This window comes from Devosia sp. Soil_C_22 (assembly GCF_057657195.1).
The window spans coordinates 726769-783859 of record NZ_JBDGIY010000001.1 but is presented as its reverse complement, the minus strand read 5'-3'; the positions used below and the strand labels follow the sequence as shown (position 1 = coordinate 783859).

The following is a 57091-nucleotide window of genomic DNA, read 5'->3' as shown; positions in this document are numbered from 1 at the left end:
GAGCGCGCGAGGCCGATATTCGGGACGACAAGGATAACGCATGGTCGACACGCTGATCGATAACAGCATCGATTCGCTCACGCAGGCGATCGACTACATCCCGCAGGGGATCGCGGTGTTCGACCGCGACCTGCGGCTGGTCACGTCCAACCATCGCTATGCCGAGTTGCTCGACGTGCCCGGCGAACTGCTGCGCCCTGCTACTCCACTTTACGACCTGGCGCTTTTCGTCGCGCGCCGCGGCGATCTCGGGCCGGGTGATGCCATCACCCTCGCCGTGCAACGCGTCCACACGCTCACCCAGTCGCACGCCACGGTCAGCCAGCGGCTCGGCACCAAGGGCCAGGTGCTCGAGTTCCATTCCTCGCGCCTGCCCGATGGCGGGCTCGTGATCTCCTTCGCCGACGTCACTGCACGGGTCGAAGCCGAAACCGAGCTTGCCTCGATCAACCAGACGCTCGAGGGCCGCGTGGAGGAGCGCACCTCTGCCCTCATCCAGGTCAACAGCGAACTCGAGGTCGCACGCGCCAAGGCCGACGCCGCCAATCGCGACAAGACCCGCTTCTTCGCCGCCGCCAGCCATGACCTGCTACAGCCGCTAAACGCGGCCCGGCTCTATACCGCCACTCTGGTCGAGCGCGCCGGCGGTACCGGGCTCGACGAGCTGGCGCATTCGATCGAAGCCTCGCTGACCGCGGTCGAGGAGATCATGTCGGCGCTGCTCGATATCTCGCGCATCGATGCCGGAGCGCTGAAGCCGGCGGCCGTGCCGTTCCAGGCGCGCGACCTGATCAAGAAGATCGACGTTGAATTCGCACCGATGGCGATGAAGAAGGAGATCACGCTGCGGCTGGTCGACACCTGCGCGGCGGTAGTCGGCGATCGCTCGCTCGTCGGCCGCATCATCCAGAATCTCGTCTCCAATGCCATCAAGTACACCAAGCCGGGCGGTCGGGTGACGGTGGGCGTGCGCCGGCGCGGCACGCGCATCCGCTTCGACGTCATCGATACCGGCATCGGCTTCAACAAGGACCAGCACGCGCTGATCTTTGCAGAGTTCAGCCGGCTTGAGCACGGTGCCCGCATGGCGCAGGGCCTCGGCCTCGGCCTCTCGATCGTCAAGCGCCTCGTCTCGGCGCTCGGCCTCACCATGGAGCTCGACAGCCGCGAAGGCCGCGGCTCGCGCTTCTCGCTCTATCTGCCGTACCACCGCTCGATGAAGGTCGCGCCCGAAGAGGAAGTGCGCGAGCCGACGTCGAACCTCACCGGATTGAGAATCCTCTGCGTCGACAACGAGCGCGCCATTCTCGATGCGATGGAGGGCCTGCTCGGCGGCTGGGGTTGCGACGTGCGCTCGGCCCGCTCGCTCAAGGACATCGACAAGGACGGCCTGCTGCTCGGCTGGCTGCCCGACCTCGTGTTGATGGACTACCACCTCGACCAGACCTCCGGCCTCGATGCCATCGAGTGGCTCCGCCACAATGTCGGCGGCCACCTCCCCGCGGCGCTGGTCACGGCAGATCGCACCGCCGCGGTACGAGCGCTGGCCGAAGAACGCGGCATCACGGTAGTGACGAAACCGGTGAAGCCTGCGGCACTCAGGGCCACGATCAGCCAGTTGTCCGGCCAGCGCGGGCGGAACCGGGTCGAGGCCTAGAGGGGCGCGGTGGCGCACCGTGCCCTCCAAGACCCCCTCTCTGCTGCGACTAACTCGCTACGCTCGTAAGTCTCGCGTCTCCCCCGCCAAGGGGGAGAGGGGTGCGCCTCACACACGCTGGTGTCTGCGGCGATCTTCTCCCCCTTGGCGGGGGAGAAAGCGAAAACTTGGGCTTGGCGCAGCCAAGTCCTTAGTTTTCGCAAGAGAGGGGGTCCGTGGAGGGCACGGGCGCGCCATCGCCCCCTCTCTGCTGCGACTAGTTCGCTATCGCTCACAAGTCTCGCGCCTCCCCCGCCAAGGGGGAGAGAGTGCGTCTCACGTACGCTGGTGTCCGCGGTGATCTTCTCCCCCTTGGCGGGGGAGAAAGCGAAAACTTGGGCTTGGCGCAGCCAAGTCCTTAGTTTTCGCAAGAGAGGGGGTCGTGGAGGGCACGGGCGCGCCATCGCCCCCTCTCTGCTGCGACTAGTTCGCTATCGCTCACAAGTCTCGCGTCTCCTCCGCCAAGGGGGAGAGGGGTGCGCCTCACACACGCTGGTGTCTGCGGCGATCTTCTCCCCCTTGGCGGGGGAGAAAGCGAAAACTTGGGCTTGGCGCAGCCAAGTCCTTAGTTTTCGCAAGAGAGGGGGGTCCGTGGAGGGCACCGCGCGCCCTCACCCCCCGCTGAGCAGTTCCCCGAACTGGCCTTCCTCGATCTTGCTTGCCGCGATCACCGCCTGGGTGCGGCTGTCGACGTCGAGCTTCTGCAAAATCGCCGAAACATGCGCCTTCACGGTCGCTTCCGAGATCGAGAGCTCGTAGGCGATCTGCTTGTTCATCAGGCCGTCGGACAGCATCATCAGCACGCGCACCTGCTGCGGCGTGAGCGTCGCAAGCCGGCGCATCAGCGCCGACTGGGCGTCCTCGGCCGGGATCTCCATGCCTTCGGGGACATAGACCTCGCCCGAGAGCACCGTCTCGATGGCGCGGCGGATATCGGCCGGACCGACGGACTTGTGCAGATAGCCCGAGGCGCCGAGTTCGAAGGCGCGGCGGATGGTGTTGCCGTCCTCGACCGCCGAAACGATCATCACCGGGATTTCGGGGTACTGCGCCCGCAGCAGCAGCAGGCCGGAAAAGCCGCGCGTGCCGGGCATGTTGAGGTCGAGCAGCACCAGGTCGCAGTCGCGGTCGGCGTCGAGCGCGGCGCTCAGTTCGCTGAGGTCGCCCGCTTCCTCGACCGAAATCGAGGGATCCCCGCCCGCCAGCGTCTGCCGCAGCGCCGAGCGGAACAGCGGATGATCGTCGACGATGATGATGCGCCGTCTGGCCATGGAGCCTCCGTTTGTCGCCTAACTAGCAAGCCTCCGCCCGGTAGAATATCCCACTTAAGGCTGCCGGTCGGCGCGCGATTCGCAAAATGCGAGCGTGCTTAACGTGATGTTTACCATGTTTTTCCAAGAGTGGCCGAATGCTGAAGCCTCAGAAGGGGCTTTCGGCCCCTCTTTCAAGTGCTTGGGATCGACCGATGGCCCGCGCGACATCCACATTCCAGCCCCAGGATTACGGGCAGCCCGGCGGCGAATGGCAGGAATTGCGCGGCGAACTGGTGGCTTTGCTCGATCAGGTCGAGTCGCGCGTCGCCCGTACCAGCCGCGATCCGGGCTATGAAGGCCTCGCCGAACGGATGCGTGACCTACGCCACCAGGTGGGCGATCCCAGCCCCGATTCGCGGCACCGCGAAGCCCTGCGTTCGGTGCAGCGCGCCGTCGAGAAATTCTCCGATCGGGAGCTGCCGGCCGCGCCGCCCCCAAATCCGCGCGACACGCTCGAGGACGCCATCCAGCAGATCCGCGCCCGTCACTTCACTGCGCCCGAGCCCCCCCGTGCTGCGCCTGCCCCTGCCCCGCGCTTCGATGAGCTGGCGGCCTCGGTCGACGGCATCGCCGAACGGCTCGAGCGGCTCGAAGCGGAACTGCGCACGCAGGCCAAAGGCCACACCGCCAACGTGCACGAGATCGCCGAACAGGTGGGTCAGCTGAGCCACGTCGTCGAGTTGCTCGCCGGCGCCGTCGGCGAGACCGGGCAGGTTAAGCGCCTCGAGAACCATATCGCCGGCCTCGTCAAGCTGATCGCCGAAGAACCCAAGGTCGATGCCGAGGCGCTGAACAAGCGGCTCGACGACGTGGCGCTGACGGTCGGCAAGCTCGCGGACCTGCAGAAGCAATATGCCGACCGCTCCGACATGACAGGCATGGCCGCCCGCTTCGACGACGTCTCGGCTACGGTCGGGCGGCTCGCCGATCTGCAGGTACAGTTCGCCGACAAGGTCGCCGCCCCCAATGGCGGGCTCAAGGAAGCGATGGGCGCCGTCGAGGACGGCATCCGCAACATCTACGACCGCGTCGATGCCATAGAGCGGGCCATGGCGATGCCGCCGGCCGAACTCGAGAAGATCACCGCGGAGCTGGCGCGCATTGCGCAGTTGGTCAAGGCGCCGAACCAGCCGCAGGGCCTGATCGAGCTGATCGATGCGCTCCACCAGCGCATCTCCGACATGGAGTCGCGCAGCACCGAAGTGGGTGGCCTGCAGCTCGATATGGAAGCGCTGCGCGTCACCGTGCTCGGCGCCATGGAGCCGCGCTTCGCCAGGCTCGAGACGCAGCTCGAGGCGCTCGGCGACAAGGTGGCGGAACAGCCCTCGATCGAGCCCAGCATCACTCAGCTCGAAGCGCAGGTGCGCCAGCTCGTGGCGCGCATGGACCAGACCGGCGAGCAGTTGACCGGCCTCGCCCGGCTCTACAACACGCCTGCCGCCGCGCCCGACATGGATGCGCTGGCCGACATGGTGGCGACCCGCACGTCGGATGCGGTGAAAAAGCAGCTCCCGATCGCCAGGGCCGGTATCGACGAAGACGGCTATGCCGAGATCGAAAAGCGCGTCAGCCGCCTGATCGATGCCGCCGCCAGGCAGGCGCCGCCGGCAGAAACCGTGGCGCTGCAGGCAACCATCGACGAGGTGGCCGAGCGCCTGCAGCGGCTCGAAACCTCACTGACCCAGCCCGACGCGCCGCAATTGGTGGCCAACATCGCCGCCGAGCCGGTGCCATTCCCGGAGGCGCCGCTCGCCAGGGGCAAGGTGGCGCCGAAGCCGGAACCCACACCGGAGCCTGCGCCCGAGGACGTGGACTCGATCGCGCCACTCATCGAGGCGCTGAGCTTTGATGACGAGAGCGTCGGCCGGCCGCAGCCTGTCAGTTTCGAAGACGCCATGCCCGCCAATCCGGCAGCCGATGCGCCGCTGATCGATACCCCGTTCGGCGATCCCGACCCCGTCGATGCTGCCTTCGAGGCGCTGCGCTCGCCGCGTGCCGACAAGACGATGCCCTCGGCTCCCGATACGCGGCCGGCCTTCGATCCGAGCCTCGCCGAGCGGCCGCCCGAGCCGCGCTCGACCCTCGATCTGCCCGACGACCAGGTCTTCGTCGCCGCGTCCTCGGAGAGTATCGTCGATGTCGTCACCGAGGAATCGGCTCCGAGCCGCAACACCTTCATCGAAGCGCATCGCCGCGCCGCCCGCCAGGCCAGCGCCCGGGCCCAGGCGCCTGCCGACAGCTCATCGCTGATCGGCCGCGCCTTCGCCCGCTTCCAGGCGGGCCAGTCCGATGTTCCGGCGGCCACCGGCCCTACCCCGGAAGCCGCCAAGGCCAAGCCGGCAAAGCCGGCCAAGGTGAAGAAGGCCAAGCCCACCGAGACCAAATCCACCGACGCCGAGCCTGCCGCAGCAAAGCCGAAGCGCTCGCCTTTCGCCTTCCTCGGCGGCAAGGACAAGCGCCAGCTCGCCGGCGACATGGATCCGCCGCAGGCCTGGACTCCGGACGAGGCCGAAGCACGCGAGCTGCCAGCCGCGCCCGAGCCCAGCGTTCCCGAGCTGCGCGCCGGTGGCGGCAAGGCCGAGGGCGGCAGCTTCCTGATGCGGCATCGCCAGCCGATCCTGCTCGCGGCCAGCGTCGTCGCCATTGCCTGCCTCACGCTCAACCTCATCAACCAGCGCATGAAGGCTGCGGACGAAGCCCAGCCGATGGCACAGGCGGTGAAGGATGTCGGCGACGCCACCCTGAAGCCGGTGCCGTTGGCGCAGCAAGGGCTGGAGCTGCCCGCGCTCGGCAAGTCGCGGGCCACACTCGATACGCTCACCACCGCCTCGATCGACGGCACGCCGCAGAAATTCGTCGCCACCGACATCGCACCGCCAATGCCGCAGGCCTTCGAGGCCGCGACGCTGGTCGCCAACGCCGCCGACAATGCCGCGCTTTCCGATATGGTCGAGCCGCTGCTCGATGGCCCGGTGAAGGTCGACCGGCCGCCGGCCGAGGTGGGACCCGAGCCGCTGCTCGCTGCCGCCGCCGATGGGGACGCCCGGGCCCAGTTCGAGGTGGCCGCGATCTACACCGAGGGCCGCGCCGTCCCCGAGGATCTGGTGACCGCCGCCGTCTGGTACGAGCGCGCCGCCAGCCAGGGCTTCGTGCCGGCGCAGTATCGGCTGGGCAACCTCTACGAGAATGGCCGCGGGGTCGAGAAGGATCTCGAGCAGGCCCGCCTCTGGTACCAGCAGGCGGCCGAGGGCGGCAACCGCATGGCCATGCACAACCTCGCCGCCCTTTATGCCGGCGGTGGGCTGGGCGAGCAGCAGTTCGACGCCGCCGCCAAGTGGTTCGAGGAAGCTGCCGGGCGCGGCATGAAGGACAGCCAGTTCAACCTGGGCATGCTCTATGCCCGCGGGCTGGGCGTGAAGCAGGACATGGCGGCTTCCTTCAAGTGGTTCTCGCTTGCCGCCAACCGCGGCGACACCGATGCCGCCAAGGCGCGCGACGACGTCGCGGCCTCGCTCGATGCGGCCGCGGTGCACAAACTCGTCGCCGATGTTGCGGCCTTCAAGCCGATTGCGGTCGACCTCGTCGCCAACTTCGCGCCGATCGGCACCTGGAGCAAAAACTTCGATCCCGGCAAGCCGATCAGCACCCCGAAGGTGGTGATGGGCGTGCAGACGGCGCTGTCACAGCTCGGCTTCGACATCGGCGCGCCCGACGGCGTCGCCGGCGCCAAGACCGCCGAAGCCATCAAAGCCTTCGAGCGCGCTACCGGCATGAGCGAAAGCGGCCAGATCAACCCGCGCCTGCTGGCAGTGCTGGGCAGCCAGCCGGTCTGAAGCAGCCCAGGGCGGGCGCGTCGGGCGGGAGTGTCCACGTCGAACGCAATTACCGATGGGCGAGGCGATCTAGCGGGCCTCGCCTGTGCGTTTCTGGTCGACCTGGAAGGGGCCGGCGATCGGTCCCACCGTGCCAACCATGCCATTGACGGTGCACTTGCTGCCAAAGCTGCCGGATGAGCACGTCACCTGCGGAGCACTGCAGTCATAGCCCTGATACTGGGCGGTGCCGTCGTACCCGGTTCGTGGGACCCAGCATTTGCCATACCGCCTGACGCCGTCCTCGGCGGCCATGGCGCCGCCGGTGACAACAAGCAGGATGACCATTCGCGCAACTATCTTGAACATCAGCATCTTGAAATATTCTCCCGTCAATCTGTCGCCATCTTCCCTCGTGGAGGTGAACCGGCAGGCAACGCGGAGTTCACCCTGAGTTCAGGCGAGCGCAGGTGGGTCGGCTTCGCACCCTCATGGATCGCGGACGTGGGCAAGGAGGTGCCGGCGCAATTCCCGACCCATCCGGTAGGCTAACCAGACCTTTGCTTTTTGCTGCTAAGGCACGATGGCATTTTGCGAAAACCCGTCGCATTTCCGTCGTTCGACAGCGCTAGAGCCCGGGAATGCCCTGATATTTCCGGACCCCCGCCGTGCAGGTCTATCTGCCGATCGCCGAGCTTTCAGTGAACCTGTTCTTCCTGGTGGGAATCGGGGGCGCGGTCGGGTTCCTGTCCGGGCTGTTCGGCGTGGGCGGCGGGTTCCTGCTCACCCCGCTGCTGATCTTTTCGGGGGTTCCCTCCTCGGTCGCCGTCGCATCGGTCACCGGCCAGGTGGTCGCCGCCTCGACCTCGGGCGCGCTCAGCTATTACCGGCGCGGGCAGATCGACCTGCACATGGCGCTCTACCTCGTCCTATCCGGCGTGCTCGGCGCCTTCGGCGGCGTCGCGACCTTCCAGGTGCTGCGCGCCGCCGGCCAGCTCGATCTCGTCATCTCGCTAGGCTTCCTGATCCTGCTCGGCTTTGTCGGCACGCTGATGCTGATCGAATCGGTGCGCGCCATCATGAAGCGGCGCGCCGGCATCGTGGTGCGCGAGAAGCTCCCCAACCAGCATAACTGGTTCCACGGACTGCCGTGGCGCGTGCGCTTCAAGAAATCGCGCCTCTATATCTCGGTGATCCCGGTCATCGTGCTGGGCATCTGCATCGGCTTTGTCGGCTCGCTGCTCGGCATCGGTGGCGGCTTCATCCTCGTGCCGGCGCTCGTCTACATCCTGCGCATGCCCGGCAACGTGGTCATCGGCACCTCGCTGCTGCAGGTGGTGGCGATGATGGCGGCGACCACCATCCTGCACGCCGTGCAGAGCCAGAGCGTCGATATCCTGCTTGCCTTCTGCCTGATGGTCGGCGGTACGGTCGGCGCGCAGTTCGGCGCCTCGGCCGGCAAGTACCTGCGCGGCGAACAGCTGCGCGCGCTGCTGGCGCTGCTCGTCCTCGCCGTCGCGATCCGCTTCGGCATCAACCTCATCATGGCCCCGGCCGACGCCTACTCGACCGCCGTCATCGGCGCGGCGGGGGTGATCTGATGCGCCGGCTGCTGCTCACCGCTCTCGCCCTCATCGCGCTGGCGACGCCCGCTGCAGCGGAGCGGCTCGTCAGCCAGGTGAGCCAGGACGAAGTGTCGATCACCTCGAGCTTTGCGGGCGCCACGCTCACCCTGTTCGGCTCGATCGAACCCGAGGTCGGTGCGACGCAGCGCTTCGTCGAGGGGCCCTACCACGTCATCATCACCGTCGAAGGCCCGCTGCAGAACCGCGTGGCGCGCCGGATGACCAACCAGTTCGGTATCTGGCTCAATACCCAGCAGGCCGAGTTCGAAGGCTTTCCGTCCTTCTACCAGGTGCTGAGCGACGCGCGGCTCAGCGACATCACCGACCCGATCACGCTCGCCGAGAACGAGATCCCGCTCGAAAGCCAGGCGCGCTACTCGGCCAAGGCCGGCTGGTGGGATTCGATCGCCTTCGGACAGGAGCTGGTGCGGCTGATGAGCAAGAAGGGTTTCTTCAAGCTCAACGAAGCCGGCGTCGTGTTCCGCTCCAACACGCTTTATTTCGCCCAGGTCACCCTGCCGGCGGACGCCCCGCCCGGTCCCTATCTGGCGCATACCTATCTGTTCAAGGACGGCCAGATCGTTGCCGAGCGCTCCGAAGGGTTTTCGGTCCGCAAGATCGGCTTCGAACGCTTCCTCGGCGAGTCCGCCCGGCAGTATCCGCTGCTCTACGGCCTCGTCGCCGTGATGCTGGCGCTGTTCACCGGCTGGCTCGGCGGCGTCATCTTCAGGCGCTAGGGCGACGGGCGACTGCGCCCCCTCTCTTGCGAAACACGCATCGATTACCAGCAGCAACGCACCCTCTCCCCTTGGCGGGGGAGACGCGAGACTTGCGAGCGCCAGCGAGTTAGTCGCAGCAGAGAGGGGGGTTGGTGGGCACATACCTCACCAGGCGTCGTACCCCGTCACGAGCCGCTTCGGGCTCACCGGGTAGACCCGGCCTCGCCCGATCATCGCCACTTCGAGGCTCGGCCAGTGCAGCAGGCCGACAAAGGCCGGGCTGAGGATGTTCAACGTGCCGGTCGAGGCGCCATAGGCGGGCAGCACCATGATACGCCCGTCATGCACGAAGCACGGACGGCGCACCGAGCGGCCGTTCATCGCCACATGCGCGGCGGGGTGGAGGTGGCCAGCGATGAGGCCGCTTCCCTGTTTGGGCTGGTGCGTCAGCGTCAGCCCGGCGCGCTCCAACTCCGTAACGCAGCGGCCACCGAGCTCATGCGGGGCGGGATCGTGGTTGCCCGAAATCCAGGTCCAACGCGCCTTGCCCATCAACGCGGCAAGGCGCAACCGGTCGGCCGGTAGCAGGGTGGTCGTCCCCTCGTCGCGGTGAAAGCTGTCGCCGAGCGCAATCACATCCTCGGCTCCGGTGCGCTCTACATCGGCCTCGAGCCGCTTGAGCGTCATGCCGGTATCGTAGGGCGGCAGCAGCGAGCCGCGCTTGGCGAATGAGCTCAGTTTTTCGAGATGCAGGTCGGCGACCAGCAGTGTCCGCTCGGCCGCCCACCACAGGGCGCCCGACGGCAGCGGCTCGAACTGGTGGCCGGCGAACGTGAGCTGCACGGGCGCGCCTTCATCGTCGGTTCGGGCCGTGCGCGCGGCCCAGGCTGCAGTCAATTCGTTCGCCCCCGGTTCCTAACGGCTCGTGCCAACTCCACCGTGTCATCCCCGGCGCAGGCCGGGATCCAGCCTGAGATATCTCCTCCCTCGCGGAAGGCTGAAACATCTCAGGATGGGCCCCGGCCTGCGCCGGGGTGACCCTGTGCGAGGGCCTAGTTCAATGTCACACCCATCGCCTCGGCGATCAGCTCGTCGGCAGCGTCGGTCATGACGCTTTCGCGCGCTTCGCCCGGCACCGGCACCTTGCCGATATCGAGCATCACCGGTACCGCCAAAGGCGAGATTCGGTCGAGCGGCTTGTGCACGATGTGCTGCTTGATGCGGGCGAGAAGGTGGCCGAGCCGCTCGATATCGAGCAGCCCGCGCGCCGCATCGCGTCGCGTCGCCTGGATCAGGATGTGGTCGGGCTCGTGCTGGTAGAGCACGTCGTAGATGATGTCCGAACTGACCGTGATCTGCCGCCCGGTCTTTTCCTTGCCCGGATGGCGCCGTTCGATCAGCCCGGCGATGATGGCGCAGTTGCGGAACGTCCGCCGCATCAGCTGGCTCTCGTCGAGCCAGGCTTCGAGATCGTCGCCCAGCATGTCCTCATCGAACAGGTCGTCGAGCGACAGCTTGCCGCCCCGGATCAGCGATGAGTAATCGCTGAGCCCCCACACGGCGAGCGCATAATCCGAGGCGACAAAGCCCAGCGGCCGGCCGCGGGCCCGCTCGAGCCGCCGGGTCAGCAGCATACCCAGCGTCTGGTGTGCAAGCCGGCCCTCGAACGGGTAGCAGACGAGATAGTTGATGGCGCCGCGTGGAAAGGTCTCGACCAGCATGGAGTCCGGCGGTGGGATCACCGAGGCTTCCTGCTGCAGCCGCAGCCAGTCGCTCACCTGGTCGGGCAGCAGATGCCATTCGTCCGGGTGCGCCAGCAGTTTTCGCACGCCATCGGCGAGGAAGGTCGAGAGCGGGAATTTGCCGCCCATGTAAGAGGGGATCTTCGGATCGCCGCCCTGCGCTCGGCTGACATAGGCCTCGTTCTCGAACATGCCCTCGAAGGCCACCACCTCCGAGCCGAACAGGAAGGTGTCGCCCTTGGTGAGCGTCGTGAAGAAATACTCCTCCATCTCGCCCAGCACCCGCCCGCCGCGCCCGATCGGTCCGGTCGTCGCGCCGCGGGTAAAACCACGCGCCCGCACCAGCCGCACCTTCACCATCGCCTCCTCAATGATGGTGCCGATGTTCAGCCGGTATTGCTGGGCGACCTGCGGGTTGGAGATACGGAACAGGCCGTCATCGGTCTTGCGCAGCTTGGCGTAACGCTCGTAGGCGCGCAGCGCGTAGCCGCCCGTCGCGACGAAATCGACGACGCGCTCGAACGTTTCCCAGCTCAGCTCACGATAGGGCCAGGCGCGGCGGATCTCGTCATAGAATTGCACCGGATCGAACGGGTTGGCGCAGGCCGTACCGAGCACATGCTGGGCCAGCACATCGAGCCCGCCCGATACCGGGTCCTCGCTGTCTTGCGCCCCACGCTCCACGGCCTCCAGCGCAGCCTCGCATTCGAGCACCTCGAAGCGGTTGGACGGCACGAACAGCGCCTTGCTCGGCTCGTCGAGCCGGTGGTTGGCGCGACCGATGCGCTGCAGCATGCGGCTCGCCCCCTTCGGCGCCCCGACCTGCACGACAAGATCGACATCGCCCCAGTCGATGCCGAGGTCCAGCGTCGAGGTACACACCACCGCCCGCAACCGCCCCTCCGACATCGCCGCCTCGACCTTGCGGCGTTGCTCCACCGCCAGCGAGCCGTGATGCATGGCGATGGGCAGCATCTCGTCATTGGCCTGCCACAGCTCCTGGAACAGCAGCTCGGCCTGCGAGCGCGTGTTGACGAAGAGCAGCGTCGTCTTGTGGTCCTTGATGGTCTCGTAGAGCTTGGGGATGGCATAGACCGACGAGTGCCCAGCCCACGGAATATGCGCCTCGGAGCGCAAGATCTCGAGATGCGGCTTGGCCCCGCCCTGCCCCATCAGCAGCCGCGCCTCGGCATGCGGCAGCGGCGTCGAGATCCAGTCGCGCAAGAGGTCCGGCCGGGCCACGGTGGCGCTCAGCGCGGTGATGCGCAGGTCGGGCGCCAGCGTCGCCAGCCGCGCGATCCCCAGCGACATCAGCTCGCCGCGCTTGTTGGTCACCATGGCGTGCAGCTCGTCGAGCACCACGCGCTTCAGCCCCGCAAACATCTTGTCCGCATCGCCATGCGACAGCAGCAGCGCCAGCTGCTCGGGCGTGGTCAGAAGGATATGCGGCGGGTCATAGCGTTGCCGCTGCCGCCGGTGCGAGGGCGTATCGCCCGTCCGCGCCTCGACCTTGATCGGCAGTTTCATCTCGGAAACCGGCGTCATCAGGTTACGCTGCACGTCCACCGCCAGCGCCTTCAGCGGCGAGAGGTAAAGCGTGTGCAGTCCCGGCCGCGGGTTTTCGAGCAGGTCGTTGAGCGTCGGCAAAAACCCCGCCAGCGTCTTGCCGGCGCCGGTCGGTGCGATCAGCAGCGCCGACGCCCCCGCCTCGGTCGCCTCGAGCACGCTCAGCTGATGCGCGCGCGGCGACCAGCCTTTGGCGGCAAACCATTCGGCGATCTTGGGATGAAGGGGCAAGAGATGTTCCCGGTTTGTGCACAGTATGGGGTGCGGGGTCGCCCCCGGCAAGAGCACTTGGCTCCACCCCCTCCCAGCCTCCCCCATCAAGGGGGAGGTGCCGATCGAGTATTTGGCCCAATCTCGCCAAAACACACCGGCGGAACACCTCCCCCCTTGTGGGGGAGGTCGGGAGGGGGGTGGGCCACACGCCCGGAATCCGCTACCCAATTCCCCGGAGGACCCGATGAACGACAACGACCCGGCGCAACTTTCGCTCACCCCCGAAGCCGCGCTCGGCTGGCTCACCGAACAAGCCGAAGCCACGCTCTCCCGCCTCGGCACCCGCGTCGCCATCGGCATCGCCGGAGGCCCCGGCGTCGGCAAATCGACCACCGCCACGCAACTCGTCGAAGCGCTGAACGCAAAGACCCCCGGCATCGCCGCCTATGTCCCCATGGACGGCTTCCACATGCTGCACGCCAAGCTCGAAAGCCTCGGCACGGTGAAGGACAAGGGCGCTCCGCACACCTTCGAGGGCGGCGCATTCGCCGAGTTCCTCGAAGCGCTGAAATCCGCCTCCGGCCCGATCAGCGGCCCCGGCTACTCGCGCGAGATCGAGGACGTGGTGCTCGATGCCTTCATCGTGCCGGCGGCCGCGAAAATCCTCGTCGCCGAGGGCAACTATCTCCTCCTTGCCACCGCCCCCTGGTGGCGCATCAAGCCGCTGCTCGATCTCGCGGTGTTCATCGACGTGCCGCGCGAAAAGGTCCGCGCCCGGCTGCTGAAACGCCACGCCGAGCACGGCCTGTTCACCGAAGAACGCAACCGCGAGCATGTCGAGCGCGTCGACCTGGGCAATTACGACACCGTGCAGCGGAGCAAGAGCCGGGCCGATGTCATCATCGATCTGGTGACGGAGGCGTAGCCGGCGCGTGTGGTTCCCACCCCACCCGCCCGCTTCGCGGGTCCCCCCTCCCCATCATGGGAGGGAAACCCGACTGCTGTCGCTGTGCTTGCGGCTGCCCGCGATTTCCCTCCCCCTTGTGGGGAGGGGGGACCATGCGGAGCATGGTGGGTGGGGGTGGCCCCACGCTCCGGCCTAAATACTCGCCCTACCGCTCGCCCACTCAGCCGTGGTCCGGCCGCTCAGCTCGGCCACCGATTTCAGCCCCTTGCTCCGCACTGCCGCGACCAGCCCGCGCTTGATGCGGTCGAGCAGGTCGAGCCCGCCGAATACCAGCGCCGAGTAGAGCTGGATCGCATCCGCCCCCGCCTCGAATTTTGCGACAGCGCTCTCGGGCGAATAGATGCCGCCCACGCCGACGATGGGCAGCTTGCCGACCCGCTGCCGCACCTGCGCCAGCTTCTGCGTCGACAGGTTGAACAGCGGCTTGCCGGAGAGCCCACCCGTCTCAGTCGCATTCTCCATGCCCATCACCGGGTCGCGGCCAATGGTCGTGTTCGAAACGATCAGCCCGTCGAGATCGGTCGCCAGCACGACGCGCGCGATCCCATCGAGCGCCTTCTCGTCGAGGTCTGGCGCGATCTTCAGCAGCACCGGCACGCGCACCGAAGCCTTGGAGCGCGCCTTCAGCACCGCGGCCAGCAGCCGCTCCAGCGCCTCGTCGGCCTGCAGGTTCCTCAGCCCCGGCGTGTTGGGCGAGGAGATGTTCACGGTGAGGTAGTCGGCCACTTCGGCGAAGCGCGTCACGCCCTTCACGTAGTCGGCGACGAGATCCTCGCTGTCCTTGTTCGCCCCGATATTCACCCCGAGGATGGCGCCGACATGCGCGCCCTTCAGCCGCGCGAATGCCGCATCATGCCCTTCGTTGTTGAAACCCATGCGGTTGATCACACCCTCGGCCGGCGCGATGCGGAACAGCCGCGGCCTGGCGTTCCCGGCCTGCGGGCGCGGCGTCACCGTGCCGACCTCGACCATGCCGAAGCCCATGCGCGCCAGCGGCTTGGGCACTTCGGCATTCTTGTCGAAGCCCGCCGCCATGCCGACCGGGTTCTTGAGGTCGAGCCCGCACAGCGTCGTCCGCAGCTCCGGCGGATCGGCGCCCTCCTGCTCGGGCGCCAGGCCCAGCCGCAGCGCCGCGATGGTCGCGCCATGCGCGATCTCGGGATCCATCTTGAGCAGCGCCTCGCGTGTCAGCCCGGAGACCAGCGGCACGCGGAGCAGCGGGGAGAGGCCGGAAAAGATCACTTCACCCACTCCGGCAGCGTAACGACACCGTCGGCCGGCACGTCGAGATCGATCATGTGGCTCACCACCGACATGGGCAGTTCGCCATACAGATGCGGAAACAGGTCGCCCCCGCGCGACGCCTCCCAGCGCAGCTCGTCCCCGAGCGGCGCCACCGGCACGGCGAACAGCACCTGCCGCTTCAGCCCCGCGAAATAGAGCCGGATGGTCTCGGCCAGCTGCGGCCCGGTCGAAAAGTGGATGTAGCCATCCTTGAGGTCGATCGGCTGGCCGACAAAGGCCTCCGTCTCCAGCGAGGATTCGTACACCTCGCGGCTCGCGACCTTGTAGATATGGTGGGGGGCTGGCACGGATAGCTCCTTCGGAGCAGAAGGTAGAAGGTAGAAATTAGAAGGTAGGAGTCAGGCAGAGGGCTCGCCCTGCCGTACCCGTTCCTACTTTCTAATTCCTACCTCCTACCTTCTCCCTCCCCCCGATCACAAGTTGCTCCACCCGCTTTACAGACTCCTCCTCACCCCGTAGATAGGACTAGTTTCCGTTTGGAGACATAATTCCTCAGCGAAAGCACAGCCGCAACCATGCTCTCGCATCGCGATATCTGGAGCGCGATCGACGCGATCGCGGAACGGCACGGACTCTCGGCGTCCGGGCTGGCGCGGCTGGCTGGGCTGGATGCAACGGCCTTCAACAAATCCAAGCGGATAAGCAAGGACGGACGCGAGCGCTGGCCCTCCACCGAGAGCGTCGCGAAAATCCTCGAGGCCACCGGCGAAACTTTTGACGCCTTCCTCGCCGGCGGCGGCGCCTATGTGCAGATGCCCTCGCCCGACGCGCCGCGCGCCTGGGTGCCGCTGCTCGGCCTCGGCCAGGCCGGCTCGGGCGGCTTCTTCGATCCGGCCGGTTTTCCGCAGGGCCAGGGCTGGGACGAAGTCGCCTTCCCCTCCTCGCCCGAGGATGGCAGCTACGCGCTCGAAGTGTCCGGCGATTCCATGCTGCCGCTCTATCGCGACGGCGACGTCATCGTCGTCTCTCCCACCGCGCAGACCCGGCGCGGGGATCGCGTGGTGGTGCGCACCAAGGAGGGCGAGGTGCTGGTGAAAGTGCTCTACCGGCAGACGCCCAACGTGGTCGAACTCCACTCGCTCAACCCCGCTCACCCGCCGCGCGTGCTCGAGATCAAGGACATCGAGGGCATGGGCCGCATCATCTGGGCCAGCCAATGAGTGCGCCGCTCGACATCCTGCTGCCGCCCGGCGGCACCGGTCCGGGCGTGCTCGTCGTCCACCCGTGGTGGGGACTCAACGCCACGGTCCGCGATTTCGGTGCCGCGCTCGCCGCGCAGGGTTTTGTCGTCGGCCTCGCCGATGCCTTCGCCGGCGACATCGTCACCGGCCAGGACGAGGCGCAAGGCCTGCTTGAGAAGCATTGGCAGACCGCCCCCGCCGTCCTCACCGAGGCCTTCAACCAGCTCGCCGGCAATCCCGCCGTGAGCGGCGTCAGCGGCCTCGGCTTCTCGTTCGGCGGCTTCCAACTGCTCGGCCTGCAGGAAACGCTGCCGCTCCGTCGGGTGGTCACCTATTACGCCGATCGCGACGTGACGCTGAAGGTGCCGGTGCTCGGCCACTTCGCCGAAACCGACCCGTTCGCCGACGACCAGGACGGCATGATCCGCGCCCTCACCGCCGCCGGCCCGCCCAGCGCGGCGCATATCTATCCGGGCACGCGCCACTGGTTCGCGGAGAAGGATCGTCCGGAGTTCGATGCAGCGTCGGCCGAAGCCGCGTTTGATCGCTCGGTGGCGTTTCTCAGGGGCTAATCCCAAGCTCGATGTCATTCCGGCGCAGGCCGGGATCCATCCTGAGATGTTTCTCCGTCCACGGCGAGTTGAGGCACCTCAGGATGGGCCCCGGCCTGCGCCGGGGTGACACCGTGTTTGAGGCAAAAACCAGCCCCGAACTCAAGCCGCCTTCACCAGCTTACCCGCCAGCGCATCTGCGATCAGCTTGCGGGTATTTTCGATGCCATAGAGCGCGGCGAACGAGCCGAACCGGGGGCCACGTTCCTGGCCGATCAGGACCTGGTAGAGCATCTGGAAGAAGTCGCCGGAGACACCGGGGCCGCCGGTGGGGCTCTTCTTGGTATGATCCTGATAGCGCTCGATGGCGCGCGCCACATCAAGGGCGGCGTTCTGGATGGTCTCACTATCGGCATCGGGTGGCAGCGTGGCAAAGGCCGATGAGAGGCTCTCGAGTGCAGCACGCTCCACATCGTCGGGGGCGCGATAGCTCTTCTTCACGAAATCGCGGAAGTAGCGCATGGCGTAGCCGACCAGCGCGTCCAGATGCGGATGGGTCTTTGCCGACACGCCGGGCGCATAGGCTGAGATATAGCCCCACATGACTTCGGGCGTTGCCGGATTCGAGGCCGTCGCCAGGTTGAGCAGCAGCGCGAAACTGACCGGCATGTCGATCCGAGGCACATTGCCAGAATGGATATGGAATGCCGGATTCTCGAGACGCGCGGCGACGTCCTGACGCTCATAGGCGGTGACGAAGGAGACATACTCGTCGACCGCACGCGGGATCACGTCGAAATACAGGCGCTTGGCCACCCGCGGCTTCTGGAACATGTAGAGCGCAAGGCTCTCCGTGCCCGCATAGGTGAGCCATTCGTCGATGGTCAGGCCATTGCCCTTGGACTTCGAAATCTTCTGGCCGTGCTCGTCGAGGAACAGCTCGAACGTGTAGTGCTCGGGCGGGGTGCCGCCGAGAATGGCGCAGATCCGGTCGTAGATCGCCTGGTTGGTCTGGTGATCCTTGCCGAACATTTCGTAGTCGACGCCGAGCGCGGCCCAGCGCATGCCGAAATCCGGCTTCCACTGCAGCTTCACATGCCCGCCGGTCACCGGCACGGTGGTGTCGCCGCCATCCTCGTCCTGGAACGTGACGGTGCCGTCTTTGGCGTTCACTTCCTTCATCGGCACGTAGAGCACGCGCCCCGAGATCGGCGAGATCGGCAGGAAGGGCGAATAGGTAGCGCGGCGCTCCTCGCCCAACGTTGGCAGCATCACACCCATGATGTCGTCGTAGCGCTCGGCGGCGCGCAGCAGCATCGCGTCGAACTTGCCGCTCCGGTAATAGTCGGTGGCGCTGGCGAACTCGTAGTTGAACCCGAACGTGTCGAGGAAGCGGCGCAGCATGGCGTTGTTGTGCTCGCCAAAGCTCGCATACTCGTTGGTCCAGGGGTCCGGCACGGCGGTCAGCGGCTTCTGCAGGTGCGGCTCCATGGCCTCCCTGGAGGGCACGTTGTCCGGAATCTTGCGCATCCCGTCGAGATCGTCGGAAAAGCACAGCAGCCGGGTCGGGATCTCGTCGCGGGTCAGCAGCCGGAACGCGGTTCGCACCATGGTGGTGCGCGCCACTTCGCCGAAGGTGCCGATATGCGGCAGGCCCGAGGGCCCGTAGCCGGTCTCGAACAGCACTTCGGTCAGCTTCAGACGCTCGACCCGAGCGACCAGTTTCCGGGCTTCCTCGAACGGCCAGGCGCGCGCGCTCTGCGCGGGCTCGAAGAAGGCGGGATCGAGGGTCGGAAGCGGGGCGGGCACGGCAGGCCTCGGGCAAGGTTAGGGAAGGCGCTCCAATGCACCAGTCGACGGCGCGGCGTCAATGGCGGCGGTTTGGGCAGCGCTTGGCCGAGCTTGCCAAGCCGGGCCGCCCTTCCTAGTTATGCGGGACCAATTTTTCGAGGATCACATGGCCCTTTCTGTCCAGGACGCACTCATCCACATCATGGTGGTCACCGCCTCATCGGATGAGGGCATCTCGCAGCACGAGCTGGATGCGATTGCCGACCAGATCGTGCGCGCCCCCGTATTCGCGGGCTATGACATGGATCGGCTGAGCCATGTGGCCAATGAAGCGGTCGACAAGACCAATGCCGAAGGCTTCGAGGGCGTACTCGACGCCGCCGTCGCCGCCATCCCCGAACGCCTGCACGACACCGCCTACGCCCTCGCCGTCGAAATCGCCGTCGTCGACGTGCAGCTGCCGCAGGAAGAACTGCGCCTGCTCGAAATGGTTCGCGACCGCCTCAGCGTCGACAGCCTCGTCACCGGCGCGATCGAAGCGAGCGCCAGGGCGCGGATGCGGAGTGCCTAAGTTCGGAGGTCGGAATTCGAAGGTCGAAAGTCGGTTGCTACGACCTCCGACTTCCTAACTTCGACTTCCGAACTTCAATAGAAGCTCACCGGAAACCACCGCAGATACAGCTCGTCATACACGCCCGAGCGCTTCAGCCGGGCGAGGCCATAGTCGATCGCCTGTCGCACCGCGTCATGCCCGGCCGGTAGCGCCACCGCCAGCCCGTCGCCGAACAGGTCCGGCCGGAAATACGGCTCGCCGGCGAAATCGCAGCAGCCGACATTGTCGTTGAGCCAGAACGAAGCGCGCATGGCGTCGCCGAAATAGGCGTCGGCCTCGTCCTTGCGCAGCCCGTCCAGCGCCTGCAGTTCGCTGTCATATTCGACCAGCTGCGCCGTGGGCAGGTAGCGCCGTACGAACTCGGCATGGGTGGAGCCGCGCCGCACTGCCACGCGCTTGCCTTGCAGCTGCACCGGATCGAAATCCACCGCGGCAGCAACCGAGGTCACGAAGCGGCCGGGCAGCATCAGATAGATCTGCGAGAAATCGAACAGCGCGCCATTCTCCGGCGTCAGCGCCAGTCCGGCGATCAGCGCGTCACCCTGGTTGTCCTCGAGCGCCTGCGATGCCTGGTCCCACGGCCACGCCTGGATGGTGCAGGCGATCTTGAGGTCCGCGCACAATGCGCGCGCCAGGTCGACATTGAAGCCAACCAGCTCGCCGGTATCGTCGCGGAAGTTGAAGGGCGGGAAATCGGCCGTGGTCAGGAAGCGGATGGTCGGCACGGCGCTGAGGTTGGGCACCACTTCGCGCGCGCCCGGATCGACATGGTAGGGCAGCGCCTGAGCCAGCGCGGGGCCCGAAAGGCCGAGCAGCAGGGCAGTGACGATGGCGAGAACAGAGGCGCGCATGGCGATCCGATAGAGCGTCCATCGGCTTATGGCGCAATTCGCCGGTCATGGCGAGAGGGCCGGCCCGGCAGGCCACAACACGATTTCGATTGACGTCGCACACCAATCATCAATAATTACGTTCAGTAATACTGTATTTCTTACTCTTTTCGGGTGAGCGGTGTCGGAGGCGGGGGCTCTTCTTCACGCAATACTTTCCGAAAACGTTGGCAGCGAGATGGAGGCACTCCTCCATCTCGAGGCCGCGCTCGCGCTCGAAGTCGAGCCACTCGACTACTGCGCGCATCGCTTCGGGCTCGGCATCGAGCTGGTGATGGCGCGAGCCGCCGCCTGGGCCGACATGGTGTTCTCCCCTCGCATTCCCAATACTTTGCCCGGCAGCCCGATCATCCAACATATCGAGCGGCTGGGTGAAATTCGCACCGTGCGGGCAAAGCTGTTCGACCGGGAAGTGATCTACAGCGCCCCGCGCTTCACCGAATTCCTGGCGCTCAAGCGCTACCTCGAACGCAACCCCGGCTTCCGCCGCAACTTCTGCGTCGTGCCCGAGCCGGCCATTCGCGCCGAGCTGGCCGAAGCGAGCCAGGCCGCGCTGCTCGACGAAGCCCGCCAGCGCCTCGCGCGCAAATGGCCGCGGGCCAGCGGCGGGCTCGAGCTGTCCAAAGCCACGCGCGGCGGGTTCGTCACCGCCATCGCCTCGCTGGTGCTGCTCGCCGCGCTCGCCCCTGTCGTCGCCGAAGCGGCGTTCGTCCCGCTGGTCGGCGCGCTGCTCGCCGTACCCGCCGCGATGCGGCTCTGGGCGGCGGTCGACCGCCAGCCCGCACCGCCACCAGTGCCGCTGCTCGATGACGCTGCCCTGCCCGTCTACACCGTGCTGCTGCCGCTGCGCGACGAGGCGCACATGGTGCGCCAGCTCAGCGCCGCCATGCGCGCCATCGACTATCCGCCCGAAAAGCTCGAGATCCGCTTCCTCGTCGAGGCGCGCAGCCACGCCACCGTTGCGGCCGTGATGGACGAGATCGCAGATCCGCGCTTCGAGATGGTGCTGATCCCGGACTCGCCGCCGCGCACCAAGCCCAAGGCGCTCAACTACGCCCTGCCCTTCGTCTCCGGGGAGCACCTCGTCGTCTACGATGCCGAGGACATCCCCGAACCGGGCCAGCTCCGCCTCGCCGCCAGCACCTTCGCGCTGCGGCCCGAGCTCGATTGCCTGCAGGCCGAACTCGTCATCGACAACGCCGGCGAGAAATGGCTGACGGCGCTGTTCGCCGGCGAATATGCCGGGCAATTCGGCCTGATGCTGCCGCTGCTGGCTCGCCTCGACCTGCCCATGCCGCTGGGTGGCACGTCCAACCATTTCCGCGTCAGCGCGCTGCGTCAGATCGGCGGCTGGGATCCGTTCAACGTCACCGAGGATGCCGACCTCGGCGTCCGCCTCGCCCGCCGTCAGCTCAAGACCGAGACCTTCCCCAGCCGCACCGCGGAGGAGGCTCCGGTCACGACGCCCGCCTGGCTCAAGCAGCGCACGCGCTGGATGAAGGGCTGGATGCAGACCTTCATCGTGCACAACCGCCGCCCGCGTGAGTTCCTGCGCGAGGTCGGCTGGCGCGGCTTCATCGGCTTCCAGATCTATGTCGGAAGCATGATCGCTTCGGCGCCGCTGCACAGTGTGTTCGTCGCTTCGTTTCTCTTCGGCCAACTGTTTCCGCCCACGCCGCTCGACATCTGGGATGCCGTAAGCTGGGGCATCTTTGCACTCGGCTATGGCGGCCCGTTCGCGCTGGTCGTCGCCGGGTTGGTCCGCCTCAGGCGCTACGACCTGCTCGCCGCCCAGCTGCTGCTGCCGTTCTATTGGCTGCTGCACTCGGTCGCGTCGGTCCGGGCGCTCGGCGAACTGCTGACGCGACCCTATTTCTGGGCCAAGACCGAACATGGCCGCACGCGCCTGCGCCGCAGCGTCAACGCCGCGAACCTGCCGGCTCAGGCCGAGTAGCGCGAGAGGTCGAGGTCGCCGACCTCGATATCGGGCGCCTGGCCCGAGACGATATCGGCCAGCACCCGGCCCGATCCGGCCGCCATGGTCCAGCCCAGCGTGCCGTGGCCGGTGTTGAGATAGAGATTCGCGTATTTCGAACGGCCCAGCACCGGGGTGCCGTCAGGCGTCATCGGCCGCAGCCCGCACCAGAAGCTGGCCTTGCCCGCATCGCCCGCCTGCGGGAACAGCTCCCGCAACGAACGGTCGAGCGGCCCGCGCCGCGAGTGGTGCAGCGTCGTGTCATAGCCGGCGATCTCGGCCGTACCGCCGACCCGGATGCGGTCGCCGAGCCGCGTGGTCGCCACCTTGTAGGTCTCGTCCATCACGGTCGAAACCGGCGCCACCGTCTCGTCGATGATCGGCACGGTCAGCGAATAGCCCTTGATCGGATAGACCGGCAGCCCGATCCCGATGGTGCGCAGCATCAGTGGCGAGTAACTGCCGAGCGCCATCACGTAGGCATCGGCGGTGAGCGGCCCGTGGTCGGTCGCCACGCAATCGATGCGTCCGCCAGAGACGTCGATGCCCCTGATATTCACGCCATATCGGAACGCAACGCCCGCTTCGGCTGCCAGTGCCGCGAGCCCCTCGGTGAACATCTTACAGTCGCCGGTGTCGTCATTGGGCAGCCGCAGCCCGCCGACGAACGGCACCGTCGCCGTCGCCAGCCCGGGTTCGGCCGCCACGCACCCGGCCGGGTCGAGCACCTCGTAGGGCACGCCATATTGCTTCAGCACCGCGATATCGTCACCGGCATGGTCGAGCTGCTTCTGCTGGCGGAACAGTTGCACTGTCCCCTGCTGGCGCCCGTCGAAGGCGAGGCCGGTCTCGGCCCTGAGCGCAATCATCTGGTCGCGCGAATATTCGGCGAGCCGCACCATGCGCGACTTGTTGAGCGCGTAGGCGCGTTCGGTGCAGTTGGCGAGCAGTTGCAGGCCCCAGAGCCACATGCGCGGATCGAGTTTGGGTCGCAGCACCAGCGGCCCATCGGTCATCAGCAGCCACTTGATCGCCTTGACCGGAATGCCCGGCCCGGCCCAGGGCGAGGCATAGCCGTAGCTGAGCTCGCCGGCATTGGCGAAGCTTGTCTCCAGCCCCGCGCCCGGCTGGCGGTCGATGACCGTCACCTCATGGCCCGCCCTGGCCAGGTACCAGGCCGAGGTGGTTCCGATGACGCCGGCGCCCAGGATGAGGATCTTCATGCTCGCATCTTCCCGAGCCGCAAGGGAAACGCAAGCGGGTACAGCTGCATAACGGCTGCTCCAGGCTTGCACTCCGGTTGACACCTAGGCATCTTCGCGCCACGGCGGGCGCCGATATAGCGTTTCGAGGCAAATGCGGTGCGAGTTGCTGCACTGATCCTGGGTTTGATGGCGGGCGTCTTCGCGCTGGCTTCCCCCTTCGTGTTCAAGACCAACCTGATGGCGCCCTATCTCGAGCACTGGCAGGCGCTGGTCGACACACGCTCGGCCGTGCTCGTCTGGTACGCGCTGCCCGTCGCCGCCGTGCTGGGCGCGCTCATCGCGGTGGTACTGCCCGGCTTCGCCGCCCTGTTTCTCGCCGCCGCGGCCTTCGGCTGGGCCGCCATCGCGTTCTCGACGCCGGAGCTGATGCATCCGGGCGTGCTCGGCGCCGCCGGTCTCGCCACCCTCGCGGCGATCTCCGCCCAGATCTCGGGCGAGCTCACCATCCGTCGCCGGCGGCAGCAGCGGCGTGAGGATCGCGCCGAGGCCCAGGGGGAGTTCGACGACGGCGAGATCGAGCGCGAGGCCGCCCTACGCCTCGACCCCACGCTCATGCCGCGGGACAGCGCCCCGCCCCCACCACGGCGCGCCATCCCGCTCACGCTCGACGATGTGACGGTCGCCGAGCGGCCGGCTCCGCCTCCGCCGCCGCCGCTCGAGGAGTCGGAGCCCGCAACGATGCCACCGCCCCGCGAAACCCGGAGCTGGGATGACGCTTTCCGCCCCAATCCGCGGGTGGCGCGCCGCTCGGTCGGGTTCCAGTGGGACGAGCATGACGATCCGGCCGTCGATCTCGACAATGGCCGGCCCCGCCAAGGGCCCCGCCTCGAGCCGCGCAATCCGCCCGAACGCGCCGAGCGGGTGGAGTTCGTCGCCCGTCCGGCGCCCCCGCCACCTCCTCCACCGCCGCGCCGCGAAGTTGAGCCGGAGCCAGTGCCGGATCGCTGGATCGAGCCCGAGATACGACAAGCCCCCGCGCCCCACCGTAGCCGACCACTTCGGCGTCGCGGCAGCATCCTCGTGCCGGCGCTGGCCGGTGTCGGCGCCGTGCTGCTGGTTGGCCTGCTGCTGGGCGGCGGCTATTTTGCCTATCGCGAGGGCTATCTCGATCCGGTCATCGCCGCCGTCGGTCCGCGGGACCCCGAGCCGATCACCACTGCCGACGCAAGTCCCGAACCTGAGGCCTCCACGCCGGCGGAGATCGCCGATATCCCGCCTCCCCCGGCCCCCGTGGCCGTGCCCCAGGGCACGACACCGGCCGCCCCTGCGCCATCAGCTACGTCGCCGGTCGCCACACTTCCCACGGTGCTGCCTTCGACGCCCACCGCCGCCAGCGCGGCCGAGGCGAGCTATGACGATCCCTTCGCCTATTGCGCCGCCGTGGGCACGGTCGATTATCCCGATGGCCGCTATCGTGGCCCGTCCGTTATCCCTGCCATGACCGAGATACTGCGCGCGCCGGGCAACGCTGCCACCGACCGCGTGCACTGGCGCTGCGCCAATGGGCGTGTGCTGGCCTGCTCGTCCTATGTCGGCCCGATCTGCGACATGACGCCGACGGTGCAGGAGATGCGGGCCTATTGCGAGCGCAACCCCAATATCACGCCCCTGTTCGCCCCGCATGGCATCTGGTCGTGCGTCGAAGGCAAGCCGGAGCTACCGCCCGACGCCAACTGGACGGTCGACGATCGTGGCTTCATGCCTCGTGCGTGGATCGCGGTACGCGCGCCCGATACGCCCAACGGCTGAACCTCTTTCCAACGTTCCGAGGGCCTCGGAAGCCTTCCCGTCTACCACCCGAGCGGGTGACCGGCGATATCGGTGAGTTCGACCGGAAACGCCGCGGCGTCGCTGCCGGCGATGGCCTCGGCCAGTTCCGCCACCGACGGGACAGCCTGCGGGTCGAGTGCCACCAGTCCGGCGGAAATGCCGGCGTCGTGCCATTCGACCGACAGGCACCGCCACAGCGTGTGGGCCGCGGCACGGAACGGCCGTTCGAGATAGCGGCCCGCGTTGTCGGGGATGTCCATGCGCGCGTCGTTGCGGCCGAGCAGCACCACCCTGCCCTTCACGGCGGCAAGCTGGGGTCGCAGCAGGGCAGCGACACGGAATGGCAGGAAGGTCAGGCGCTGCATGGCCGCACCTAGCTTTGCGCGGTCGAGCGCGGCGACGCTGCCGGGCGCGGGTGCAAAGCCGTCGGCAATGACGAGCAGGTCGACGCTACCGCCAAGGGCGGCCACCTGGGACTCGAGATCGCGACCGAAGGAAAGTTCGGCCACCTCGGCGCCGCCGTCCCGATACCACCCGGCAAGCGTGGCGGCGAGCGACCCGTCACCGGCGATGACCACGCTCACCATGGCACGTCCAATCCATCATAGCCGATGACACGGCCGCTATCGGCGAGCGTCAGCTTGCTCACCACGTCGAGCATCCCGGCGACGCTGAGGTCGACCTCCATGCCCTGATGCTCGGTCATGTCGGTCTTCACGAAACCCGGACGCAGCAGCACGCAGCTGATGCCGTCGGGGCGCCATTCGTCAGCCAGCGAACGCCAGGTGGCATTCAGCGCGGTCTTGGTGGCGCGATAGCAATATTGCGTGCCCCAGTCATTGGCCGAGATCGAGCTCATCAGGCTCGACATCGCCATGGCGAGCTTGCGATCGCCTGCCATCAGGCTCGGCTTCAGCGCGCGCACCAGCAGCAGCACGCCGAAAAGATTGGTGTCGAACACCCGCAGCATCTCCTCGGCGCTGACGGCCTCGATCGGCAGCGTCAGGTCGCCCGAGATACCCGCATTGGCGATCACCGCATCCAGCGGCACACCGCCGAGCCTGTCGGCAAGCGCCGCAATCGAGGCATCGCTGGTGATGTCGAGCATGTGCGCAATTGCGCCCGCCTCGCCGAGCGCGGCGACATCGGCCGCAGTGCGGGCGGTGGCATGCACCTGCCAGCCGGCGGCGAGAAACTGGCGCACGAACTCGCGGCCAATGCCGCGGCTGGCGCCAGCGATGAGGATTGTCGAACCCATCAGGAGCGCTTCGAGCCCAGCAGATACTCGATGATGGCGTCGCGCACATTATCGAGATGCTTGCCCATGATCTGCCGCGACAGCTCGGGATCGCCGCCCATCACTGCGTCGATCATGCTGTGATGCTCGGACGCGCCCGGCATCAGCCGCTGCGGGATGCGGGCGGTGTTGAACAGGTGCGTGCGGCGGCGCAGGTCGCGAATGGTGGAGGCGACGAGCGGGTTGCCCGCGGCGTCGGCGATCGTGCCGTGGACCAGATCGTCGACGGCCCAGTGCTGAGCCGAGGTCGGATGCTCGACATGCACCAGTTCGTCGATGGCCCGGAACACGGTCTCGGCGGCATCCTCGGTCATCCGCCCGGTGGCGCGTCCGGCGGCCTCGACTTCGAGGATACGCCGCATGTCGAGGATGAAGACGAAATTCTCGATGCCGACATGGCTCACGACCGGAGCGCGGCCATGCGTGCGCGTAATCAGCTGCTCGGCCTCGAGCCGGCTCAGCGCCTCGCGCAGTGGCGTACGTGACATGGAGAGCAATTCGGCGAGCTTGCGTTCCTGCAGCACGGTTCCGGGCGCGATGCGACCGCCCAGGATCATTTCCATGATGCGGTTGTAGGCGTGCTCGGCGAGGCTGGTGGTTTCCTCGCCGCCGGTTGGATTGGCGTCGGTGGCGAGATCGGAGTAGGTCATGACGGCCCCCTTTGACGCGTGGTACACCGCTTACATACCAAGGTCAATCGTGGATCCGGTAACCGCGTTTTGCTCCCGTTATCAAGATGACACTTCCACGACGCCCATTCGTGTGCCATTGGTATTCCATCTGAACACCAGAAAGGATACCGGAGATGTCCGTCGAGCCGTGGCGCGCAACCTGCATTCAGATGAGCAGCGAGGTGGCAAGCGACGCGCCTGACAAGGCGGCGGCATGGACGATCATCCAACGGAACGTCGCGCACGCCATCGCGCTGATTGAACAGGCTTGCGCCAGCGATACGCCACCAAAACTGGTGGTGCTGCCGGAGTTCGTGTTCCAGGGCCCGCCGCGGGCCACGCCGGTGAGCCAGTGGATCGAGAAGGCCTGCGCCACCATTCCGGGCCCGATCACCGACCGGCTGGCTGAGGTGGCGAAGGCGCGCGGCATCTATATTGCCGGCAACCATTTCGAGGTCGATCCGCGCTGGCCCGACCGCTACTTCAACTCGTCATTCCTGCTCGACCCGAAAGGCGAAGTGATCCTGCGCTACCGGCGCATCAACACCGCGTCGTGGACGAGCCCGCACGACATCCTCGATGCGTACCGCGACGCCTACGGCGAGGATGGCATCTTCCCGGTGGTGGACACCGAACTTGGCAGGCTCGCGATCTTTCCGTGCGGAGAAATCGTGGTGCCGGAACTGTCGCGCGTGCTGATGATGCGCGGCGCCGAGGTGTTTCTGCATCCGCACAATGGCCCCGTCACCGCGCCCAGCGAGGCGGCCAAGACCTGCCGCGCCGCCGAAAACATGTGCTACCTGATCAGCGCCAATGTCGCCGGCGGCATCGGTTTTTCGGCCGATGGCAGCGAACAGGGCGGCCATTCGAGGATCGTCGACTATCTCGGCAACGACGCCGCCGCCGATAGCGGCGCGTCGGAGAATGTCACGACCAGCGCGATGATCGACGTCGAGGCGCTGCGCCAGGCCCGGCGTGACACCGGCATGGGCAACATGCTGCTGCGCTCGCGCTGGGAAATGTACCGCGACTACTTTGCCAGCGCCGAGTTCTACCCACCAAACGGGCTTGCAGGTGGGGCGTTCGAGACCTACGCCGAGTTGACGCCCCTCCAACAGCAGGCCGTGGGCAACCTGACCCGCGCCGGCGTGATCCGGTAGCCGCCATGCTCAAGGGAGGGGGAGCAAGCGGCAACAAGGCAGGAACCAGCATCGTCCATGGGCGCTATGTGCTGCTCGGGGCGATCGACGACAACAGCGTCGAAACGATCGAGGACGGCGCGATCCTCCAGGTCGATGGCCGCATCACCGAGATCGGCCCTTTCGCCGAGATCTCGGCGCGGCATCCGGGCGTGGAGGTGATCGGCGGGCCGGGCATGCTGGTGACGCCCGGCTTCGTCAATACCCACCACCATGTCGGGGTCACCCCGGTGCAGCTCGGCAGCCCCGACCTGCCGCTGGAGCTGTGGCTCACGCACCAGCTGCGCCACAAGAGCCCCGACGCCTATCTCGATACGCTCTACTCCGCCTTCGAGCTCGTCGCCTCCGGCGTCACGGCCGTCCAGCACCTGGGCCGGATGATGCCGGCCCCGGTCGCTGGCTGGCGCGATGCGGCGAATGCCGTGATCGACGCCTATCGCGACCTCGGCATGCGCGTCAGCTTCGCCATGTGCAATCGCGACCAGCACCGGCTGGTCTATGAGAACGACGACATCTTCGTCGCCACCCTGCCCGCCGAGATGCAGGACGAGACCACCGCCTTCCTCAAGCGCTCGCATTTCCGGCTCGAGGATTTCGAGACCGAGTACCTGCAGCCCATGATCGAGCGCCACGGCGCACGTGGCGATCCGCTCGTGCGGCTGTGGCTGGCGCCGATCAATCTCGAGCGCGCCTCCGACAGGCTGCTGACGCTGACCAGCGAGTGGGCACAAAAGTACGATATGGGCATCCATCTCCACCTGTCGGAGACGGTCTACCAGAAGGAATTCTCGAACCGCCGCTTCGGCAAGAGTTCCGTCGCCCATCTCGCCGACATCGGCTTTCTCGGCCCGCATCTGACGCTGGGGCACGGGACCTGGGTGGACGAGCACGATCTCGACCTCATCCACGAGCACGGCGTCTGCATCTGCCACAATGCCAGCTCGAACCTCAGGCTGCGCAGCGGCATCGCACCGGTGACCGAGTTCGTGGCGCGCAACATCCCGGTCGCGCTGGGCATTGATGAGGCGGGGCTGAACGACGATCGCGACATGCTGCAGGAGATGCGACTCGTAAAGCACCTGCATGCCGAGCCGGGCCTGTTCAAATCGCCGCTCACGCCGGCGCAGATTTTCCGTATGGCGACCGAGCATGGCGCCAAGGCCACCGGCTTCGGCGACGAGATCGGCCGGATTGCCGTCGGCAAGCGCGCAGACATGGTCGTGCTCGATTTCGAGGCAATTGCCTGGCCGCATCTGTCACCGGACACCGATCCGGTGGCGGCGCTGATCTATCGCGCCAAGACGCAGCATGTGCGCGCCACCATGATCGAGGGTCGCGTCGTCTACCGCGATGGCGCCTTCACGTTCATCGACCGCGACGCCGCACTCACGGCATTGTCAGCCGACCTGCAGCGGCCGCCAGGTGACGCAGAGGCCGGGCGCGCCGCACTCTCCCGGAAATTGCTGCCGCACCTCAAGGAATTCTACCGTGACTGGCCATTGCCGGCCGGAGAGCCTTGGTACAGGCTGAACGGTCGCTGACAAATACCTGACTATCGTTATCTAGTTTAAGCCTTTCAGATCAAAGCGATAGCGCATTTGCATACGTGCCAACAGGTTTGCGCACGTTGATGTCAAACGCGCCATATGCACAAATTATCAGCATATCCCAATGGTGCACACATTAGTGCCAAAAGGGCGTTGACTCCAGATATTCCCGTGGCATACCGTCTGAATGCCAGATGGAATTTGGCTACAGGGGATCGAAATGAAACACTTCCACAAAGGTGCGTTGTCGCTCGCAAGCGCCGCTCTGCTGACCGCGCTGATGAGCTCGGCCGCCTACGCGCAGGAACTGCAGAAGATTACCGTTCGCCTGGCGTTCATCGCCGGCGGCATCGATGCGCCGTTCTTCGTCGCCAAGAGCAAGGGCTATTTCGAGGAAGAGGGCCTCGACGTGACCATTGTCGATGGCACCGGGTCGACCGACACCATCCAGGCCGTCGGCAACGGCACCGTGCAGATGGGCAATGCCGGCATCGGCGCCCTGGCGCAGGCGTCGGCTCAGGCGCGGTTCGACAACATCACCGCCGTCTTCGGTCTCGTGCAGACCGATCCCTCGTCGATCGTCTCGCTCAAGGGCTCCGGCATCAAGACGCCCAAGGATCTCGAGGGCCGCAAGTTCGCCACCGAGGCCGGCAACTTCTCGGACGGCATGATCGGTGCCTTCGCCGCCGTGAACGGCGTCGACCTAGACAAGATCCAGCTGATCGTCACCGACAACTATAACCAGGCCCTGCTCAAGGGCGATGCCGACTTCGTCAACGTCTGGGCCAACCCCGACGGCGACAAGATCGCGGTGTTCAACGAGATCGAGCCGCCGATGCTGTTCGCCGACTACGGCGTCAACCTGCTCGGCTCGAGCGTCATCGTGCGCAAGGACTGGCTGGCCGCCAACGAGGATGCCGTCCGCGGCTACCTGCGCGCCATCACCAAGGGCCATGCCGATGTGGTCGCCAACCCGGCCGAGGCGCTCGACCTGTTCATGGAGAACCGCCCGGATGCCGACCGCGACGCGATCGGCCTCGAGATCGAGGTGATGGAGAAGTACCGCCACACCAAGCTCACCGAAGGCAAGCCGCTCGGCTGGGTGGCCCCGGAAGACGTCCAGCAGACCATCTCGCTGCTCGAAACCTACGCCGACATCCCGACCGGCTGGGTGACGCCCGAGATGATCTACACCGACGCCTACCAGCCCAGCGCCGAGTAACCAGCTTCGCGGGCGCCGCCGTCACGGTGGCGCCCGGCTTATCTTTCGACTGAGGGGACGACAGGATGGATTTTGGACTACGCGGCAAGGGAGCGCTCGTACTGGGCGCCAGTCAGGGGCTGGGCCTCGCCGTAGCGCGGGCATTGCTCGCCGAGGGCGCGAGCGTCGCCATTTCGGCCCGCTCCGCCGACACGCTCGAACAGGTGCGCAGCGAACTGCCGGCCGACGAGGCGGCACGCTGCTTCCCGGTTCCCGCCGACCTGTCGGCGCCTGATGCCGCCGCAACCATTGCCGCGGGCGCCCGTGCCGCGCTCGGCAGCATCGACATCCTCGTCAACAATTCCGGCGGCCCGCCGACCGGCCAGCCTAGCGCGGTGTCCATCGAGGAAGTCGAAAAGCAGTTCGACAGGATGGTGACCCCGCTGCTGGCGCTGACGCTGGACCTCGTGCCCGACATGCGCAAGCGCGGCTGGGGCCGTGTCCTGACCATCGCCTCGTCGGGCGTCGTGCAGCCCATTCCGCACCTGCCCATTTCGAACAGCCTGCGCTCGGCCGTGGTCGGCTTCATGAAGACCCTGGCCGGCGAAGTGGCCAAGGACGGCGTGACCGTCAACGTGCTGGCCCCGGGCCGCATCGCAACCGCGCGCACCCAGAGCATCGATGCCGCGGCGGCCGCCCGCACCGGCAAGTCCGAGGACGACGTGGCGCGCGAATCCTTCGCGACCATCCCGGCCGGCCGCTACGGCACGGTCGAAGAGTTCGGCGCGGTCGCGGCATTCCTCGCCAGCGCCGGCGCCAGCTACGTCACCGGTTCGATCATCCGGGTCGATGGCGGCGCCATCCGTTCCGTCTAGCCCGACCGCAAGTTTCTAGAGGGGAAGAGAGAGAGAGAATGAATGACATGAGCTTGAACGCGGAGACCGCCACAGCGGTAAAACCCCATGTTCGGATTTCCCGCGTGTCGAAGACGTTCAAGACGCGCAAGGGTGATGTCCATGCACTGGACGACATCGATCTGAACGTCCAGCGCGGCGAGTTCGTCTCGGTGCTGGGTCCGTCGGGCTGCGGCAAGAGCACGCTGATGATGCTGCTGGCGGGCCTCACGCCCTACAGCAAGGGGCGCATCGAGGTCGGCGACAAGGTGATCCAGGCACCGAACCCGGAGGGCGGCATCGTCTTCCAGCAGGACGTGCTGCTCGAGTGGCGCACGGCGCTGCAGAACATCATGATGCAGGCCGAGATCCGCAAGCTCCCGATCGAGCCGGCCAGGGCCCGCGCCCGCGAACTGCTGAAGATGGTTTCGCTCGGGGACTTCGAGGGCGCCTTCCCCAAGGAGCTGTCCGGCGGCATGCGCCAGCGCGTCTCGATCTGCCGCGCCCTCCTGCACAAGCCGCCGCTGCTGCTGATGGACGAGCCGTTCGGCGCGCTCGACGCCATGACCCGCGACCAGCTGCAGCTCGACCTGATGCGGTTGTGCCGCGACAACGAGATGACCGTGCTGTTCATCACGCACTCGATCACCGAGGCGATCTTCCTCTCCGACCGCGTGGTGGTGATGTCACCCCGCCCCGGCCGCGTCGAGCGCATCATCGACATCGACCTGCCGCGACCGCGCCGCCTCGCCATGCGCGAGGAGCCCAAGTTCAACGCGTATACCCGCGAACTGACCGAGATCTTCAAGGGTCTCGGCGTCTTCCGCGAAGAGGTGTGAGATGGCTGCGATAACCGAAACCGACAACGGCGCGCCGGCTCGCCCGCGCTCCATCTTCAGCTGGGCCACGAAGATCTCGCCAGCCCTGTGGACGCTGGTCATACTGCTCGTCGTGTGGGAAGTGGCCGTGCGCGTCTCGAACGTGCCGATCTATATCCTGCCCTCGCCATCGGCCATCGTCGAGGAGATGATCGCCTATTGGCCGCGCCTGATGGTCAATGGCGGCGTGACGCTCAGCGAAGTGCTGATCGGCTTCTGCTTCTCGATCCTCGTCGGCGTGCCGCTCGCCGTGCTGATCACCTATAACCGCGTCGCCGAGCGCGCCATCTACCCGATCATCGTGGCGTCCCAGACCATTCCCAAGGTGGCCATCGCGCCGCTGCTGATGGCCTGGTTCGGCTACGGTCTCACGCCCAAGATCGTCATCGTGGTGCTGCTGAGCTTCTTCCCGATCGTCATCAACTCGGTGGTCGGCCTCAAGGCCTCGTCGGCCGAGATGCTGTATCTCGCCCAGTCCATGGGCGCGTCCGGCTGGCAGACCTTCTGGAAGTTCCGCCTGCCGCAGGCCCTGCCCTACATCTTCGCCGGCCTGAAGCTCGCGACGGTGCTGTCGGTGATCGGCGCGGTCGTGGCCGAGTTCATCGGCGCCGACCAGGGCCTGGGCTATGTCATCACGGTGGCCGGCTCGACCTTCAACATCACCCGGCAGTTCGCCGCCATCATCTGCATCTCGGCGATCGGCATGGTGTTCTTCGCCGTGATCGAGACCATCGAACGCTTCGTGGTGCCGTGGAAGGTCACGCCCGTCGTCGCCAACGAATAACGACAACGCATGGCGGGCCGAACCGGCTATGAGACCGGCGGCCCGCTCCTTTATCTTGTGAGGAGAAGACTATGTCCCACCGGTTGGATGAAACCGCTTCGGGCGTCTACGTCATTGCCGTGACCCCGTTCACCGATGCAGGCGCGATCGACGAAGCCAGCATCGACAGCGTCGTGGAATTCTATCTCGAAAAGGGCGTCACCGGCATCACCATCCTGGGCATGATGGGCGAGTCCCATAAGCTCAGCATGGAAGAGAGCCGCGCGGTGATGAACCGCTATCTCAGCCGCATCGACGGGCGCATCCCGATCGTCGTCGGCGTCTCCAACCCCGGCACGGATCCGCTGGTCAGCTTCTCCAGGGAAGCCATGGACGCGGGCGCCGCGGGCGTCATGGTCGCCCCGGTCAATACGCTTCGGACCGAAGAGCAGATCTTCGGCTATTTCTCGGCGGTGCTCGATCGGCTCGGCGACACGCCGGTGGTGCTGCAGGACTATCCGTTCATCACCAACGTCAACATCTCGGTCGATACGCTGAAGCGCATCTTCGAGCGCTATCCGAGCGTCAAGATGCTCAAGCATGAGGATTGGCCGGGGCACAGCAAGCTGTCCCGCCTGCGCGCCCTGCCCGGCCGCCAGGTCTCGATCCTCGTCGGCAATGGCGGCCTCTACCTGCCGCAGGAGCTGGCGCGCGGCGCCAATGGCGCCATGACGGGCTTTGCCTATCCGGAGATGTTGGTCGAGGTTTGCGCTCAGTATGCCAAGGGCAACGCCGATCGCGCGGAGGACATCTTCGACATGTACCTGCCGCTGTTGCGCCACGAGGCGCAGCCGGGCATCGGCATCGCGCTGCGCAAGGAAACGCTGCGCCGGCGCGGCGCCATCGCCTCGGCCCATGTGCGCCATCCCGGCCCGCGGCTGACCGCCGAGGACCACCGCGAGCTCGACCGGCTGATCGAGCGCCAGCAGCGCCGCCTCGCCGGCGAGCCCATGCCTGCCGTGGCCGCCTCCTGATGCGGCTCGAGGGCCTCCCTCCGCCCCCCAGACCGGCCGGTGCCTACCGGCCGGTGATCGTCGTGGGCGACATGGCGTTCCTCTCGGGCTTCGGCCCGCGCCACACCGACGGCACGCCGCTCATCGGCATGGTCGGTCGCGACCTCGACCTCGAGGCGGCACAGGCGGCCGCGCGCAATATCGGCCAGACCATCCTGTCGGTGCTGCAGGAAACGCTCGGCGATCTCGACCGCGTCCGGCAGATCGTCCGCATCACCGGCATGATCGCCTGCCCGCCCGACTTCACCCAGCATCCAAAGGTGCTGGACGGCTGCTCGCTGCTGCTTGCGGAAGTGCTCGGCGAACGCGGCCAGCACGCCCGCATGGCGTATGGGGTGAGTTCGCTGCCCAACGGCTCACCGGTGGCAGTAGACTGCGTGTGCCAGGTGCGGGTGTAGCGCCTGCCGTCCCACCCCCTCCCATCCTCCCCCATCAAGGGGGAGGTGCCGCATCGAGCGTCTGGCACCATCCAGCCTCATCCACCAGCCCCACCTCCCCCTAGATGGGGGAGGCAAGCGCAGCTTGTGAGCAAAGCGAACTAGCGCAGCTCGGAGGGGGTGGATCCACGCACCGGCCTCTGAGCGTGTGACCACCCCACCCAGTTCCGCTAGGCCGCAGGCGGCCAAGCTCCACTACCCTCCCCATCAAGGGGAGGGACACCGCGCAAGAACCGAAGCCCCGAAGCCTGTACTGGGGTTCCCGCCGAACTCTCAGTCGGTTTTCCCTCCCCCTTGTGGGGAGGGGGGACCCGCGTAGCGGGTGGGTGGGGGTGTCCACACGCACCAGCCAACAATCTTATCCTCCCACCCCCAAACCCATGCGAGTCTCCCCCCGTCCGCTGCACCGAAGCGAGATCATGACGAGTGGTTGGTGTGGTGGAGATTGGGTGGGTCGGCAGTCGTGCCGGTCCAGGCCTAAAGCACGTCGGCACGATCCGGTTCGCCGGGGACGCCGCTACACAACGCGGGGGACTTGGCGGATGCACGCCCGGTCCCAGGCTGCAACGGCCCGGCATCGGGCGGGGGGGTGAAGGTTGGCGAGCGCGGAATCCGGCAGCCAGCTCAGCTTCGGGCAGTTCGCGATGCGGCACGGGATGCGCCCGGGCCCACGTGCCATAAGCCCAAAACCCCGATCGGCCGGCGAGGCGTGAGCCTCACATATTGCTGCGGACTACCGCGAGGGGCAAAGGCCTCGCCGGCACGTCGCTTGGTTCTTTGACATCCTCCGAAGCCCAAGGGCTGTCGGATGAATCGGCATGTCCGGCAGTGGACCACGGACCATGCCACTCCGCCTCCCTCCCCCTTGCGGGGAGGGATCGAGGGAGGGGGTGGTGCGGTGATCACCGATGGACCCCCACCCCCCACCCCTCCCCGCAAGGGGGAGGGGAGCCGGCCGGTTCACGTGCACGATGAGGCCAAAGCCCCGACTCTGCACCTCCCCCTTTCATGGGGGAGGATGGGAGGGGGTCGTCTGCTTCAGCGACGCACCGAAACTACCGTCGCGGCAACCACCGCCCGCTCAGATATCCAGCACCAGCTTGCCGCTCGAGCAGCCCGAGCAGCACACCATGATCAACTCGTTGGAGGCCCGCTCCCGCGACGACAGCACATTGTCCATGTGCTCGGGGACACCCTCGAGCACGCGGGTCTCGCACGAGCCGCAGACGCCTTCCCGGCATGAATGCGAGACGTACACATCGTTCTTGAGCAGCACGTCGAGAATGGTTTCGCCGATCGGCACGTGGAACGTCTTGCCCTGGCGCTTCAGTTCGACATCGAAGGCCATGGTCGGCTTCGACTTGGTGCCCACGAAATGCTCGATATGGACGTTGTCCTCGGGCCGCCACCCAGCCGAGGCGCGGAACACCTCGATCATCCTGCCCGGCCCACAGCAGTAGACATGCGCGACCTTCGGGATGGTCGCAGCGATCTTGAGCAGCGGGAACACCCGCCCGGCCTCGGCATCGAAATGCAGGTGCACGCGGCCCGGTTGGCTGGCTTCCAGCGCCTCGAGTTCGGGCAGGAAGGCCGCCGTCGCCCGATCGCGCGCCGCGTAGTAGAGCGTCCACGGCTTGCCCAACGCCTCCAGCTGCCGGATCATGGCGAGGATCGGCGTGATGCCGATGCCGCCGGCAAAGAACGCGCTCTGCTCGGCGTCCTCCACCAGGTGGAAGGTGTTGTGCGGCGGATCGACGGGCAGCACGTCGCCGACCTGCAGCTGATCCACCACATAGACCGAACCGCCGCGGCTCGCCGCATCGCGGTTGACGCCGATGACGTAGCGATCGCGCGTCTCGGGACCGTTGGTCAGCGAGTAGGAGCGGCTGAGGTCGCCGGGCAACTTGAGGTTGATGTGCGACCCGGCGGTGAACGGGGGCAGCGGCGAGCCGTCGGCCGAGACCAGCTCGACCTGACGGATGGTTGCGGCGACCATCTTCACGGCATCGACCCGCAGCATCAGCTGCTTCTGCTCGGTCAGGGTCGGGCCATGCCCGTCCCCGACCCAGTCGAGGCTATCCGGCGCCGCGCCCGCGTCGGATGCCATGGTCACGTCCTCGCTCTTATTCTGCCGCGGACAGTTTCGGACGATAGCCCTTGATCTCGGCCATCTTCTCTTCATAGCCCTCGAGCCAGTCGGTACCGTAGGGCACGACGATGTCGCCACCGCGTGCGTCCTTGGCGAGTTCGGGCTGGTCGACGATGGCCGGCAAAGTACCGCTGTCGCGATAGGCCTTGGCCGCATCGAGCATCACGCGCCGGGTGAGGATGACCATGCGGTCCGAGGCGGCCAGATGCTCCATCTCGCGATCGACGACGTAGCCCATCGACTCCTGGATCATCTGGTCCTGCAGCGGAATGCCGACGACGCCGGTATAGCTCTCGCCGCTGCGCTGCCACTCGCGGTCGATGCCGTAGTCGTTGGTGCGGTCCTTGACCGGACGCCAGCGGCCCTTCCAGTCGGTGGTGGTCGGCAGGTATTCGAGCGGACGGGCGAGACCCTTCACCTCGGTGCCGTCCTTGTACATCAGCTTCTTCTTGCCGCCGCCCGCTGCGCGACGCAGGTCGATGTTGAAGATCATGGTCGACGTGTCGTCGATCGGCACCCAGGCGTTGACGGTGACGTTGTCGTCCATCTCGCCCGACGGGTAGGTGACCCAGAACGGGAAAATGTAGCTGGCGAAGCGATGATGCTCGGTGCCCTCGTAGGCATTGCGCTGGGCCGAATACATCGTGCCGAAGGGCATCACCGAGACGTTGATCTTGGGCGCCTTCTCGATGACCGTGAACACTTCCGGATTGGAGAGATCCAGCTTTTCGCCGTCGACGCCACCCACGTGCAGGAAGCCCAGGTGCGAGGTATCGATGTCGCCTTCCAGCGCCTGCATGTAGTTGCAGTCACGGTGCGTGAGCGCGATGTTGCGGTCATCCGGCTCGCCCATGATCGCCTCGATCTCGGGCAGCTCGGGCGGGTTGTCCTGGCGCTCGCCCATATAGGCGAAGACCATGCCGCCCGACTCCTTGACGCGATAGGCGATCGCCGGGGTGCCGGCCGGGTATTTCGACTTGTCCTCGAGGTTGGGCTGGTCCAGGCACTTGCCGGTGACGTCGAACTTCCAGCCGTGATAGGCGCAGCGGATGCCGCCCAGCTCGTTCCGACCGAAGAACAGCGAAGCGCAACGATGCGGGCAGCGATGGTCGAACACGCCGACCCGGCCTTCGGTATCGCGGAACGCCACGAGCTTTTCGCCCAGGATCATCAGGCGCACCGGGTCGCCATCGGCCTTGAGCTCGGAGCTGAGGCAGACCGGCAGCCAGAACTGACGGAAGAAGTCGCCCATCAGCGTGCCTTTGCCGACGCGGCTGAGCTCGATGTTTTCTTCTGCGGTGATCATTGAGGGAAACTCCTAGTGAGCGGAAGCGGCGACGGGCTCGGGAGCGCCGGCCGGAAGGGGTTCGAGGATGCCGGCGCGCTCCATGTTCTGGCGCGAGATGGCAATGGCCGCCCGGGTCTCGGCGACCTCGGCCATCGGGGCATCGAGGAAATAATTGGGCGGGTAGAACTTGGCCGCGTCGTAGAACGGCACGTACATCTCGTAGCGAGCCCGTAGCAGCGTGTTGTCGAGCCCGGTATCGGTCCGGCGGTCACGGCGCAGCTGCTCGATGTCGATCATCGCCGAAACGCCGATGCTCTCATCGGCATTCTCCTGGAACGCCAGCGTGTTGCCATGGTGATCGAGAATGTGCGAGCGCCCGCCCAGGATCGTGTTGTCAGGCGAGAAGCCGATATACTGCGCGACGTTGCCCGAGATCAGGTAGGTCATGTTCTCGGTGGCGCGGCATAGCTTGGCCGCTTCCTGGCGCTCGGAGAATTTCGAGTTGGTCGGGTGCAGGATCACCTCGGCGCCCTGCATCATCATCACCCGGGCCACTTCCGGAATGGTGATCTCGCCGCACGGAATGACGCACAGCCGGCCCAGCTCGGTATCGACGACCGGGAACACCTTGTCCTTCGGCGTCACGGCCAGATAGGCGCTCATGAAGTCATGCACCGACGGGAAGGCCGCGGTGTTGAGCCGGCGATAGTTGAGGATCACCTCACCCGTCCGGTCGATGATGAAGGACGAGTTGAAATAGCGGCCAGGCCATTCGGTCGGCGCCTCGAACATGTTGCCGCAGATGAAAATCCCGCGCTTCCGTGCCAGCTCCTGCAGCAGCGCAGTGAGCGGACCGGGAATAGGCGAGCAGGCCCGTGCGATCCAGTCGTGCACGCCCATATGCAGCGGTGGCCCCTGCATGGCGAATTCGGGGAAGACGACAAGATCGGGCTTATCCCCGCTATCGCAAGCCTGCTCTATCATGCTGACAAGGCGGTCGGTGTTGCGCTGTATCACCGCTTTTGCGGCGGCATCATCGGGCGCCTGGGAGGCCCTCTCGCTCCGCATCTGGATACTGGTTGCCCGCCAGGGTCTTATCGCCATCGCTCGCTGCTCCATCGATTGCACGCCAGTGGTATACCACTTACATTATCGAAGTACGAACGGATTGCAAGCGCTCTCGCAACGCCTATTTGCCGAACTGTTGGGCAAAGACGGTCCCTGCCCGCTTTCAAGGCGCTTGGCAGAGCTAAATATCGGGGATACCAGTGATATCCCGAATGTGTTCCTCGACTCGCTCACCTATATGAGGGGCAAGTTTTGAGTGGAGAGCCTCATGGGCGAAGTCATCGATCCGGCCGATACAGACAGTGATCTGGGTTTTCTCGGCGGCGATAGCGGCCAGAAGCCGAATCTGACCGAACAGGTCTACGAACAGCTTATCGGGTTGCTGATCGCCGGCGAGCTCAGGCCCGGCGACGTGATCACCGAGCGGCGCATGGCCGAGCGGTTGAACGCCTCGCGCACCCCGATCCGCGAGGCGCTCGGGCGGCTCGAGGCCGAGGGGCTCGTCTACAAGCAGCCGAGTCGCGGCGTCACGGTCAGCCCGTTCTCGACCGAGGCTTTCGTCGACATCCTCAACGTGCGCCAGCTGCTCGAAGCCGAGGCGGCCTATCTCGCTGCCGGCAAGATTTCGGCCGAGCGCATCGCGACGATCCGCGAGGCCCTGATCGACCTCGACAAGCGACCCAAGGCGACGCTCTCCGACATCTGGGCCGTCGACGACATGCTGCACGGCGAAATCGCCGATGCCGCCGGCAACGTCTTGATGGCTGCGCTGATCCGAGACCTGCGCCGCCGCACCCACGTGTTCAACGCGTACCGCAATCCACTGACGCCGCGGTTCAGCGCAGAGGAGAACCTGAAGCTGCTCGAGGCCGTGGCCGGTACCGACCGCGAAGGCGCCAAGGCGGCAATGACGAGCCACATCGAGATGGTGAAGCTGGCCATCATCGAGCGGCTGTCGGGAGTGCTGCGCTAGCCGCGCCGCACATACCTTCCCGATCCTGCCGGCGCGATGACGGACGAACCGTCCCAAGCCAACCGCCCGCGTACCCAGGTGGCGACGGGCGTGACGGCGAAGGTCTCGCCGTCGTATGCGCTCCAGCTCGGGCCATCCGGGTTGGCCGTCGAGTCGTACACGGCGTCGCCCGGTTGCAGAACGGCGATATCGGCATCCATGCCCGGGGCGAGTTGACCCTTGCGACCGAGCCCGAAGAATTTTGCCGGGCGGTTGGCCAGCCACTCGGCGCTCATTGCCGCCGCCTTGTCAGCGCCATACCGCGCTGCCGCATCGGTGAAGAAGGCTGGCAGCATGGCCTCGAGCCCCGGCATGCCGGCGGCATCGTCGAAGATGGTCGGGCCGGACTTGCGTTCGATTGGCCAAGCGCTGTGGTCAGACGAGACGAAGGTGCACTCACCACGCTCGAGCACCTGCCATAGCGCCTCGCGCCGGCCCGCGCGGATCGGCGGGTTGACCTTGAGCTTGCCGCCCAGCCGCGGCATGGCCTCTTCGGCATCGAAATGCAGGTAGTGCACGCACATCTCGGCTGTCGCGGGCTGGCCCGACTCGCGGAAACGCCGCGTCATGTCGAAGCCGTCGGGCGTCGAGATATGGACGATGTGGAGCGGGGTCGAGGACCCTGCCCCAAGCGCGAGGAAGGTCGCGGTGGCAGCGAGCTCGGCCACTTCCGGGCGGCTCGGGCTGTGATCCTCAGGCTTCGTGCGGCCGGCCGCCTTGAACTCGGCGGCTAGCCGGCGGACAATCTCCTGGTCCTCGTTGTGGATGCCCAGCGGCAGGCCAGTGCCTTCCAGCATCTCGATCAATGCCCGCGTCGCGCCGCTGCCGATGCGCGGGAAGCGGTGCGGGTGCGCCTCGAAGGATGAGATCTTGAAGGCGCAGACACCGCCAGCGACCAGCGCCCGCACATCGGCGGCGACGGGCTCGGCCGGCACGGTGCCATAGAGCGCCACATCGCACACCGCGTGCTGCCCCACGGCGGCAACCTTCTGCGCCAGCAGCTCGCCGTTCCAGATCGGATCAGGCTCGTCATAGGGCATGTCGACAATGGTGGTGACGCCGCCGATCACCGCCGCCTTGGTGGTGGGACCGAGACCGGGGAAGCCGATCTGGCTGCCGGCGTGCGTCTGCCCGTCCACCGCGCCCGGCAGCAGATAGGCCGAGCCATAGTCCACCACGTCCTGCGCGTCGGGTCGCTGCCCCGATCCGACTCCGGCGATGCAGCCGTCCGTGATCGCGATCCAGCCGTCCTCGAGGATGCCGGCAGGGCTCACCACCCGGCCCGTGATCAGGCGTTCATACATGGACGGTCCCTCGTGCTAACGTTTGGCGTGCAATTGGCATTCACTTGGTGTACCAATCACTCGCGAGTTTGAAAAGCCCGCCTAACGCCGCCCAATATCCTCAGGACCAACGATGATCTACGACCTGACAATCCTGTCGCTGCTGCCCAATACGCTGGGCGCCGTGCTGCCGATCCTGCCCAAGACGTACGAGAATTTCTCCTCGACCGGTAAGGTGCTCGGCGCCTTCTCGTGCGAGTTCGGGGTACTGAACCGCTTCGCCTTCATCACCGCCCACGAGAATGTCGAGTCGCTGACCGCCGAGCGCGCCCGGCTGATGCAGACCGAGGACGCTTATGGCATCGCCCCCTATCTCGGCGGTGTGCAGAGCACCGCGTTCAAGCCGCTCTTCTTCATGGGCGACATCGAGACCGGCTCCTTCGGCCCGTTCTACGAGTTCCGCACCTATACGCTCGCGCCAAACGGGCTGCCGGAAACCGCGGAGGCCTGGAGCAAGGTGGTGCCGCGCCGTAACGAGATCTCAAAGGTGCTGACCGTCATGGCCTCGATCGAGGAGGGCCCGACGCGGATGGTGCACATCTATCCCTACGCCAACATCGCCGACCGTCAGGCCGCCCGCGCCCAGGCGAGCAAGGAAGGCATCTGGCCGCCTCCGGGCGGCTCGGGCAAGCTTACGGCGCTGCAGAACGAACTGTTCGTTGCGACGGCCTATTCGGACCTGAAGTAAGCTGCTGATGTCAGTACACAGGCCCGCGCTCAACCGGCGCGGGCCTTTGCTTTGAGCCGCTCCATCGCCATCAGCACCCGTTCCGGCGTCGCCGGCGTATCGAGGCGCGGGGCGAAGCGGTAATCGGCGACACTCGCGACTGCCATGCCGATGGCGGCGAAGACGGAGTTGGCCAGCATGATCGGCGGCTCGCCGACGGCCTTGGAGCGATTGACGGTGGGCGCCCCATTCACCGACCACTCCGCGATATCGACATTGAAGATGCGCGGCCGATCGGAGGCGACCGGGATCTTGTAGGTCGAGGGCGCGTGCGTCCTGAGCCGCCCGGCCTTGTCCCACCACAGTTCCTCGGTGGTCAGCCAGCCCATGCCCTGGATGAAGCCACCTTCGATCTGGCCGAGGTCAATCTCACGGTTCACCGAACGGCCGACGTCCTGGAGGATATCGGTGCGCAGCACGGCATATTCGCCAGTGAGCGTGTCGACGGCCACTTCGGAGCAGGATGCCCCGAAGGTGAAATAGCCATAGGGATGCCCCTTGCCGGCGGCGCGATCCCAGTGGATGTGCGGCACCTTGTAGAATCCGGTCGACGACAGTGGCACGCGCGCGGCGTAGGCAGCTTCCGTGAAGTGATGCCAGGTCACGACCTCACGGCCGATCCGTACCGTCTCGTTCTCGAAGCTGACCTCGTGCTCGAACACCCGCCATTCCTCGCAGGCGAAGGCAATGAGGTCGCGCCTGATGCGGCGGGCCGCATCGACGGCGGCGGCGCCGTTGAGATCGGTGCCGGTCGAGCCGGAGGTCGGCGAGGCGTTCGGCACCTTGTCGGTCGCCGCCGCGGTGGCGCGGACGCGGGCAAGCGGCAGGCCGAACTCGGCGGCCACGAGCTGGGCCACCTTGGTGTTGAGCCCCTGCCCCATCTCGGTGCCGCCATGGTTCAGGTGGATCGAACCGTCGCGGTAGATCACCAGCAGCGCCGCGCCCTGGTTCATCGATTTCTTGGAGTAGCCGATGCCGTATTTCACCGGGCTGAGCGCGATGCCGCGCTTGATGAACTCGGACGATTTATTGGCCGCGATGATCTCGGCGCGCCGCCGCTGGTAGTCGCTGCTCTGCTCCAGCTCGTCGGTGATGCGCGCCATGATGTTGTCGCGCACCGGCTGGCCGAAATGCGTCGTGTTGCGCTCGGCCCCATCGTAGAAATTCAGCCTCGCAACCTCGAGCGGATCCTTACCCAGCGCATAGGCGATCTCCTCGATCAGCCGTTCGGCCGCGATGATCGCCTGTGGTCCGCCATAGCCACGGAAGGCGGTGTTGGAGACCGTGTGCGTGCGGTAGAGTTTCGAGTGCGCATGCACGGCCGGATAGTAATAGGCGTTGTCGACGTGCATCACGGCACGGTCGGCGACGCCGCGCGACAGGTCGAGCGAGTGTCCGCAGCGCGCCTTCAGCGCCATGCGCACCCCGCCGATGCGGCCTTCGTCATCGAACCCGACGCTATAGTCGATATCGAACTCGTGGCGCTTGCCGGTAATGACCATGTCGTCGTCGCGATCCGGCCGGCACTTCACCGCACGCCGGAACTTTCGTGCCGCCAGCGCCGCCACCGCACCGAACAACGTGCCTTGCGTCTCCTTGCCACCGAAGGCGCCGCCCATCCGCCGGACGTGCACCCGCACGCCATTGGCTTCGAGTCCGAGGATGCGCGCCACGACTTCCTGCACGTCGCCGGGGTGTTGGGTCGCGGTGTAGAGCAGCACCTCGCCGTCTTCGCCCGGCATGGCGAGCGACACCTGGCCTTCGAGATAGAAATGCTCCTGCCCGCCGATGCTGATGGCGCCGCCGATGACATGCAGGGCTTCGGCCAGTGCCTTGTCGATGTCGCCGCGGGCAATGGTCATGCCCGGCCCCACGGTGGCGCCACCGCCGGCAATGGCGTCATCGACGGAGATGTGCGGGGACGCGACGTCATACTCGATCACCGCCAGTTTCGCTGCCCGGCGCGCGGCATCGCGAGTGGTGGCGACCACCGCGAAGAGCGGCTGGCTGTGGTAGTTCGCGCGCGTGGCGCAGAACAGAGTATCGTCATCGGTGCCGGCCGGGCTGATGTCATTGATCCCGGGAATATCGTCGGCCGTCAGCACGCCGACCACGCCCGGCGCATTTCGCACGGCTTCGAGATTCAGCGACACGATCCCCGCATTGGCGTGCGCGGCAAGCCCCACATAGGCGTGCAGCGTGTTCAGCGGCTCGATGATGTCATCGATATACTCGGCCAAGCCCGCCACGTGCTTGTGGGCGGACTCGTGCGGAACAACGGGCGTAGCGACCAATTCCAACGCGGCATCGCTCGAGCGACGGACATCATCCATGGACCAGCTCCCGCACCCGGGTTTCGCCCTGACCTTCTGTCTCGCTCCAGAAGCGCAACAGCAGGTTTCGCGCCACCAGCAATCGGTACTCAGCGCTCGCGCGCCAGTCGGTGAGGGGCGAAAAGTCAGTGGCATAGGCGGCCATCGCTGCCTCTACCGTCTCGCGTGTCCACAATTGCCCGATCAGTGCCGCCTCGACGGCGCGTGCCCGCTTCGGGGTCGCCGCCATGCCGCCATAGGCGATCACCGCCTCGGTGACGCGGCCGCCATCAATCCGCAGCCGGAACGCGCCGAGCACCGACGAGATATCCTCATCGAAGCGCTTGCTCACCTTATAGACCGCGACCCGGTCCTCGGCCCGCGGCAGCGGCACGGCGACACTCTCGACGAATTCGCCCGGCCGCCGGTCCTGCTTGCCGTAGTCGATGAAGAAATCCTCGAGCAGCAGCGTGCGCCGTACGTTGCCGCGCCGCAGTGTCACCGTCGCGCCAAGCACGATCAGCGGCGGCGGCGTGTCGCCGATGGGCGAGCCGTTGGCGATGTTGCCACCGATCGTTCCGGCGTTGCGCACCTGTTTACCGCCGATGCGCCTCCATAGCTCGCTGAACTGCGGGACATGCTCGGCGATCGCTTGCTCGGCCGAACTGTAGGAGGTTCGCGCCCCAACGATCAGCCGGCCATCCTCGACAACCACTTCATCGAGATCGTCGACATGGGTGAGAAACACCATGGTCTGCGGCTGGCGGAGGTGCTTAGTGATCCACAGCCCGACATCGGTGGCGCCGGCAACGACGATGGCCGCGGGCTCCTCGAGCAGGACTGTGGCGAGATCGTCGGCATTGGCCGGCAAGATCGCCCGATAGCCATCGGCCACCATCGCAACGCGCTGGCCATCCCGCAACGCGAGCAACTTCGCCGTCATTTCGGCCCGGCTGCGATTGAGCCGGTCCTCGATCGGATCGCCGTAGTCGCTTGCCGCCTGGGCGGCGCGCACGATCGCCTCGTAGCCGGTACAGCGGCAGAGATTGCCCTGCAGCGTGCGCTCGACCTGCTGCGTCGTCGGCTGTGGATTATCGAGCCAGTCGCCATAGAGCGACATAACGATCCCCGGCGTGCAGAAGCCGCACTGGCTGCCCTGGCAATCGACCATGGCGCGCTGCACCGGGTTCAACTCACCCTCGCGCGCCAGGTCCTCGATGGTGACGAGATGGGCGCCGTCCAGCGTCGCGAGAAAGCGGATGCAAGAGTTGATGCTCTCGTAGACCAGTTCGCCTGCCCGATCGAGCCGCCCGACCAGCACGGTGCAGGCGCCGCAGTCGCCTTCGGCGCAGCCTTCCTTGGTGCCGCGCAACTGCCGCTCCAGCCGCAGCCAGTCGAGGACGGTGCGATGCGGCGGCACATCCTCCAATTCGATGAGCGCGTCGTTCAGGTAGAAGCGGATACGGGATCTGGACAGCATCGGTACCTCGGTCAGATCAATGGTATGCGATTGGTCGACCACTTTCAAGAAAGCATGCTCGTGTCTGTGCACGAAGGGTTCTCGTGCGACACTCCGTGCAACGAAGCCGCTTGCGCCCCGCTCGAAACATGAGTATCGGACTCATGTTTTAAGGTTGGTGAGCGTGCATAGTCGCAATCCGTCGGACGAATGCTCCGACAGCACAGAGATCCAGACTGGCGACCCGGTGGAGGGGCGGCCCGGCAGCTTCGACAGCCGTCAGCTGTTCGGGGACCGGACCGAGATCGATATTCGCCACGCCGGCGAAACCTACCGGTTGCGCATCACCCGCCAGGGCAAGCTCATCCTCAACAAGTAACGGCAGATCATGCGTTCGCTCCTCAATCCGATGCTCCTGGTGGTCCTGGCGACCGGCCCCGGACTGGCCCAGGCCCCAGCCGCGCTCGATATCGAGCTCAATGCGCTGGCGCCGTCCGAGACCGGCTGCCGTGTCACCTTCCTCGCCACCAACCGGCTCGGCACCGAGCTGACCCGCTCGTCCTTCGAGATCGCGCTGTTCGGCGCCGACGGCGGCATCGACCGGCTGGTGTCGCTCGAGTTCAAGGCCATGCCCGAAGGCAAGGCGCGCGTGCTGCAGTTCGATATCGGCCAGCTCGCTTGCGAGAACATCTCGCGGGTGCTGATCAACGATGTCGTCACCTGCGAGGGCGAAGGGCTGGAGCCGAAAATCTGCCTCACGGCCCTGAAGCCGACGAGCCGCCTCGAAGTGAGCTTCGGCGTCTGATGGAAACCGTGGTCGAAACCGTCGCGCCGGCCGCACATGGGCTGTCGATGTTCGCCCTGTTCATGCAGGCCGACTGGGTCGTGAAATCCGTGATGATCGGGCTGCTGCTCGCCTCGGTAGCCTGCTGGGCGGTGATCTTTTCCAAGCTCGCCGCCTATGGCCGAGCCCGCCGCGAGATGCAGGCCTTCGACCGCATCTTCGCCTCGGGCGAACCGCTCGGCGCCATCTACCAGCGCATCAAGGACGAGCCGCGCCATGGGCTCGGCGCTCTGTTCGCCGCCGCGATGGAAGAGTGGAACGGCTCACACGCCGACAATGCCGCCAACCCGGCCGGCCTCCAGGCGCGCCTGCGCATCGTGCTCGATACGACCATCGCCGAACAGACCGAGCGACTCGACCGCAACCTGTCGCTGCTCGCCACCACTGGCAGCGCCGCTCCCTTCATCGGCCTGTTCGGCACGGTGTGGGGCATCATGAACTCCTTCACCGCGATCGCCGCGGCGGAATCGACCAGCCTGTCGGTCGTCGCCCCGGGCATTGCCGAGGCGCTGTTCGCCACGGCGCTCGGCCTCCTCGCTGCCATCCCGGCGGTGATCGCCTACAACAAGCTCTCCGGTGATGCCGGGCGCCTGATCGGCCGGCTCGAGGCCTTTGCCGACCGCGTCTCGGTGCTGCTCAGCCGCCAGCTCGACGCCAAGAGTGCCGCCTGATGGCTATGTCCCTGCAAGGCGCGAACAAGCGAAGCCGCGGCCGTCGCGGTCAGCCGATCGGCGATATCAACGTCACCCCGCTGGTCGACGTCATGCTGGTGCTGCTGATCGTGTTCATGGTCACCGCACCGCTGCTGACCTCGGGTGTGCCGATCGACCTGCCGCAGACCGCGGCGCCGGAACTCAAGGTGGAGAGCAAGCCGCTGACCGTCTCGGTCAACACGGCTGGCGAGATCTATCTCGGCGAAAACCAGATCGGCACCGACACGCTGCTCGCCTCCATCGCGGCCGCAGCGGGCGAGGCCGGGACCGAGCAACGGATCTATATCCGTGGCGATGCTGGGGCCGACTATGGCCTCATCATGCAGGTGATGGGCGAGTTGTCCAACGCCGGCTACGCCAAGATCGGGCTGATCACCCGCCAGCCGCAGGCGCAGTGACATGCGCTGGGCCATCCCCGCATCGCTGGGCGTACATGTCGGGCTGATCGCCGCGGCCTGGATCGCCATGCAGTGGCGGCCCGAGGAGTTGAGCGTCGCGGAAGCGGCCGTCTCCGTCGACATCGTCGCCATGGAAGATGCGGTCACCGGGCCGAGCCAGACGATCGGCGAGGCGACGGCGAACCTTGTCTCGGCCGGCGCGACCTCGATGGTCGAGGCGGACACGGCCGAGGCAGTCGAGGAGATCGAGGCGGCCGAGCAGCGGCCGGTCCAGGCGAACGCCGCGATCGGGCCCGTCACGGAAGCCCTGACGCCGACAGAAACCGACGAGCTCGTCTCGGCCGAGGTGATGACGGCGCTCGCAGAAGTCGAAGCGCCCGTGGCGGCCCCGATCCCGCAGGTTACAGACGACGCTGCGCCCACCGTCGCCGAGACGGTGGCGCCGAGCGATGCCCAAATCCTCGAGCACTTCGACAATGTGGCCAGGCTCAGCGAGCTCGAGCCCACACAGGAAGTGCAGCAGATCACCACCGCCTCGATCACCCCGGTGACGCCGGCAGAGCCGGTCAAGGTCGCGAACCTCACGCCGATCCTCGAAGAAGTGGTCGAGGAAACCAATACACCGCCCGTCCCCCTGCCGCGCCCGGTCCGCAAGCCTGTCGAGGTCGAGGCGGAGAAGCAGCCAGCCGACAAGCCCAGGAAAAAGGCTGCCGAAAAGCCGGTCGAGACGCCCAAGCCCAAGCAGGTCGCGAGCGTCGGCAGTGGCGGCTCCGACGAGGCCGATTCCGCCGCCGCCAAGGCGGCCGGCGGCAGCAAGGGCAAGACGGTCAGCGTCGGGCAAGGTACAATCGATGCCTACCAGGGCAAGGTGCGCGCCAGGCTGCTCAAGGCGGTGCGCACACCCCGCGGGAGCGATGGCGGCGAGGCGCGCGTTATGTTCACGCTGGATGCCAACGGGCGAGTGCTGAGCGCCAGGCTGTCGAAAAGCTCCGGCGACGACAAGCTCGACCAGGCCGCGTTCGCTGCCGTGGAGCGCGGCGCGCCCTACCCCGCTATTCCCGAAGGCGCAGGCAAATCGACCTGGTCCTTCACCATCCCAATCGCCGTCAACTAGAACCCGGAGCCCGTTCATGGAGAACGAAAAGCCCAAGGATGTCATCCTTGAAACCACCGCGGACGCCGTTCGCCTCGCCAAGACCCTGATGCGCGTGGCGCGCCATGGCGCGGTCGCGACGCTCGATCCCGAGACCGGCTGGCCGACCGCCACTCGTGTCGGCGTCTCGACCGATTTCGACGGCGCACCCGTCATCCTGATCTCGCGGCTGGCAGCTCACACCAAGGCGCTGCTCAAGGATCCGCGCTGCGCCCTGCTCGTCGGCACGCCCGGCAAGGGCGATGCGCTCGCCCACGCGCGCGTCAGCTACACCTGCGAGGCGCACGAGATCGAGCGCGGCACCGACGACGACAAGCGCATTGGCCAGCGCTACCTGTCGCACTCACCCAAGGCGGAGCTCTACGCCGGCCTCGGCGACTTCCGCTACTTCCGTCTCGAGCCGAGGAGTGCCTCGCTCAATGCCGGCTTCGGCCGAGCCTATGCGCTCACCGCCGAGGATGTGATCAACCACAACCCGGCCAATGCCGAGCTCGCCATGACCGAGCCCAGCGCCATCGAGCACATGAACGACGACCATGCTGAGGCGGTCGGGCTCTATGCCGAGCATTTCGCCAACGCCGAAGCCGGCCGCTGGCGCCTTGTCGGCATCGATGCCGAGGGGATCGATCTCGCAGACGGCGACGATGTGCGCCGCGTCTGGTTCGACACCGAGCTCACGTCGTCCAATGACATGCACATGATGCTGGTGCGCATGGCCGGCGAAGCCCGTCGCGCCCTCAACCGCCCGCTCAAGGATGCGAGGGTCGCTTCGTGAAGCGTCTAGCATTCGCAGCGCTCGCGCTCCTCGCCAGCCCTGCCCTGGCGCAGGACACGGCGGCGCTGCCGGGCGGCGCCTCGGCGCTGAGTGAAAAGCACGGCAGTTGGTCGGTCAACTGCTCGGTCCGCGAGGCCACCAAGGATTGCGGCTTCTCGCAGACCGCCGGCAACCCGCAGACTGGCAGTGCGCTGGTGGCCATGGAACTCGCCGCTCCCGCCGCCAACCGCGCCGAAGGCATGCTGCTCACCGCCTTCGGACTCAGGCTCGATGCGGGCGTGCGCCTGGCGATCGATGGCCAGCAGCTGGGGGAGGCCCAGGCCTTCCTCACCTGCGTGGCGAGCGGATGCCTTGTGCCGGTCAGCTTCGACGAAGTGGCGCTCAGCGCGCTCAAGGTCGGCCAGAAGCTCGACGTCACCGGCGTGAAGGTCGATGACGGCCAGCCGGTCACCGTCGCGCTATCGCTTGCCGGCTTCACCGCCGCTTATGACCGCACGGTCGAACTGGCCAGGTGACCGCTGAGCCGAGATTGTGACAACAGGGTAACACCTGCCGCAACGCGCAGCAGCAACAGCGATATAAAGTTGACTCATGTATCAACTTTAATAGACGATAGCCATCCCGCGCCGCATGCGCGGCACCTAGCAAGCCACGCGGCCTCGTGCCGACAGCCAGCCAACACCATCCGAATTCTACCTGGGGGCAGGCATGTCGCATCCGCCGCGTGGCGCGGGCGTTTCCGCGCGTCATAACCATTCATCCATCCACCTGCTGGGCGTCAGCGCCATCGCGCTGGCCTGCGCCTTGCCACAGCCAGCCGCCGCACAGGCGCTGACGGAGGCACAGACCACCATCCTCGAGCGCATCGTGCTGACCGCGACGCGTGCCACAAAGGACGTGCTCGACGTGCCGCAGAACATCACGGTGATCGATGGCGAAACCATCGAGAAGCACCAGGTCCGCGACATTCAGGATCTCGTCCGCTACGAGCCGGGCGTCGCCGTGACCCGCCAGACGGCGATGACCAATCCGTTCGGACAGCTCACCGGCTTCACCATTCGCGGCGTCGGCGGCAACCGCGTGCAGATGCTGGTGGATGGTTCGCGCGTCGCCGAGCAGATCATCGACGGCAGTCGCGACTATATCGATCCATGGAACCTCGAGGCGGTCGAACTCGTGCGCGGCCCCAACTCGGTGCTCTGGGGCGCCGATGCGCTCGGCGGTACCGTTGCCTTCCGTACGCGCGATCCCTCGGACCTGCTCGACAATACCGACAAGCCCTGGGCGCTCGAACTGCGGACCGGCTGGGACAGCTACGACAACAGCTTCCGCAAGCAGATCACGGCGGCCTACGACTTCGGCAACGTCCAGGTCCTGGGCAGCATCGGCCATCTGAGCGCCGAGGAACCGAAGCTCAGCAATGCCGATCCCGAGGGCGGCGATTGGGATTGCCCGCGACCAAGCTTCATCCGCTGCGACGTGCTCTTCCCCACCGAGACTAACGCCTGGAACGGCCTGGCCAAGGTGGTGTGGACGCCGAACGACGATCACGAGGTCAAGCTGACGGCCGAGTTCTTCAGCCGCAACACCGAGGTCGACCAGACCTGGGATGCCTTCGCCGAGGACCCGCTCTACGCCTCCAACCCGCTCTACTACGGCTTCTTCTACGAGAGCGAAGACTATGTCCGCAATCTCGACATGTCCCGCACCCGGCTGGCGCTGGAGCATAAATGGGAGGTCGACGCGCCATGGCTCGACAGCGTCGAGTGGAAGGTCGCCTACTCCCCGCAGAAGCGGGAGATGTTCACCGAGCAGTTGCGCAACTACTCCCTGCTGACGCCCGCGCAGCTGCGCAAGATCACGCAGGTGCGCGACTATGGCGAGACCTTCCTCGAGGGCGACCTGCAGATGGTCTCCTCCTTCGAGCTGGGCGAAACCTCGCACACCCTTACTTACGGTTTTGATGGCGACATCGCCCATACCGATTACGAGGGCACCAACACCACCGAGAACCTGACCCTTGGTACCGATCCGGTGACGACCCCGTTCGCCGGCTTCAATTTCCCCAGGGTCGAGACCATCCGCGCCGACTTCTACGTGCAGGACGAGATCGCCCTGCTCGACGACCGCCTGACCATCACCCCGGGCCTGCGCCTCGCCAACTACAGCATCGATCCGACGGTGGATGACGACTATGTCCCGTTGCCGGGCTTCGAGCCGGAGAAGGTGGAAACCACCAAGCTGATCAAGAAGCTGGGTGCGGTCTACAAGCTCGACGACACCTACTCGATCTATGCGGCCTATGGCGAAGGCTTCAAGATGCCGACCAGCCAGCAGACCTCGATCTCCGTGCAGGACCCGTTCTCGTTCCCGCCTATCGAGATCGTTCCCAATCCGGACCTGCGGCCGGAATCGGTCGCCAGCTACGAGGCCGGCATTCGCGGCGAGTTCGCCAACGGCTACTTCACCGTCGGCGCCTTCTACAGCAAGTACAAGGACTTCATCCGCAGCCTGCAGCCGGTGCCGGGCGAGCCGAACAAGTATACTTCGGACAACGTGTCGAGCGTCGAGCTTTGGGGTATCGAGGCCGGGGCCGAGTGGGAGTTCGTCGAGGACCTGACCGCCTTCGGCAGCCTCGCCTGGTCGGAAGGCGTGCAGCAGATCGACAGCTCGTCGCCCGAAACCGTATTCGATGGTGGCGTACCGCTGACGGTCATCGCCGGCCTGCGCTACGCGCTTCCCGAGAACGGGCTCGAGTTCGAAGTCGTCGGCACCTTGGCCTCGGGAGTGAGCGAGCGCAGCGATCCCAACGCGTTCAAGCCGGACGGCTACGCGCTGCTCGATGCCTATGTGACGTGGAAGCCCGCCGAGAATGTCGAGCTGACCGCCGGCATCCAGAACATCTTCGACACCAGGTATTTCCCCAACACGCTCACCGGATACAACGCGGTCGAGACCGATCCGGACGTTGCCGCACAAAACCCGCTGGAGCTGCAAACCGGCCCCGGCCGTACCTTCAAGCTCGGCGCGAAGGTCACCTTCTAGCATGCCTGCCGAGGAGGGGTCGCCATGCGCGATCCCTCCTTTCTTTCCTGGAGTTCGTCATGTCGCGTGTCCTCGGCCAATTCTGGCGCCTGTTGAAGCTCTGCATCTCCGGGGAAGGCGGCAAGTTCGGCCTTGTGCTCTACGCCATCGTGCTGGCACTCGAGCTCAGCCAGATCCTCGTTTCGTTGCGCATGATCGAGTGGAGCAAGGTGTTCTACGACGCGCTGCAGCAGATGAACGGCCCCGAGGCACTGGCGCAGGTCGGCATCTTCTTCATCATCGTGCTTGCCGGCGTGGTGCTGACCATGGCTTCGACCTATGCGCGCAAGCATCTCGAGATCCGTTGGCGCCAGTCGCTGACCAATGCCGCCATGAGCCGTTGGCTCTCCAACCGTTCCTACCTGAAGCTCGAGCGTGAACGCTCCGGCAGCCCGGACAATCCCGACCAGCGCATCGCCGAAGATTGCCGCTTCTTCCTCGCCGGACCGATGGGAGAGCATGGCGGTGGTGTCGGCATAATCCCGCTGTCGCTCGACCTCATCACCAACGTCGTCGCCATCTTCTCCTATCTCGCGGTGCTGTGGTCGATCGCCACCTTCGCGCTGCCGCTCGGCTTTGCCGGCATCGATGGCGAGATCCCGCGCTACATGGTGTGGGCCGCCTTCATCTATGTCGCGCTCTCCACCGGCCTCACCCATTTCCTCGGCAAGCCGCTCAAGGGCCTCTACGTCGAGCAGCAGCGCCGCGAAGCCGATTTCCGTTTCGGCCTCGTGCGCATCCGCGAAAATGCCGAGCCGATCGCCATGGCCGGTGGCGAGGCAGCCGAGCGTCGCGATCTCGATCGCCGCTTCGGCGGCATCGTCATCAACTGGAAGAAGCTGATCAGCCGCGAGCTGATCTTGATGAGCTTCACCTATCCCTACCGCTCGACGGTGCTGCGCATCCCGACCTTCCTCGCGCTCCCCGCCTTCTTTGCCGGTTCGGTCACCTTCGGTGGGCTGATGCAACTTGCCTCGGCCTTCTCGCAGGTCACCACCACGCTCTCGTGGTTCATCTTCTCCTACCGCCCGCTCGCCGACCTCGTCGCCGCCGCCGGCCGCCTCGACGGCTTCCTCAACGCCACCGATGGCTCCGCCGGCGCCCGCGCGGGCATTGTCGAACGCCCGAGCGGCAATGGCGGCCTGGCGCTGAGCGAACTTGCGCTGTTTACTCCCGACGGTCGACCACTCCTCGGTCTCGACAAGCTCGAAGTTCGCCCCGGCGAAGCCATCTGGCTGTCCGGCCCATCGGGCCTGGGCAAGACGACACTACTCAAGACCCTCGCCGGCACCTGGTCGCATGCCACCGGCCGCATCGAGACGCCCTCCGGCGCCACCGGGTTCCTGCCCCAGGACACCTACCTGCCGGCCGGCAGCGTCATTGAGACCGTTGCCTATCCAAGCGACCCCAATGACATCCCGCTAGCCGAGCGGGAGAACGCACTCCGCGCCGTCGGCCTCGGCCACCTGATCGCGCCGGACGCCAGCGCGGCGGCCAAGGGGCTGTCCGGCGGCGAGCAGCAGCGCCTGGCGCTCGCCCGCCTGCTGTTGTCGAAGCCGCGCTGGGCCTTCCTCGACGAAGCCACCAGTGCCCTCGACACCGCCGCCGAGCGCCAACTGCTCGCCCTGTTGCGCGAGCGCTTGCCCGACACAGCCTTCCTCATCGTTGCGCATCGCGAACCCACCGGCCTCGGTACGCTTCGCAAGGTCGAATTGACGGCCGCCGCAACGCCGGCAGCCACCACACCCGAACCCATTCCCGCCTAAGGTCCACCCATGCTCGATAAACCGACCACCCTGCCCCGCGCCCGCCTTGTCGCCAAACCCGAGGCCGTCCTCGCCGTTCTGCCGCAGATCGGCCGGCTGATGGTCACCGCCAACCATCTCGGCGCGACGCACGAACGCATCGGCTCGGTCGAAACCGTCACCTTCAGCAACGGCTGGGCCGTGATCGGCGGCGCCGAGCACGAAAGCCGGATCGAGCTTGGTGCCATCTCCGAGATCATCGTCGACCGCACCAGCGTGATGAAGGACAAGGCCTATCCGCGCCTCGACCTGCTCCGCGCAGACGGCACTATCATCTGCGGCGTTGTCGGCTTCGACGGCCTCGAGCCCTTCGACGCCGCCGTCGCCCCGCTCGGCACCGGCGAAGCGGTCGACGCCAAACCGGAAAAGCCAGCGAGCGAGCGCATCGATCCGACCGCCACCGACCCGGGCCTCGTCGCCCTCGAAGCGGCACGGGCAGCCGCCACATCGATCGTCATCGGCTTCCGCCGCCCCAGTTTCTGGCAGGCCTTCCGCGGCACGGTGGAAGCGGTCAAGCCCGCCATGGGCTTCATCAATGTCATGCGTGCCGACTTCCACCTGCACCTCAAGTCCGGCGCGGTGGCAGAATGGCGCAGCATCGGCGACGAACGCCGCGCGGTGGACGCCGCGGGCCAGGAGCTGGGGCTCTATCTGCAGACGCCGTAGCGGAGGCCAGCGCAGCTTGCCTGCGTTCGGCTGCGCACAGCGCGAACGGGAGCGCCTCCACCCGCTTGACGCCCGGCGCACACTCCGGCACATACGAGGCGTCGCGGGTGTAGCTCAATGGTAGAGCAGAAGCTTCCCAAGCTTACGACGAGGGTTCGATTCCCTTCACCCGCTCCAGCCCTTCGCCGATCATCTACTGGCACACGCGGCGCCACGCGGCGGCTTGAAGCATGACTTGATCTGTGTGGCCTGGGCAGCCTTTGCAGACTGGCGCAGCTTCTGTATAGCCGCACGCAGCAAGACGTGCCGATCGCATGAAGGAGCCACATCTTGGCCAAGAAGGTTGCGCTGATCACCGGCATCACCGGCCAGGATGGTGCCTATCTCGCCGAATCCCTGCTCAAGAAGGGCTATTCCGTCCACGGCATCCGGCGGCGCACGTCGCTTTTCAACACCGACCGCATCGATCACCTCTACCATGATCCGCACGACCAGGGTGTCGACCTCACGCTGCATCACGGCGACCTGACCGATTCGTCCAGCCTGACGCGGGTGCTCCAGTTGGTCCAGCCGGACGAGGTCTACAACCTCGCGGCGCAGAGTCATGTCGCGGTGTCGTTCGAGGAGCCGGAATACACGGCCAACTCCGACGCCCTCGGTGCGCTCCGCATCCTCGAAGCCATCCGCATCCTCGGCATGGAAAAGAAGGCCCGCTTCTACCAGGCATCGACCTCGGAGCTGTACGGCCTGGTGCAGGAAACACCGCAACGCGAGACGACGCCCTTCTATCCACGCTCGCCTTACGCCGTGGCCAAGCTCTATGCTTACTGGATCACCGTGAACTACCGTGAATCCTACGGAATCTATGCCTGCAACGGCATCCTGTTCAACCACGAGAGCCCGTTGCGCGGCGAAACCTTCGTCACCCGCAAGATCACGCGCGCCCTGGCCCGCATCAAGCTCGGCATGCAGGATCGACTCTACCTGGGCAACCTCGACTCGTTGCGCGACTGGGGCCATGCCCGTGACTATGTCGAAATGCAGTGGCTGATGCTGCAGCAGGACGCTCCCGAAGACTTTGTGATTGCCACGGGCGTGCAGCACTCGGTTCGCGAATTCGTCACCCTTGCAGCAAGGGAGATCGGCATCGAGGTGCGCTGGGAGGGAGCCGGCGTCGATGAAAAGGGCTATGATGCCGACGGCCGCTGCATCATCGAGGTCGATCCGCGCTACTTCCGTCCGGCCGAGGTCGAGACACTGCTGGGCGATGCCAGCAAGGCCAAGGCGAAACTGGGCTGGTCCCCGGTCACCACGTTTGCCGAGCTTGTCAGCGAGATGGCCG

At 66.3% G+C, this 57091-nt stretch carries 49 protein-coding genes and 1 tRNA gene; 32 read left to right on the top strand and 18 right to left on the bottom strand.

Features of this window, described 5'->3' with window-relative positions; genetic code table 11:
* Nucleotides 1-40 precede the first annotated feature (40 nt).
* The gene (locus tag AC3A6I_RS03680; RefSeq protein WP_487541831.1) at nt 41-1657 is read left to right on the top strand and encodes an ATP-binding response regulator; all 1617 of its coding nucleotides are present in this window, start codon (nt 41-43) and stop codon (nt 1655-1657) included.
* Between the two features lie 650 nt (nt 1658-2307).
* Here the strand turns inward: AC3A6I_RS03680 and AC3A6I_RS03675 are convergent.
* Nucleotides 2308-2967: a response regulator gene (locus AC3A6I_RS03675; RefSeq protein ID WP_487541830.1), complete on the bottom strand. Its 660-nt coding sequence runs from the start codon at nt 2965-2967 to the stop codon at nt 2308-2310.
* A gap of 194 nt (nt 2968-3161) precedes the next feature.
* Here AC3A6I_RS03675 and AC3A6I_RS03670 point away from each other — a divergent pair, with 194 nt between their 5' ends.
* Entirely contained in the window at nt 3162-6842 is a 3681-nt protein-coding gene (locus AC3A6I_RS03670; protein WP_487541829.1) for a peptidoglycan-binding protein, read from the top strand.
* 69 nt (nt 6843-6911) lie between these two features.
* Here the strand turns inward: AC3A6I_RS03670 and AC3A6I_RS03665 are convergent, their stop codons facing one another.
* Nucleotides 6912-7196 (bottom strand): hypothetical protein, encoded by a 285-nt coding sequence (locus AC3A6I_RS03665; RefSeq protein WP_487541828.1) that lies wholly within the window; start codon nt 7194-7196, stop codon nt 6912-6914.
* A 293-nt stretch (nt 7197-7489) separates the two neighbouring features.
* Between AC3A6I_RS03665 and AC3A6I_RS03660 the strand changes: the two genes are divergently transcribed.
* The gene (locus AC3A6I_RS03660; RefSeq protein ID WP_487541827.1) at nt 7490-8422 is read left to right on the top strand and encodes a sulfite exporter TauE/SafE family protein; all 933 of its coding nucleotides are present in this window, start codon (nt 7490-7492) and stop codon (nt 8420-8422) included.
* A complete protein-coding gene (locus tag AC3A6I_RS03655) occupies nt 8422-9183 on the top strand; it encodes a TIGR02186 family protein (protein WP_487541826.1) in 762 nt (253 codons plus the stop codon). Before AC3A6I_RS03660 ends, AC3A6I_RS03655 begins: the two co-directional genes overlap by 1 nt.
* A 147-nt stretch (nt 9184-9330) precedes the next feature.
* Here the strand turns inward: AC3A6I_RS03655 and pdeM are convergent, their stop codons facing one another.
* Both pdeM and AC3A6I_RS03645 read right to left on the bottom strand, forming a co-directional pair.
* A complete protein-coding gene (gene pdeM / locus AC3A6I_RS03650; protein WP_487541825.1) occupies nt 9331-10008 on the bottom strand; it encodes a ligase-associated DNA damage response endonuclease PdeM in 678 nt (225 codons plus the stop codon).
* 209 nt (nt 10009-10217) lie between these two features.
* Nucleotides 10218-12704, bottom strand: a complete 2487-nt coding sequence (locus tag AC3A6I_RS03645) for a ligase-associated DNA damage response DEXH box helicase (protein WP_487541824.1) — start codon at nt 12702-12704, stop codon at nt 10218-10220.
* Between the two features lie 226 nt (nt 12705-12930).
* On the opposite strand from AC3A6I_RS03645, the gene AC3A6I_RS03640 reads away from it, so the two are divergent.
* On the top strand, nt 12931-13611 hold the full coding sequence (locus tag AC3A6I_RS03640) for a nucleoside/nucleotide kinase family protein (RefSeq protein WP_487541823.1): 681 nt from the start codon (nt 12931-12933) through the stop codon (nt 13609-13611).
* Nucleotides 13612-13785: 174 nt separating this feature from the next.
* On the opposite strand, the gene AC3A6I_RS03635 is transcribed toward AC3A6I_RS03640, so the two are convergent.
* Both AC3A6I_RS03635 and AC3A6I_RS03630 read right to left on the bottom strand, forming a co-directional pair.
* Entirely contained in the window at nt 13786-14862 is a 1077-nt protein-coding gene (locus AC3A6I_RS03635; RefSeq protein WP_487544977.1) for a quinone-dependent dihydroorotate dehydrogenase, read from the bottom strand.
* Nucleotides 14863-14891: 29 nt separating this feature from the next.
* Entirely contained in the window at nt 14892-15245 is a 354-nt protein-coding gene (locus AC3A6I_RS03630; protein WP_487541822.1) for a DUF952 domain-containing protein, read from the bottom strand.
* Nucleotides 15246-15473: 228 nt separating this feature from the next.
* Between AC3A6I_RS03630 and AC3A6I_RS03625 the strand changes: the two genes are divergently transcribed.
* Both AC3A6I_RS03625 and AC3A6I_RS03620 read left to right on the top strand, forming a co-directional pair.
* On the top strand, nt 15474-16118 hold the full coding sequence (locus AC3A6I_RS03625; protein WP_487541821.1) for a S24 family peptidase: 645 nt from the start codon (nt 15474-15476) through the stop codon (nt 16116-16118).
* The gene (locus AC3A6I_RS03620) at nt 16115-16711 is read left to right on the top strand and encodes a dienelactone hydrolase family protein (RefSeq protein WP_487541820.1); all 597 of its coding nucleotides are present in this window, start codon (nt 16115-16117) and stop codon (nt 16709-16711) included. Before AC3A6I_RS03625 ends, AC3A6I_RS03620 begins: the two co-directional genes overlap by 4 nt.
* 141 nt (nt 16712-16852) lie before the next feature.
* Here the strand turns inward: AC3A6I_RS03620 and AC3A6I_RS03615 are convergent, their stop codons facing one another.
* Nucleotides 16853-18499, bottom strand: a complete 1647-nt coding sequence (locus tag AC3A6I_RS03615) for a lysine--tRNA ligase (protein ID WP_487541819.1) — start codon at nt 18497-18499, stop codon at nt 16853-16855.
* Between the two features lie 148 nt (nt 18500-18647).
* On the opposite strand from AC3A6I_RS03615, the gene AC3A6I_RS03610 reads away from it, so the two are divergent.
* Entirely contained in the window at nt 18648-19052 is a 405-nt protein-coding gene (locus AC3A6I_RS03610; protein WP_487541818.1) for a tellurite resistance TerB family protein, read from the top strand.
* 74 nt (nt 19053-19126) lie between these two features.
* Here AC3A6I_RS03610 and AC3A6I_RS03605 read toward each other — a convergent pair whose 3' ends face one another.
* Nucleotides 19127-19945 (bottom strand): transporter substrate-binding domain-containing protein, encoded by an 819-nt coding sequence (locus tag AC3A6I_RS03605; protein WP_487541817.1) that lies wholly within the window; start codon nt 19943-19945, stop codon nt 19127-19129.
* A gap of 217 nt (nt 19946-20162) precedes the next feature.
* On the opposite strand from AC3A6I_RS03605, the gene AC3A6I_RS03600 reads away from it, so the two are divergent.
* The gene (locus AC3A6I_RS03600) at nt 20163-21938 is read left to right on the top strand and encodes a glycosyltransferase family 2 protein (RefSeq protein ID WP_487541816.1); all 1776 of its coding nucleotides are present in this window, start codon (nt 20163-20165) and stop codon (nt 21936-21938) included.
* Here AC3A6I_RS03600 and AC3A6I_RS03595 read toward each other — a convergent pair.
* Nucleotides 21926-23182, bottom strand: coding sequence for a D-amino acid dehydrogenase (locus AC3A6I_RS03595; RefSeq protein WP_487541815.1), 1257 nt, complete (start codon nt 23180-23182; stop codon nt 21926-21928). The two genes, AC3A6I_RS03600 and AC3A6I_RS03595, sit on opposite strands and share 13 nt — an antisense overlap.
* 138 nt (nt 23183-23320) lie before the next feature.
* Between AC3A6I_RS03595 and AC3A6I_RS03590 the strand changes: the two genes are divergently transcribed.
* Nucleotides 23321-24973, top strand: a complete 1653-nt coding sequence (locus AC3A6I_RS03590; protein ID WP_487541814.1) for a hypothetical protein — start codon at nt 23321-23323, stop codon at nt 24971-24973.
* A gap of 41 nt (nt 24974-25014) precedes the next feature.
* On the opposite strand, the gene AC3A6I_RS03585 is transcribed toward AC3A6I_RS03590, so the two are convergent.
* From AC3A6I_RS03585 to AC3A6I_RS03575, 3 genes are read right to left on the bottom strand one after another with little or no spacing between them, the layout of a single operon-like run.
* A complete protein-coding gene (locus AC3A6I_RS03585) occupies nt 25015-25581 on the bottom strand; it encodes a Rossmann-fold NAD(P)-binding domain-containing protein (RefSeq protein ID WP_487541813.1) in 567 nt (188 codons plus the stop codon).
* The gene (locus AC3A6I_RS03580) at nt 25575-26252 is read right to left on the bottom strand and encodes an SDR family oxidoreductase (protein ID WP_487541812.1); all 678 of its coding nucleotides are present in this window, start codon (nt 26250-26252) and stop codon (nt 25575-25577) included. The genes AC3A6I_RS03585 and AC3A6I_RS03580 overlap by 7 nt, the downstream gene beginning before the upstream one ends.
* Nucleotides 26252-26941 (bottom strand): GntR family transcriptional regulator, encoded by a 690-nt coding sequence (locus AC3A6I_RS03575; RefSeq protein WP_487541811.1) that lies wholly within the window; start codon nt 26939-26941, stop codon nt 26252-26254. The genes AC3A6I_RS03580 and AC3A6I_RS03575 overlap by 1 nt, the downstream gene beginning before the upstream one ends.
* A 155-nt stretch (nt 26942-27096) precedes the next feature.
* Here AC3A6I_RS03575 and AC3A6I_RS03570 point away from each other — a divergent pair, with 155 nt between their 5' ends.
* From AC3A6I_RS03570 to AC3A6I_RS03535, 8 genes are all read left to right on the top strand, one after another.
* On the top strand, nt 27097-28122 hold the full coding sequence (locus tag AC3A6I_RS03570; protein ID WP_487541810.1) for a nitrilase-related carbon-nitrogen hydrolase: 1026 nt from the start codon (nt 27097-27099) through the stop codon (nt 28120-28122).
* Between the two features lie 5 nt (nt 28123-28127).
* The gene (locus AC3A6I_RS03565) at nt 28128-29702 is read left to right on the top strand and encodes an amidohydrolase family protein (protein WP_487541809.1); all 1575 of its coding nucleotides are present in this window, start codon (nt 28128-28130) and stop codon (nt 29700-29702) included.
* 226 nt (nt 29703-29928) lie between these two features.
* Nucleotides 29929-30930, top strand: coding sequence for an ABC transporter substrate-binding protein (locus AC3A6I_RS03560; RefSeq protein ID WP_487541808.1), 1002 nt, complete (start codon nt 29929-29931; stop codon nt 30928-30930).
* A gap of 65 nt (nt 30931-30995) precedes the next feature.
* Complete coding sequence (locus AC3A6I_RS03555) at nt 30996-31784, top strand: SDR family oxidoreductase (RefSeq protein ID WP_487541807.1); 789 nt, start codon at nt 30996-30998, stop codon at nt 31782-31784.
* Between the two features lie 104 nt (nt 31785-31888).
* The gene (locus AC3A6I_RS03550) at nt 31889-32641 is read left to right on the top strand and encodes an ABC transporter ATP-binding protein (RefSeq protein ID WP_487541806.1); all 753 of its coding nucleotides are present in this window, start codon (nt 31889-31891) and stop codon (nt 32639-32641) included.
* 1 nt (nt 32642) lies between these two features.
* Nucleotides 32643-33464 (top strand): ABC transporter permease, encoded by an 822-nt coding sequence (locus tag AC3A6I_RS03545; protein ID WP_487541805.1) that lies wholly within the window; start codon nt 32643-32645, stop codon nt 33462-33464.
* Nucleotides 33465-33535: 71 nt separating this feature from the next.
* Nucleotides 33536-34477, top strand: coding sequence for a dihydrodipicolinate synthase family protein (locus AC3A6I_RS03540; RefSeq protein WP_487541804.1), 942 nt, complete (start codon nt 33536-33538; stop codon nt 34475-34477).
* Nucleotides 34477-34914 carry a RidA family protein gene (locus tag AC3A6I_RS03535; protein ID WP_487541803.1) on the top strand — a complete coding sequence of 146 codons (438 nt, stop codon included), beginning with the start codon at nt 34477-34479 and terminating at the stop codon, nt 34912-34914. The genes AC3A6I_RS03540 and AC3A6I_RS03535 overlap by 1 nt, the downstream gene beginning before the upstream one ends.
* A gap of 1120 nt (nt 34915-36034) precedes the next feature.
* On the opposite strand, the gene AC3A6I_RS03530 is transcribed toward AC3A6I_RS03535, so the two are convergent.
* Genes AC3A6I_RS03530 through AC3A6I_RS03520 form a run of 3 tightly spaced genes read right to left on the bottom strand, consistent with a single transcriptional unit; the run spans nt 36035 to nt 39494 of the window.
* Entirely contained in the window at nt 36035-37060 is a 1026-nt protein-coding gene (locus AC3A6I_RS03530) for a PDR/VanB family oxidoreductase (RefSeq protein WP_487541802.1), read from the bottom strand.
* Nucleotides 37061-37076: 16 nt separating this feature from the next.
* Nucleotides 37077-38408: a Rieske 2Fe-2S domain-containing protein gene (locus AC3A6I_RS03525; RefSeq protein ID WP_487541801.1), complete on the bottom strand. Its 1332-nt coding sequence runs from the start codon at nt 38406-38408 to the stop codon at nt 37077-37079.
* Between the two features lie 12 nt (nt 38409-38420).
* Complete coding sequence (locus tag AC3A6I_RS03520) at nt 38421-39494, bottom strand: nitrilase-related carbon-nitrogen hydrolase (RefSeq protein ID WP_487541800.1); 1074 nt, start codon at nt 39492-39494, stop codon at nt 38421-38423.
* Between the two features lie 232 nt (nt 39495-39726).
* Here AC3A6I_RS03520 and AC3A6I_RS03515 point away from each other — a divergent pair, with 232 nt between their 5' ends.
* Nucleotides 39727-40431, top strand: a complete 705-nt coding sequence (locus AC3A6I_RS03515; RefSeq protein WP_487541799.1) for a GntR family transcriptional regulator — start codon at nt 39727-39729, stop codon at nt 40429-40431.
* Here AC3A6I_RS03515 and AC3A6I_RS03510 read toward each other — a convergent pair.
* Nucleotides 40428-41774, bottom strand: a complete 1347-nt coding sequence (locus AC3A6I_RS03510) for a dihydroorotase (RefSeq protein ID WP_487541798.1) — start codon at nt 41772-41774, stop codon at nt 40428-40430. The two genes, AC3A6I_RS03515 and AC3A6I_RS03510, sit on opposite strands and share 4 nt — an antisense overlap.
* 112 nt (nt 41775-41886) lie before the next feature.
* Here AC3A6I_RS03510 and AC3A6I_RS03505 point away from each other — a divergent pair, with 112 nt between their 5' ends.
* Nucleotides 41887-42501 carry an NIPSNAP family protein gene (locus tag AC3A6I_RS03505; RefSeq protein ID WP_487541797.1) on the top strand — a complete coding sequence of 205 codons (615 nt, stop codon included), beginning with the start codon at nt 41887-41889 and terminating at the stop codon, nt 42499-42501.
* Between the two features lie 29 nt (nt 42502-42530).
* On the opposite strand, the gene xdhB is transcribed toward AC3A6I_RS03505, so the two are convergent.
* The gene (gene xdhB, locus AC3A6I_RS03500; RefSeq protein WP_487541796.1) at nt 42531-44873 is read right to left on the bottom strand and encodes a xanthine dehydrogenase molybdopterin binding subunit; all 2343 of its coding nucleotides are present in this window, start codon (nt 44871-44873) and stop codon (nt 42531-42533) included.
* Entirely contained in the window at nt 44866-46332 is a 1467-nt protein-coding gene (xdhA, locus tag AC3A6I_RS03495; RefSeq protein ID WP_487541795.1) for a xanthine dehydrogenase small subunit, read from the bottom strand. Before xdhA ends, xdhB begins: the two co-directional genes overlap by 8 nt.
* A gap of 226 nt (nt 46333-46558) precedes the next feature.
* Here xdhA and hemP point away from each other — a divergent pair, with 226 nt between their 5' ends.
* The 12 genes from hemP to gmd form a co-directional block, all read left to right on the top strand.
* Nucleotides 46559-46690, top strand: coding sequence for a hemin uptake protein HemP (gene hemP / locus AC3A6I_RS03490; RefSeq protein ID WP_487544976.1), 132 nt, complete (start codon nt 46559-46561; stop codon nt 46688-46690).
* A 9-nt stretch (nt 46691-46699) separates the two neighbouring features.
* A complete protein-coding gene (locus AC3A6I_RS03485) occupies nt 46700-47116 on the top strand; it encodes a hypothetical protein (RefSeq protein ID WP_487541794.1) in 417 nt (138 codons plus the stop codon).
* Nucleotides 47116-47826 carry a protein TolQ gene (tolQ, locus tag AC3A6I_RS03480; protein ID WP_487541793.1) on the top strand — a complete coding sequence of 237 codons (711 nt, stop codon included), beginning with the start codon at nt 47116-47118 and terminating at the stop codon, nt 47824-47826. The genes AC3A6I_RS03485 and tolQ overlap by 1 nt, the downstream gene beginning before the upstream one ends.
* Nucleotides 47826-48266, top strand: a complete 441-nt coding sequence (locus AC3A6I_RS03475) for an ExbD/TolR family protein (RefSeq protein WP_487541792.1) — start codon at nt 47826-47828, stop codon at nt 48264-48266. The genes tolQ and AC3A6I_RS03475 overlap by 1 nt, the downstream gene beginning before the upstream one ends.
* 1 nt (nt 48267) lies before the next feature.
* Entirely contained in the window at nt 48268-49380 is a 1113-nt protein-coding gene (locus AC3A6I_RS03470) for an energy transducer TonB (RefSeq protein ID WP_487541791.1), read from the top strand.
* Between the two features lie 16 nt (nt 49381-49396).
* Complete coding sequence (locus tag AC3A6I_RS03465) at nt 49397-50194, top strand: HugZ family pyridoxamine 5'-phosphate oxidase (RefSeq protein ID WP_487541790.1); 798 nt, start codon at nt 49397-49399, stop codon at nt 50192-50194.
* The gene (locus AC3A6I_RS03460; RefSeq protein ID WP_487541789.1) at nt 50191-50709 is read left to right on the top strand and encodes an invasion associated locus B family protein; all 519 of its coding nucleotides are present in this window, start codon (nt 50191-50193) and stop codon (nt 50707-50709) included. The genes AC3A6I_RS03465 and AC3A6I_RS03460 overlap by 4 nt, the downstream gene beginning before the upstream one ends.
* 193 nt (nt 50710-50902) lie before the next feature.
* On the top strand, nt 50903-53239 hold the full coding sequence (locus tag AC3A6I_RS03455; RefSeq protein WP_487541788.1) for a TonB-dependent hemoglobin/transferrin/lactoferrin family receptor: 2337 nt from the start codon (nt 50903-50905) through the stop codon (nt 53237-53239).
* A 59-nt stretch (nt 53240-53298) separates the two neighbouring features.
* A complete protein-coding gene (locus AC3A6I_RS03450; RefSeq protein WP_487541787.1) occupies nt 53299-55044 on the top strand; it encodes an ABC transporter ATP-binding protein/permease in 1746 nt (581 codons plus the stop codon).
* A gap of 9 nt (nt 55045-55053) precedes the next feature.
* Nucleotides 55054-55749 carry a hypothetical protein gene (locus tag AC3A6I_RS03445; RefSeq protein ID WP_487541786.1) on the top strand — a complete coding sequence of 232 codons (696 nt, stop codon included), beginning with the start codon at nt 55054-55056 and terminating at the stop codon, nt 55747-55749.
* A 103-nt stretch (nt 55750-55852) separates the two neighbouring features.
* Nucleotides 55853-55926, top strand: a tRNA-Gly gene (locus AC3A6I_RS03440).
* A gap of 153 nt (nt 55927-56079) precedes the next feature.
* On the top strand, nt 56080-57091 hold a 1012-nt coding region (gene gmd / locus AC3A6I_RS03435; RefSeq protein WP_487541785.1), incomplete at its 3' end, for a GDP-mannose 4,6-dehydratase.

Excerpts from the sequence above, each read along its gene's own strand:
- AC3A6I_RS03570 (WP_487541810.1), top strand. The coding sequence starts at position 27,097 with ATGTCCGTCGAGCCGTGGCGCGCAACCTGCATTCAGATGAGCAGCGAG.
- AC3A6I_RS03580 (WP_487541812.1), bottom strand. The coding sequence starts at position 26,252 with ATGGGTTCGACAATCCTCATCGCTGGCGCCAGCCGCGGCATTGGCCGC.
- AC3A6I_RS03525 (WP_487541801.1), bottom strand. The coding sequence starts at position 38,408 with ATGATCACCGCAGAAGAAAACATCGAGCTCAGCCGCGTCGGCAAAGGC.
- AC3A6I_RS03545 (WP_487541805.1), top strand. The coding sequence starts at position 32,643 with ATGGCTGCGATAACCGAAACCGACAACGGCGCGCCGGCTCGCCCGCGC.
- AC3A6I_RS03620 (WP_487541820.1), top strand. The coding sequence starts at position 16,115 with ATGAGTGCGCCGCTCGACATCCTGCTGCCGCCCGGCGGCACCGGTCCG.
- AC3A6I_RS03535 (WP_487541803.1), top strand. The coding sequence starts at position 34,477 with ATGCGGCTCGAGGGCCTCCCTCCGCCCCCCAGACCGGCCGGTGCCTAC.
- AC3A6I_RS03565 (WP_487541809.1), top strand. The coding sequence starts at position 28,128 with ATGCTCAAGGGAGGGGGAGCAAGCGGCAACAAGGCAGGAACCAGCATC.
- AC3A6I_RS03515 (WP_487541799.1), top strand. The coding sequence starts at position 39,727 with ATGGGCGAAGTCATCGATCCGGCCGATACAGACAGTGATCTGGGTTTT.
- AC3A6I_RS03585 (WP_487541813.1), bottom strand. The coding sequence starts at position 25,581 with ATGGTGAGCGTGGTCATCGCCGGTGACGGGTCGCTCGCCGCCACGCTT.
- AC3A6I_RS03555 (WP_487541807.1), top strand. The coding sequence starts at position 30,996 with ATGGATTTTGGACTACGCGGCAAGGGAGCGCTCGTACTGGGCGCCAGT.
- AC3A6I_RS03655 (WP_487541826.1), top strand. The coding sequence starts at position 8,422 with ATGCGCCGGCTGCTGCTCACCGCTCTCGCCCTCATCGCGCTGGCGACG.
- AC3A6I_RS03520 (WP_487541800.1), bottom strand. The coding sequence starts at position 39,494 with ATGGCGATAAGACCCTGGCGGGCAACCAGTATCCAGATGCGGAGCGAG.
- AC3A6I_RS03665 (WP_487541828.1), bottom strand. The coding sequence starts at position 7,196 with ATGCTGATGTTCAAGATAGTTGCGCGAATGGTCATCCTGCTTGTTGTC.
- AC3A6I_RS03640 (WP_487541823.1), top strand. The coding sequence starts at position 12,931 with ATGAACGACAACGACCCGGCGCAACTTTCGCTCACCCCCGAAGCCGCG.
- AC3A6I_RS03465 (WP_487541790.1), top strand. The coding sequence starts at position 49,397 with ATGGAGAACGAAAAGCCCAAGGATGTCATCCTTGAAACCACCGCGGAC.
- AC3A6I_RS03560 (WP_487541808.1), top strand. The coding sequence starts at position 29,929 with ATGAAACACTTCCACAAAGGTGCGTTGTCGCTCGCAAGCGCCGCTCTG.
- AC3A6I_RS03505 (WP_487541797.1), top strand. The coding sequence starts at position 41,887 with ATGATCTACGACCTGACAATCCTGTCGCTGCTGCCCAATACGCTGGGC.
- AC3A6I_RS03610 (WP_487541818.1), top strand. The coding sequence starts at position 18,648 with ATGGCCCTTTCTGTCCAGGACGCACTCATCCACATCATGGTGGTCACC.
- AC3A6I_RS03600 (WP_487541816.1), top strand. The coding sequence starts at position 20,163 with ATGGAGGCACTCCTCCATCTCGAGGCCGCGCTCGCGCTCGAAGTCGAG.
- AC3A6I_RS03475 (WP_487541792.1), top strand. The coding sequence starts at position 47,826 with ATGGCTATGTCCCTGCAAGGCGCGAACAAGCGAAGCCGCGGCCGTCGC.
- tolQ (WP_487541793.1), top strand. The coding sequence starts at position 47,116 with ATGGAAACCGTGGTCGAAACCGTCGCGCCGGCCGCACATGGGCTGTCG.
- AC3A6I_RS03605 (WP_487541817.1), bottom strand. The coding sequence starts at position 19,945 with ATGCGCGCCTCTGTTCTCGCCATCGTCACTGCCCTGCTGCTCGGCCTT.
- AC3A6I_RS03670 (WP_487541829.1), top strand. The coding sequence starts at position 3,162 with ATGGCCCGCGCGACATCCACATTCCAGCCCCAGGATTACGGGCAGCCC.
- xdhB (WP_487541796.1), bottom strand. The coding sequence starts at position 44,873 with ATGGATGATGTCCGTCGCTCGAGCGATGCCGCGTTGGAATTGGTCGCT.
- AC3A6I_RS03470 (WP_487541791.1), top strand. The coding sequence starts at position 48,268 with ATGCGCTGGGCCATCCCCGCATCGCTGGGCGTACATGTCGGGCTGATC.
- AC3A6I_RS03680 (WP_487541831.1), top strand. The coding sequence starts at position 41 with ATGGTCGACACGCTGATCGATAACAGCATCGATTCGCTCACGCAGGCG.
- AC3A6I_RS03510 (WP_487541798.1), bottom strand. The coding sequence starts at position 41,774 with ATGTATGAACGCCTGATCACGGGCCGGGTGGTGAGCCCTGCCGGCATC.
- AC3A6I_RS03625 (WP_487541821.1), top strand. The coding sequence starts at position 15,474 with ATGCTCTCGCATCGCGATATCTGGAGCGCGATCGACGCGATCGCGGAA.
- AC3A6I_RS03450 (WP_487541787.1), top strand. The coding sequence starts at position 53,299 with ATGTCGCGTGTCCTCGGCCAATTCTGGCGCCTGTTGAAGCTCTGCATC.
- AC3A6I_RS03530 (WP_487541802.1), bottom strand. The coding sequence starts at position 37,060 with ATGGCATCCGACGCGGGCGCGGCGCCGGATAGCCTCGACTGGGTCGGG.
- AC3A6I_RS03485 (WP_487541794.1), top strand. The coding sequence starts at position 46,700 with ATGCGTTCGCTCCTCAATCCGATGCTCCTGGTGGTCCTGGCGACCGGC.
- AC3A6I_RS03675 (WP_487541830.1), bottom strand. The coding sequence starts at position 2,967 with ATGGCCAGACGGCGCATCATCATCGTCGACGATCATCCGCTGTTCCGC.
- AC3A6I_RS03455 (WP_487541788.1), top strand. The coding sequence starts at position 50,903 with ATGTCGCATCCGCCGCGTGGCGCGGGCGTTTCCGCGCGTCATAACCAT.
- xdhA (WP_487541795.1), bottom strand. The coding sequence starts at position 46,332 with ATGCTGTCCAGATCCCGTATCCGCTTCTACCTGAACGACGCGCTCATC.
- AC3A6I_RS03445 (WP_487541786.1), top strand. The coding sequence starts at position 55,054 with ATGCTCGATAAACCGACCACCCTGCCCCGCGCCCGCCTTGTCGCCAAA.
- AC3A6I_RS03540 (WP_487541804.1), top strand. The coding sequence starts at position 33,536 with ATGTCCCACCGGTTGGATGAAACCGCTTCGGGCGTCTACGTCATTGCC.
- AC3A6I_RS03595 (WP_487541815.1), bottom strand. The coding sequence starts at position 23,182 with ATGAAGATCCTCATCCTGGGCGCCGGCGTCATCGGAACCACCTCGGCC.
- AC3A6I_RS03575 (WP_487541811.1), bottom strand. The coding sequence starts at position 26,941 with ATGACCTACTCCGATCTCGCCACCGACGCCAATCCAACCGGCGGCGAG.